This is a genomic window from Mycoplasmopsis sturni DSM 22021 (genome assembly GCF_000701485.1).
Taxonomy (GTDB): Bacteria; Bacillota_I; Bacilli_A; order Mycoplasmatales; family Metamycoplasmataceae; genus Mycoplasmopsis; species Mycoplasmopsis sturni.
The window spans coordinates 126,957-184,627 of sequence record NZ_KL370785.1; the positions used below are offsets into that span (position 1 = coordinate 126,957).

Below are 57,671 nucleotides of genomic sequence, written 5' to 3' on the forward strand. Positions count from 1 at the left end.
CTGTTCCCAAGCTTCAGTAAATCCAGCAAATCTTATCGATGGTTTTGTTTGGTTTTTTGACATATTATTTACCACCTAACAATTTTTTAAACTCTTTTAGTCCTTCCATATCAAATTCATCACCAACTAACTCATCAACAAGAGTAGATAAATAATTAGATATTTCGTTTATTTCTAAACTAATATCACCTAAAGTGTTTTCATATCTATTTTCAAGAATGGTGATTTTATTTACTATATTTTTAATTGCTAAATCAAATAGTTTTTTAATTCCATTATAAATAGAATCGAATCATTTTCTCTCTATGAGTAAATCTTTTATTTCTTCAATAGTTAATTCTTTGTATTTTTCTAAAATTTTTGTATTTAGTTCTAAAGAAATTATTTCTTTTTTATCTAAATATTTATTTTCTTCTTCTTTTAGAGAAAGATATTGTGATAGTTCTTCGTAATCTTTTTTGTATTCTTCAGAAACAGGAAGAGAATCTTTGAGCATTTGAAGTGCCTTTTTAATGGAAGTTTTTGTAATTTTTCCTTTGTCTGTTAAGGCATTTTTTAGAACCGGGTAGTTTTCAAAATAATTAGGGATTTCTTTTTTTAGTGCATCTAAATCATTATCTAATAATTTTTCTAATTCATTAATTTCTTTGTTTTTTACTTTTGATTTAATTTCTTTAATCTTTTCCTTAACATCATTATCCTTAATTGTTCCATTATCGCCAATTAATTCGAATAATATTGTTTCTTCATTAGCGTCTTCAATCATCTGACTAATTTTGCTTGATGTAGAATTTTTCTTGTCCAAAATTAAATCAATATTTTCTTGATCTTCTTTAAAATATTTTTCTATAACTATTGATTTTGGTATTAATGTACCTTCTCAAGATTCTTCTTTTGATTTTGTTCTTTGTTTATTACTATTAGTGTTTTTATCTTTTTTGGTTTCATTAGTTTTTTCAATCTCTCTACCAAGTTCAAAACCACCATGCGATAATAAATAAACATCATCAGACATAGTTTCTTGTCAGTATTCAAGCAATACTTGGTAAACATCATACTTATCCAATAATTCTAATGACTCAAATTCTTTTAATATTTTTTCTGATAAATCTTCAATTAAACTCTTTATATTCACTGATTGGTCTATATTTATTAATAAATTTTTAATTGATTTTTTTCAGTTAGTATATGCTTTATTTATTTTTTCCTGATATTCTTGAAAATCTTTATCTTGAGTTATCACGTGACTTATCTTGTGTTTAGGAGTATTTAGTTTATAATAACCTTTTCTTACTTCAATAAAGAGTTTGTTTTTCAAACTGGTAAGGATGTTTCAATATTTACTCATTGAATCTATATCTTTAGCAGGTATTCCGCCAATCATATGGGCACTAATATCATGAGAATCTTCTTTATTGTAGTTATGAATGTATCTAGGAATGTTTAAGTTATAGTTATTTTTAGGTGATTTTATTTCCGATAAAGGTACTTTTTTGGCATAACTAGGATCATCGGTAATTTCATTAACAAAAGTATTTACTATCTTATAGATATCTTGCTCTCTTAATCTATTTTTATTACCATCTTTAACATATCCTTGACTTGCATCAATAATAAAAATGCTATCTCTAATATCTGCTTTTTCTTTATCAATAACAATAATGCATGCAGGGATTCCTGTTCCATAAAAAAGATTAGCAGGTAAACCAATAATACCTTTTATATATCCTTTATCAATAATTGTTTTTCTGATATATCCTTCAGTATTACCTCTAAATAAAACTCCATGAGGCAAAATAACAGCAGCCTTCCCATTGCTTTTTAAGGATTTAATAATATGTAATAATCATGCATAGTCACCATTGTTAGGCATTTTGTCAACATCATAACCATCAAATCTTCCATACTCTTTTAGACCGTCTTTTCAGTTTTGAAGAGAAAAAGGCGGATTTGCAACAATATAATCAAATCTCTTTAACGTTTCCGAATCTTTATCTTCTACATATGCGGGATTTGAGAATGTATTATTAGCTGTAATTGTAGTTGTGGCTTTTCCGTGTAAAACATTGTTCATTATTGCCAAACCAGCTGTATTTATATCTTTTTCTTGTCCGTATCCAGCAAGCTTGATTTTAGCTTCATCTAATGCTTTAATTAATAGCGAACCTGAACCACAGGCAGGATCATATACTGTAGCTGATTTATTTGTTTCTTTTGATATTTCAATAACTTTCGCTAATACTCTTGATACTTCAGCAGGAGTATAGAATTGACCCTTACTTTTACCACTTTCGGTTGCAAATTTATTCATTAAGAATTCGTATGCATCACCAATAATATCGTCTCCATCTGCTCGATTTTTTTCAAAATTTAATTCTGGGTTTCTAAAAATATTAATTAATTTAATAAGTTTATCAACCATCTCTTGACCTTTACCTAGTTTTGTTTCGTCATTAAAGTGAGCATTATCAATAACCCCTCTTAAATCATTAGCTTCTGCAAGTTTAGCTATAATTTTATCCATTTCTTCGCCAATATTTTTAGATCTTGCTTTATCACCAATAATATCCACCATATCATCAAAACTACCGCCCTTTGGCACTACAATAGTAGAATACGGTTGTCCTTTAGATTTGTCGGTAACATATTTAACAAAAAGTAATGTTAAAATATAGTCTTTGTACTGACTTGCGTCCATACCACCACGTAGTGCGTTACTACTTTCTCACAATGAATTGTATAATTGATTTTTCTTTATTGCTGCCATTTTTCTTTAATCTCCCTATTTTTTTAATTTTTTTAAATTTGTCAGTAATTAACTCTATTTAATTAATTATCAAGATTATTCATTAGTATTTTTTTGGTTATTTTTTAATCTTAAAAATTTTATTTCCTAATTTAATATATTCTTCAATAAGTTTGTTAATATAGTTGAATCCTAAATCGTAGAAATCTTCACTTAAAAGGTCAATTCCAGATTTTTTTAAAATATTAAGAGGTTCATCATTACATCCGGCACTAAGGAAGTTATCAATGTAGTATTTTAGTGCTGAAGTTCCTTCTTGTTTATATTTAGCAAAAAAGTAATTTGCAGCTAATTGTCCAACAGCATATTTATAAACGTAAAAATAGTAATAAAAGTGAGGTACATACATACATGCAAAAGTATCTTCTTCGGTGTATTTTTTAGGTTTATCAGCCAATGAGTATTTTAAGGAATTTTGGTAGTAAATTTCTGAAAGTGATTTAAAGCTTGGTGAGGATTTTCCTTGCTCAATTTGTTTAAATAGTTCGTATTCGTAATTTGATCATTCAATTTGACGCATTACAGTTCCGATAAATCCATTAATCATATTATTTAAAATTTGAAATTTTAATTTATCACTAGTTGAATTTTGTAATAAATAATCAAAAAGCATTAATTCATTGAAAATTGAGGCAATTTCAGCTAAGAAAATCGGATATTGACTATTTGTGTAATCTTGTCTAGTATCACTGTAATATGAATGCATTGAGTGTCCTAATTCATGCGCTAAAGTTTCAACACTATCAAGATCGCCTTTAAAATTCATTAAAATATATTTTTTCTCTAGTCCATATGATTGACCAATTGAATAAGCTCCTGAACGTTTTGATTGTGCTGGCATAAAATCAATTCAATTTTCATTCATAGCTTTGTGAATTTGAGACATATATTCTTCACCAAAAGGTTTTAAAGCTTCAATAACAAGATCTTTAGCTTCATCTACACTATAGTTACTTTTAACATTAACTAGTTCACGATATGTATCTCATTTTTGCATTTTTGAGCCAAATTTAGCTTTATAGAATTTAGCATATGCTTTTTTGTATTTTTTCAGTACATCTTTTTTATCGGAAATATGCTTATACATAGTTTGCAAGACTTCATCTGTCATTTTATCTTCGCTAATGAGCATTTCCACTGCTGAGTTGTAGTTTCGTAATTTAGCTTGTACTGCAATTTGTTTAAAGTGTTGGTGTAATAAAGTTGATAAACTTTCTTTGTGTTTTAAATAAGCTTTGATGTAATTTTCAAAAGCTCCTTTTCTGAGTTTTTCATCATTACTTTTTAAGAAAGTAATTCGATTAGCAGGATCTAGTTTAAATGTTTTGCCATTGCTATTTTCAATGGTTCCATAATCAAGCTCAGAATTAGTAATCACCGAAAAGACTTCTTCAAGTGATGGCGCACCAAAACTTTCTTTTTGAACGTATTCTTCGATTTCATCGCTTAATTTATGTTTGTATCTATCAATTTCATTTTGGTAGTGAATTTTTCACTTGCTAAGGCGAGGATCGTTAATTCAAACTTTAATTTTGTCAATGTTTTTGAAAAATCTATTGGTTTCTGAACCTAATTGATTGGAAAGATCTTCAACTAAAAATTCAAATTCTTGTGTTAGTTGCTTAAAGTGAGGATCAACAACATTAGTATTGCTGTTATTTGAAAGGTAATTGTGAATTTTATTTGTGATAATCCCGATTTGATCACTAAGTTTTTTAGCTTCTAAAAAATTTTCAATTGAGTCATATTCATGATCTTTATTGGTAATTTTTTGTTCCATTAAACTTTTAAATTGATCAACTCAATATTGGTAACTTTTACCTTCTAAAATTGCTTCAAGATCGAAACGGTATTCTTTTGGAATATCTGAATATTTATTATATTGTTTTGCTTTCATAGTGTGTCCTTATTTGTATTGTGCATTATATAGGTTATAGTAAAATCCTTGCATTGCTATTAACTGGTCATGAGTTCCTGATTCAACGATTTTTCCATCGTCAATAACCATGATAATATCGGCATTTTTAATTGTGCTTAAGCGGTGAGCAATAATAAAGGATGTTTTATTTGCTGTTAGATGACGGATTGAATTTTGAACAATTATTTCCGTACGAGAGTCAATATTTGAAGTGGCTTCATCTAAAATTAAAAGATTTTTGTTACTCAAAATTGCCCGAGTTAAAGAAATTAATTGCCGTTCACCTTGGGAAATATTAGCTCCGTTATTTTCAACCATAGTGTTATAGTCTTGTGGCAAAGTCATAATAAAGTGATGAATATTAGTTAATTTAGCTGCTTCAATAACTTGTTCTTTTGTTAGTGATTTATTTCCAAGAGTTAAATTATCTAAAATTGTTTCATTAAATAAGAAGGAATCTTGTAATACCACGGTCATATGGTCCCTTAAATTGGTGGTATTGATGTTTCTTAATTCGTGTCCATCAATTAAGATTGAACCTTTATTGTAATCATAAAATTTGCTTAATAAATTAATAATAGTGGTTTTTCCGGCCCCTGTTGGCCCTACAAAAGCAACCACTTGTCCAGGTTTGACTTTAAAAGAAGCATCTTTGAGTTGATATTTTTTGGAAGTATCACGGTATTTAAATCAAACATTTTTAAATTCTACTTCACCGATAATTTTGTCAATTTTAATATTTTCAGGCTCTCTTTGTTTAAATTCCATTGAGATGAGTTTAAATACTCTTGCTGATGAAGCTGTTCCAACTTGAAGGGCAAACCCAATATTTAAAATTGCTTGAAAAGGTCCGATGAAATTTCAATTAAGCGAAACATAAGTAAGTAAAAAAGCAGGCGTAGCAATTCCAGTTTCATTACCTGCTAAAGCTTTAATTCCATAAAGTGGTATTTGTTTAAGATAAAACAAAGCGGCAATTCCTGAAATAATTAAAATCATTGAGTTTGAAACAAGTTGAAATCAAACATCAAAACTTCGTGCGGCACTATCACCTTTAAAGGCAATATTACGAATCTCACGAGTAATTTTTTTGAAGTCTTTATAAACTCTTTGTTGTTGATCAAATGAATTAGTTACTTTGGTATTAGTTAGCATCTCTTCAACAAAACCATTCATTTTTCCAAATGCATTTTGCACAGCTACAAAATAACTTTGAGATTTTTTAATCACAACAAATGAGACCAAAAACATAATCACAGTTGTTGGGACAATAATAAGGGTAAGTAATGATGAAAGCATAAACATCACCATTACACTAAGAAAAACATTTCAAAAAGCGGTAAATAATTCTTTAGTAATAGCATACAAAGTATCATTAACGTTATTAATATCATTAATAATGGTTGAAATGATATTTCCTGCTTTTTCTTGGTCGTAGTATTTAATAGGACTAACAAAAAGCTTATTCATAATTTGCGCTCTTAATTTAGTTCCGGTCCCATAGCATACTTTAATGTATAAGTAACTCTCTACGTAGCGACATATTCCATATAAAATAATAAATAAAGCAATTAAAGATACTAAGATGCTAAATAAAACCCAATTAAATTCAGCATTGGGATTCATTCCTTTAGCTTCAATATAAGGTTCAAAAGTTGCTTTAATTACATATCCAATTAAGTAACTAGCAATAACATAAAAAAGAGCATTTAAAAAAGCAAAAATATTACCAATTAAAATTCGCTTCTTTTCAAATTTTAAATATCCTAAAAGATTTTTTACCGTTTTTACAAACGAGAAATTTGCATCATAATATTCATTTAGTGATGCCACTTTTTCTTTTGATTCCATTAGCGCTCCTTTCTTAATGAATAACTTGGTTTTGGTACACTTGTTTGTATCATTCGCATTCTTGCAATAATTCTTCGTGGGTACCTTTACCAATGGTTTGCCCTTTTGATAAAACTAAAATTTCATTTGCGTGCTTAATTGAATTAATTTTTTGAGAAATAATAATGGTGGTGCAATCGTAATTTTTGCTAATGTTTCACAACAATTCTTTGGTGGTTAAATTATCAAGCGCGGAGGTTGAATCATCTAAAATTAAAACTTTAGGATTTAAAAGCAATGTTCTTGCAATACTTAAACGTTGTTTTTGTCCACCTGAAAGGTTTTTTCCACGCTGTTCGATGTAATGATCTAATTTATCGGCAAAGCTATTGACAAAGTCTCAAGCACAAGCTGATTTAAGAGCTTTTTCGATATCTTCATCTGTAGCCTTTGGATTGGCAAATAAAAGATTTTCTCGAATTGTTCCAGAATAAAGTAATGGTTCTTGGAAAACAATTCCCACTTTGGAGTGCAACTCATGAGTATTAATTTTGTTAACGTCAATACCACCAACTTGAATTGATCCTTCTTTTAAAAGCATATTATTGACTAGCAAATTAGCAATTGTGCTTTTTCCAGAACCTGTTGGACCAATAATTCCAAGAGTATGTTTATTTGGTAATTCAAAGTTAACATTTTCAATGACATATTCTTTTGATTGGTCAAAATATTTAAAGTTTACATTTTTAAAAATAACAGGAAAATTGTTTTCTTTGGTTGCTTTATCAAGCATAAATCCTTTTTCAACAAATAAATCAATGTAATCACGATTTAAGATCTCTTGATATCTTTTTGCTGAAACTCTTGCTTTAAAGACGGTTCCTAAAAATTGAGCAAAGATAATAATTCCTTGTGAAATTAAGACTTCATATTCGATAAAGACATTAACTTTGGCAACAATTTGTGGAGTTGGCATTTGCTCTGCAGCCAGTTGGTGCGCAGCAACAATGTAAATTAAAACAATTAAAATGTTAATAATTGAAAAAAAGACAGGATTTCCCAACGATAAAAAGGTTCATGCTTTTGATTCTACTTTATATCAACGATTATTAGAAATGTTGAATTTTTGTTTTTGTTTATTTTGCAAGTTATATACTTTGACAACTCTAGCTCCAATAATTGATTCAGAAACATCTTTAGTAATAAGATCAAGGTTTCTTCTGTTTTTGGCAATTAATGGGTTAGCTTTAATAAAAATAAATAATAAAATTCCGATATTAAGTGGTACTGCTGCAGCAATAGCTCATGATAAATTAACATTAGTAATTAAGGCAAAGACAAAACCAACAATAATAAATAAAGGAGCCTTAATAAGAGCATTGGTTGCGCTAATTAAAAAATCTCAAAAAGAAGCCACATCACTTGAAATTCTATTAATTAGACTTTCTTGGCCTAGATCTGAGATATCCTTTAAAGATAATTTTTGATATTTTAAAAATAAGTAATTACGGTAAAACATTGATGCTTGTTCACCAGCTCATGTTGTTAAAAACATTGCCGAAATATTGGTAACAACTGCAATTGCAATGAGCCCAATTGAAGTAAGTAATAATTCAACAATAACTTCTGAACGTTGTAGAGATTCAAAAATGATTCAACGTTCAAATAAAATTACTTGATAAGTTTCGTTGATGCTAGTTTGTTCTCTTGCAATTAAGGGCAAAAATTGAGATAAAAAAACTGGAATAACCATAATTGAAACAACGTTTATTAAAATGATTATAATTCCAAGTAAAAAAAGTCCTTTGATTTTACTTGGTAATAAACCAAACATTTTTAGCATATTGATCCTCCTTTATATTATCTTTATATTATTAAAAATTATTATACCAAAAGCAAGCTTAAAAAAGTTTCAAATAAACCCAAAACATAGTAAAAATGAACAAATTATTTTTTGTTTTTTTATTCGATTTTTAAGGAGTTTTTTATAAAATTTTATTTATGAAAAATACAGTGAAATTTATTATCAAATTACTCACAAAATTTGTGCTAATAAACTTCTGTGATTTACAATATCCAACTCTTAAATTCATCACTGAACAATATAGTGATGATATTTTTGACACAGCCTCCACAATTCCTTTTGCAATTTAACATTTTTTTAAATTATGAAAGGAATTTTATGAATAATACAAAAGAATTAAAATCTTTAACTCGTCAAAAAAGCGAAAATATCATTGAATTAATTGATGTAGTTAAAGAATATAACGATAAAGTTGTCCTTCAAGAGGTTAACTTAAAAATTAAAAAAGGTGAATTTGTTACTTTACTTGGACCTAGTGGTTCAGGTAAAACCACCATTTTACGTCTCTTAGGTGGATTTGAGTGAGCTACTCGTGGTGAAATTAAATTTAATGGCCTTGATATTAAAGATTTGCCACCTCACAAAAGAAATCTTTCAACCATTTTTCAAGATTATGCTCTTTTTCCTAACTTAAATGTTCACGGCAATGTTGCTTTTGGGCTTAAACTCAAAAGAGTGAAAAAACAACAAATTAACCAAAAACACATTGAGCTTTTAGAGGCTAAAAAGAAAATTTGAGAAGCTAAAGCTAAAGCTAAAATGGCCGAATTAGACAGAATTCAAGAGCAATACGAACTTGAATTAGAAACATTTAATCCAAAAACTAGACAGTATAAAAAACGTCAAGAATGACTTGATGATTCAGATTTTACTTATTCATATTGAGAAAGTTATGTACAACAAAAAACTATTGATTTTGAAAATAAATATTTCAAACGTAAAATGACTAAAGATGAATTAAATGAAAAAATCAGTAAAATGCTTGAAGTTGTAGGATTAAAAGGTAATGAAAATAAAGCTATTACACAGCTTTCAGGTGGAATGAAACAAAGAGTTGCTCTTGCGCGTTCATTAGTGGTTGAGCCTGAAATTTTACTTCTTGATGAACCTCTTTCGGCATTAGATGCTAAGATTCGTCAAAAAATGCAAGTTTTACTTAGAGATATCCAAAAAGAACTCGGTATTACCTTTATTTTCGTTACCCATGACCAAGATGAAGCGCTTGAATTATCTGACCGTGTTGCAATCATGCGTGATGGTAAAATTGAACAATACGATACTCCAAAAATGATTTATGATTACCCGGTTAATATCTGAGTAGCTAAATTTATAGGGGATTCTAATGTCTTTAGTACAAGATTTGTTGATGATGAAAAGGTTGAATTATTTGGTAAAAAATTTAAAACAATTCACAAATCTAAAGAATTTTCACCAAATGAAGAGCTTGATGCTTTAATTAGACCTGAAGATATTAATATGGTTAGAGAAACAACAAATCCAAAAGATAAGATCATCGGACATGTTGAAGAAGTAACTTATCGGGGAAGCTACTACTACATTAAAGTTTTAGTTGATAAAGATCAAGAAATTTTTGTTGAAACATCAGAAAAATTCGACGAAGGCGAAAAAGTTTATTTAAGTTGAACCATTGATACAATCCATTTAATGAAAAAAGACCCTAAATGGGACTACAACTCAAATGTTTTCTAAAATTAATGCTAAATTAAACTTAAATAAACGTCATTGATTTATTTTGCCTTATGCTTTAATTGCTATTTTTCTTATTGTTTTACCAGTTATTTTAATTTTTACCCAAGCTTTTAAAAGCAACGATGAATTTGACAATGCGGTTTTAATTAAAGATTCACATACTTGAACAATTATTTGAAGATCGCTTGGTGTAGGTATTGTGGCATCAATTATTTGTTTAATTATTGCCCTTCCTTATGCTTATTTTATTTCTACTTCTAAATCTCAAATTTTTAGAGTAATTGCCCTTTCGATGGTAGTTTCACCGCTAGCAATTTTTACCATTGCTAGAATATATTCAATTAGAAGTTTATTTCAGCTAATTTTTCAAAGTAATGTTGATACACTTAATAGCTCATGATTTGTCGTTGTTGGGCTTGTATATTTAAACTTACCGCTAATGATTATGCCTCTTTATACTGTTTTTCGAGATATGCCTAAAAACATTATTGAAGCAAGTCATGATCTTGGAAATAATACTTTACAAACTTTTATTAGAGTGATCATTCCTTATGGAACTAAAGCCATTTTAAGTGGTTTTGCTATGATTTTCCTTGCTAGTGCTACTACCTTTGTGGTATCGCAAAAACTATTACCTAATCCTTCACAAACACAGTTAATTGGAAATATTATTAACGAAAAAATCGACCCAGGAAATCAATTTAACTTATCTTCTGGATCAATGCTTGTTATTGTAGTAAGTATGATTTTCATTACTGTATATGCTCTTGTTTTAATTGTCCCAAGAATTATCTTCTATTTTAAAAAAGGAGCTCACTATGAATAAAGTTACTGAGTTTTTCAAACGTTTTTATGTTTATATTATCCTATTTGTAGTGTATACGCCACTTTTTGTCGGAGCAGTTTTTAGTTTTAATAAAACAATTAAAGGACAATATAACTCATCATGAGCAGGAGGAACAACAGAAAACTGATTAACTTTATTTGCAGAGCGTAGAGACGTTGCACTAGTAAATACAATTTTAATTGCACTTGTTGTAAGTATTTTAGTGGTTATTCTTTCGCTTGTAACTGCATATGCACTTTATAGACAAAAAAACAAACTTATTAGACGGTTTGTCTCATCAACATCAAATATTCCGCTTGTTAATCCTGATAACATTACTGCTTTAGGATTAGTGCTTGTTTTTGGTGTTTTCTTTGGAATTATCGGAGTAGATAAAGAAGGTATGCTTCGTGTTATTGTCGGACACACAGTGATGATTTTGCCTTATGGATTATCTTTAACTATTCCAAGAAGTGAAAAATTTAATAATAACTTATATGAAGCGGCACAAGATTTAGGGCACAATAAATTTGTTGCTTGATTGAAAACTTATTTTGTTTATATGTTACCGGCTGTTACTATGGTTATTTTAGTATCAACGGTTTTAAGTTTTGATGATTATATTATTGCGCACGTGGTATCAAATACCTCTACACTTGGAACTAAAATGTATGAGGGTGAATTTAAACCTTGAGGTCTAGTTATTGGAACTATTATTTTAGCTTTTGTAATTGTTGGAAACATCATTTATTCAGCAACAAAAATTAAAAAAGGTAGACAAAAAGTTAAATAATGAAAAAAATAACAAAAACCTTAATGACCTTAGGTTTAGCCACTAGTGTCGCTGCTGCTTCTGGCGGAATTATTGCTTATAAATCAATTAATGAATTCAAACCAACTTTTAATAACTATAAATCTTATATGTCACCAGAAAGTATTAAAGATATTTCTAAATACTTTGAATATAAAGAATTTGACACACTAAAAGAATTTACTCGTTCAATTATTAATCACCAATCAATTGCCGGAATTGGTTCTGAACACCAAAGTATTGAACTTATTAATAATGGATATTTAACTAAAATTGACTACTCAATTTTATTTAATGATCCAGAATTGCAATACGATAAGAGAAACCCTAACGATCCAAATTTGAGTTTAGAAACCAAACAAGAAATCCAAACTAAAAATGCTTTAATTAAAAACAAAATCCAAACTTATTTAAAGCTTTTAATTGTACCGGAAGTTTGAAAACATCTAGCTCATTATGATCAGTATCTTAAAAATGGTGAACATTTATGAGAATACTTTTTCCCTTACTATATTCAAGATACAGTGGTAGCTTATAATATTTCAAAAAATCCAATTCGCGAAGACTTAAAGCAAGAAAATGAAGGCTTAGACTTTGAACAATATCGCGAGAAATATGGTGATAAATTAAATGATATGTATACGATTTTAAAGATCCTATCAGAAAATGGATTCCAAAATTGAAATATTACCGATTCAGTTCGTGATAATATGATTTTTGGTTCTACTTTTATGGATTCTAAAAACGTTGGCGACAATAAAATCGAATATCAAGATAACTTTACAGGTGTAGCTAATGTTGAAAATTACGCGCAATTAGTTGATTCATTTATTGACTTGATCCAAAAAGGAACAGGATATAAAATATCTAATACTAAACACATTAATTTAATTGGGGATGGGCTTGCAATTGCAACTAACATTATTAACCCACAATGAAACGTTAATGCGGCTATAATGTACAATGGTGACGCTGTTGATTCGTATTATTCATCTGATAATATCGAAGGATTGGATGATGGATTAATTAGAATTGTGCGTCCAAAAGGGAACTTACTTTTAGTTGATGGGTTAGTTATTTCTTCAGGAGCTTCTGAATTTAACCAAAGACGTGTCTTAGAAAGTGTACGTGATTCATTCTATAAAGACTTGCAATTTAGCGTAAGCAACATAAAAGAAATGGTTGCTCAAAATGAAATTCAATTACAAAGTAATGAAGAAGAATTTGTTTTAAATCAAAGAAAATTAGTCGAACGTTCAATTAATAAATTATGATTTAATCTTCAAAGCGAAAATTTTGCTAACGCATTATCTCAATACAATGTTGATCGTAGTGATCTTAATTCATTCTTGCAAGATTTACAAACTAAATTAGATTTATCTAATTTTCAAATCAATCAAGAAACCTTTAAAAAATACTACCAAATCGTTGAAACAGATGCTGATTCTTTAGATGAAGAACAAGTACAATATAGTATCAATCCATATCCTGCCATTATTAAAGATTCAATTGAGAATTCACCGCAAGAAAGTCTTTTTAATAAATTAGCCCTAAAAATCAATGAAATAATTCAAAGCACAAAAGAAAACGATCAAGTTCAAAGAAGTCTTTTTATTGAACAAATTCGTGAGTATCTTGAGAAATTATTAACCACTGAAACAGCACCTAATAAAATTGTTATTGCTTTACTTTTAGATACTTTTGATGATTGAAGTGCTCAAGATTACTTTAATGATGAGATTTATTTAGATGATAATTCAGAAGAAAGCGCTTCAAAAGCTAGCGATAAAATTCAAGACTTTTTAATTAATTTTATTGCATGAAAATTAGCTATTGTTTCTATTTCGGATAATGATAATTTAGCTGAATTAATTAGTGAAAAATACAAAAACTTACAAAATTTTGATTTTATTAATTACAACCCAAGTCAAGTAGTTGAATATTATTTTATTCGAAGAAATTATTTTGCCGATGCACTTGAACATCAAGATTTAAATGCTTTAAATATTTATGATATTCAAGATGCTAAAAATGTCGAACATGCTGAAATTGCTCCTGTTGATGAACAACTGCGTAGCTTAATTTCAAATTACTATTTTAGACAAACTAAATCATAACACGCAATTATGCGTGTTTTTCTTATTAAATTTTTCTTTAACTTAATTTAAACAAGCATTGATGAGTTTTCTTTTTAAATAAAAGAAAAAGAAAAATCACCTCGAGGTGATTTTATGATAATTTAATTCGTTTTTTAGATTCAAATTGATAATCTATTGCATATAAACTTCCATTAGCAAAGTCTAATTTGAGAGCATTTTTAAGTGGTTGCTTTTGTGCGTAGAAGATTTTGACTCTTTTATCATTAATAAAAAGATAAGCTCCAGGGTTACTTGAAAAAGCTCTAATTTTATTAAAAGCTGCTTCTAAAGTTAGATCATAACTTAATAGAGCATCTTCCTTTTTTAATTTAGAAGCTAGGGTTACAAGTTGCTCATCTTGCTTAGTGGCTGTTAATTTATCATTTGCAAAATCATTTAATCAAGAAACAATTGAATCAGCTGCTAATTGAGATAATTTTGTAAATAAGGTATCACTGGTATCGCTTGGTAAAATATCAATTTTAGCTTCAGCTAAGACATCGCCTGCATCCATTTGGTCGACCATGTAAATTAAATTAAGTCCAGTTTGAACATCCCCATTAAGCAATGCATGTTGAATTGGGGCTGCTCCACGATATTTAGGTAACAAAGAACCATGAATATTTAAAGCTGCTTTTTTGGGTAAAATTAAAATCTTAGTAGGTACGTATTGACCAAAAGCACAGCTTAGAAAAATATCAAAATCATATTCAAGTAACTCTTCATAGATTTGGCCAATTTTTTCAGGTTGAAAAACTTTGATGTTATATTTTTCTGCTAAAAGTTTGACAGGTGTAGGATCTAACTTATATCCACGGTTAGCTGGACGATCAGGTTGAGAAATAATTGCTACTACCTCAAAATTTTGAATAACTTTTTCAAAGGCAGGAACAGAAAAGGCAGGAGTTCCAGCTAAAATAACTTTTAATTTATTCAATTCATACCTCCCTTTCAATTAAAGCACGAATTTGCTGAATCAAAAATGTTTCTAAATTAGGGTTATCAAATTTCTTTTCAAATAAATAACCAAGGCGCGACAATTCATCTAAGCTACCAAAGTAAGTAGTTAAATTATTTTTAGATCTTAGCTCTAAAATGCGACCTAGTTCTTTAACCATTCAAGGATTGATTTTTTCATAACCAATACGATCAATTACTAAAATAGGTACAGTAGCTAAAATATTGGTAATTTCATTAGTATCATATTCGCCTTTATTTTTAAAACTTGACTTATATCAATCGACCAAATTCCCGTAGTGAGCTAAAATCACTTTGTGATTATTTTGGGCAAAACTATTAACTAACATTGAAAGTAATTTATCAATGCTATTAATATTTTTGGAATGAAACCAAACTCCTTTTAATTGATTTAAAGTACGATTTTGTTGGTGTTCAATAAAATCATCATAATATTCTGTTAAATCATAATTAGGTTCTTTTAATTTATCTAAATTAAGCTCTTCAAAACTACGATTATAAATAGATCCCCCTAGATCTTTAAAAATAATGTTAACATCTCTTAAAAACTTTTTAGCTTTTTGGTTATTTGACAAAACATATTCAATTTTAAAAACATTATCTTCTCGCGAAAAAATAGGCTTGTCAATATATTGATCAGGATGTTGTGAAATTTTTTTGGCTTCTAGCAATTCCACATAGTAAAAGAAAATCTCTTGATCGCTTAAAGAATATTCAGAAATAACAGACGCTAAAAACGGATCGTTTTTAGCGTCAGTAATAATGTCATCATACGTATAATTGGGGTCAAACTTAAACATTTTAATTTAATCCTTGATATTTAAGATAGTACATTTTAGCTGAATTCTTTTTCTCAAGTGCTTTATTATATTTTTTAGTGTTAAGTAATTTGCCATCTAAATAATTCTCTACTAATGCAAACTCATGTACACCTTTTTTATAAAGTTCATTTAAAAAACTTTTTACTTGTTTAAGTGAAATATGTTTGTGTGAAAAACGAGAAATTAATAAAACTAAATTTAAAATTTTTGAATCATTAAATTTATTGTGATATTCTTCAAGAACACTTAAGTCTTCATCGTTTAGACTAAATCCTTCTAAGTATTTAAAAAATTCAGTGTAATTTAATGAATATAAAGCATCATATTCATTAATGTATTGATTTTCGCTAAAAGATAATGAAGTATTTAAAAGAACTTTTTTAGGAGCTATTTTTTCAAGGTTAAATTGATTCATTTTGCCTTGTTCAATTAATAATTCATGAGTTTTAGTAGGTTTTTCTTCTTCTCAGTGTCCAAATAAATCAAAGAAATTAGCTGAACGATCTTCAATATATTGATTAGTTTTGACTTTATGTACTACTTGTTCTTTGACTAAGTCTTCAAAAAGCTCTTTTCCTAAGTGGTGTTTTAATTCATTTGATAAGACACGATTTTCAAGTACTTCTTGGCGATTTAACGGTCTTTTAAGTCAAAATTGAGTTGTAGCACTTTGGTGATTTAAATAAGTTTTGATTAAACCTAAAGCTTCTAATTCACGCTTAGCTTTATCAAAAGTAGCATAATCCATATGTAAAAGTTTTCAAAGAGTAGGGATTTCAAAAGGAGCATAAAAAGTGTGGTTGTTTTGAACTTTCTGAGCTAAAAAGTTATACAAAACAACAGCGTGAGCACCAATTAATGGCAGATAAAATTTAGATAAATTTTCGCTATCTAAAGAAGTAAGTTCTTCACCTTTTTGGATAATGAAATTACCGTATAATTTTCAGTTCATTTGCTCCCCCTTCAAACTTGTTTTTAATAGATTTTTATATTAACAAAATATATATTAGGTATATTAAATTTTAAAGCACTTATTTAACTTTTTGCAAAAGTTCTTCAACTTTTGCTTCATTTAATTGATTTATCCAAGAGATATTCACAATTGGAACTTTTTTAAAAAAAGCAATTTTGCCCCATTTAAAGCTATTTTTCTTATTTATTAGCTCAAAAGTAGACTTATCCACACCTCTTTTTTGACATCAAGTTCATCTTTGTTGATCTGAGTTATCAATATTAATGATGTGGGAAAAAAAGACACTAAAATCTACATATGGACTATTTAAAACCGGTAATTCCACAAAGTCGTATACATGTTGGCGCAAATGTAACCAAATATATGTATGAACAATTCGTTCGAGTATAAAAAAGTCACTGTGTTTTGTTTTTAAAAGTGCTTTGATTTTAGGCTTACTTACTTTATTATCTTCAATGAGATACCCTAAATTAAGAGTTCTTAAAAAATTTACAAAGTCTAAATTATGAAAATACAACTCTTCTACAAAAATATCTGCATTAAAAATCTTAAATCCGCGCTTTTGTAGCTCCTTGGCTAAAAAAGATTTACCAGAACAAATTTGACCAACTAAAGCAATCATTAAAGAACCTTAAAATATTTTAATACTGTATTTAATTCTAGTTTCTGAAGAAGATCTTGAGCTTTATCTAAATTAATTTTAAATTCTAAATCTTCTAATTGAAAGTTAAAATCCTCAACACTTGAATTTAGTTTAGCTAAATCAAAGCACAACTTGCCCTCATGATATCCATTTTCAAGCTTTGTTTTTACTGATTTAGTAATTTTAGGAGAGTTAATATTAGCATAAATATTATCAAAGCTTCCAAATTCGTTTAAAAGTTTAATTGCCGTGATATCGCCAATTCCTTTAATACCTGGCAAATTATCACTAGGATCACCTTTTAGGCCCTTAAAATCAACAATTTGGGATGGATAAATTTGATAAGTATCATAAAAATTATCATCTGTTGTTAAAGAATAGCCATTTGTATCTTTGTTAATAATGCTAGTGCTTTTATTGACTAATTGCAATAAATCTTTATCACGGGAAAAAATGAGTTTTTCAATTTTATCAAAGCGTGCTGTTGCCGTTGCAATTAAATCATCAGCTTCAGCACGCGGAATTTCTCGTTGTTGAATCCCTAGTTGATTTAAAATCGTTTTAATAAGATCAAATTGAATAAAAAGTTCATTTGGAGCTTTGGTTCGATTTGCCTTGTAATCTTGAAAAACTTCGTGACGATTGGTTTTTTCTTTTGCATCAAAAGCGATAAATAAATATTTGGGTTGATATTCTTTAATGAGTTTGATCATTTGTACTAAAAAGGTATTTATAGCATTAGTTGGCACGCCTTGGCTAGAGCGCATAATTGTGCTAACATCTCCACGATATGTTGCATAAAACGATTGAAACATCAAATAGTTTCCATCAATTAATAAAAGTTTCTTATTCATCTTTTACCTCATTAAAATGTCGAATTTGGTAGTAACCTTTTTCATTTAAAGTCAAAAGAACTACCAAAACTCTAGCTTTATTATTTTGATGCAACTCTGCTCCAATTTCACCAAAAACAAAGGCATCAATTGTTGTACTACTATCAGAAATTTTTGCCACAACATTACCTTTTGCATTTTTCTTTGTGCTTTCTAGATAAACATAAAAGTAATTATTTTGACCCATTTCTAAGTGAGCTAGTTTTTTTTCGCGTTCATACTTTGTCGTTGGATTAGCATTATAAATTGAACCTAATAGTTCTTTTTCCAAAGCCATTTCTTGGACAATATCAATATCAAAGGCGATAATTTTTTGATGGTTAAAATTAGTGGCTTGCATAAAGTTGCTAATTTTTTCTTTTAGCGGTTGATCGGTTTTCTCGTATAGTTTTTTGTAAATATCATAAGCATTATTAATATAAGGAACAACATTAATCATTTCATTAATATTTCCATAATCACGGAAGACATTGGCCTTCACTAAGGTTAGCAGGGCCGCATCGCCAACACCAAAGACCTTTAAGTAAAATAATTGTTCATAAATATTATCAGATACGCCAAGTTCTTGAACCGCTTGATAAATTTTTTGAGCAACTGAGCTTCCAATTCCTTTAATCATAATAATAGGTAAAAGTAATGAGCTTTGCTTGTGTTTATCTTTTCAAGAAATGAGGCATTGATAAGAAGCATTATTAATTTTAGGTGAATAAACAGTAATTCCTTGTTCGCTTGCCACTCGAGCATATTTTTTAATAGCGCTTAAATCACCAAGTGAATTATCAATTAAGACTTTATAAAAAATCTCTGGGTAATGAGCTTTATAAAAGGCTAATTTATAACTTAAAAAAGCATAAGCAACAGCATGTGCTTTGTTAAAACCATAAGCAGCAAAACGCTCAATTTGCCCGTAAATTCTCTCTAAAATATTTTTTGGAACCTTGTTTTTAAGACCATTTTCAAAGAAAATTTCAAGGTATTTATGCATTTGTTGGTTATCTTTTTTTGAAATAGCACGGCGCAATAAATCAGCTTCACCAAAGGACATATTAGCAACCTGTTGAGCAATTTGCATAATTTGTTCTTGATATACAATAATTCCAAATGTGGGAGCTACTATTTGATCATAAGAAGGTCAAATTGATTCAATGGGTTCAAGATGATGCTTTACATTAGCATATTGCGGGATAAAATCTTTAGGACCTGGACGATATAAGGAAATAATAGCATAGAGATCTTTAAATTGATTTACTTGCACTTTTTTAATAACACTGGTCATCCCTGGAGATTCTAGTTGGAAAATTCCTTCGGTATTTCCTTGGTTAATAACTTTATAAGTATCTAAATCATCAATTGGATTAAAGTTTAAATCAATTACATTATCAAAACGGTATTCTGGTTGAATTTGTCTTTCGATTTGATGAACAATAGTTAGATTTTTAAGCCCTAAAAAGTCGATTTTAATTAATCCATAAGATTCTAAAACATTTAAATCAAATTCAACTGCGTTGATATTTAGGTTAGTATTTCTAATGGGCACCACTTCAGTGAGGTCACGATCGCAAATAATAACACCAGCTGGATGAATTGAGTTTTGACGAGGCAACCCTTCAATTCTAGATGCGATTTTATGTAAGTTAGGATGCTTATCCACTAACATTTTATACTTAGCATTACGTTGGTATGCATGTATTAGCGATTGATCAAAGGATGTTAAGGAATTGGAAATTTTATCAACATCATGTAAAGGAATACCTAATGTCCGAGCCGCATCACGAATGGATGATTTAGCAGCAAGAGTTTGAAAGGTACTAATGAGGGCAACTCTTTCTTCTCCAAAACGATCACGAATGTATTCTAATAGTTTTTGACGCTTGTCGTCTTGAATATCAAGGTCAATATCTGGTAGCGAAACCCGAGCAATATTTAAAAATCTTTCAAATAATAATCCATATTCAAGTGGGTTAACGTTAGTGATATCAAGCAAAAAAGCAACAATGGACCCGGCAGCACTTCCACGACCAGCTCCTACTTCAATTTGATTGTTTCGTGCAAAATCTAAAATATCTTTAATAACTAAAAAATAATCTAGAAATTGGAGTTTTTCAATAACTTCAATTTCATATTTAATTCGTTGATCAACTATTTCTTTAGAGTGTCTTTTCACTAATTTGTTGTATTTTTCAAGATTTAATGATTTAGCAAAAACCTCCTTAGCATTTGCGATTTTAGCTTGTTTAATTTCCGAACTAATTTCAAAGGGTTCAATTAATGTGACAAATCGATGAATTTCATCCACAACTTCTTTTTGGACATCTTCAAAATCTAACTCATTGTAAAAATCACCATAAAGATGATTATCAGGTTCTTTTTGAGCAATTTTGTAAAGAGTACGCAAAACATCATTATCATCTTGGTGCAAGATTTTTTTAGTGGGAGCAAAAACGGTTTTTTGATTGTTGAGCTGCTTTTTGGCATTTCAATAAAAATTCTGCGGAAGGGTACCTTGGTAATCACTTGGTAATCCTAAATGTTGATGATTTACTATCAGTAAAGATTCATCATCTAAATTATCAAGACTAATTGCTTGGTTATTTGAACGTTTAAGAATTATTTTATTTAATAAGGTATAACCTGTATAGTTTCTAGCATAAACTAAAACAGAATAATTATTATCTAAAATAATTTCAACACCGATAATAAGTTTCACTGAGTTTTGTTTTGCAAAATTTAAAAAATACGGTAATGCAAAAAGGTTTTCCTTGTCAGTTAAAGCTAAGTAATCTAATTGTTTTTCTTGAGCTAGTTCAAATAATTGTCCAACACGAATGGTTGATGATAAGAAAGAATATTCGGTATTAGTATGTAAATAGATTGGTTTCATATTTCCTCAAAAAATATCAAAAAATAAAGAAAACCTAAGAAATTAGATTTACTGTATTTAGTTATTAGTGGTATAAAAAGCTTTAATTCGAGCTTTTTGAACAATTAAAATATCTAAATTTAAATCAACATCCTCAAAAATTACTTGAATATTGTTATTATTGGCTAAATTAACAATGTTGATGCAATCAAAAAAGATGCTTGTTTCATTTAGTCTTGTAGAGATTTTTTTTCCAATGACAATGGCTTTAAGTTTGGTGTAATTCACAACATTAATTAATGGTTTATCAATAACATCTACATATAGTGCTGTGGGAATGTTAAAACCAAAATTAGTTTTAATTTTCTGTTTAAGCCGATCATAATCAAACATATTTTGGTGCGCATACACAAGGTGTGTTGGGGAAATGCTTGAATCAATGATATTAGTTTCTAAAAAGACTTCTTGTGAAACTTTAACCATATTGTAGTTTGGGTTAGAAGTGTGTTTGGCATAGGATTCTTTAATAAATTCAAATCATTTGGATTCAAATAAATAATTTAAATAAGGAATGTTTTTGAAAAAGCGATCTTGTTCAAGGGTAAGATCGTTAGTTTGGGTTAATACTAATGATGAAATAGTTTCCTTTTTGCTTTTAAAAGTTTTAATCCTATAAACATTATTATTGACTTTGTCATTAATATTATTTGACATATAGATGTTATATAACTTGACAAAGTTTTGAAATTTAGGTGTTTCTAAAATTGAATATGGTAAATTCAAAAAATGATCAAAGTTGTTGTTATTGTTGATAATATGATAAATGGCATATTTAATTTTAAGTAAAAGATTATCATTTTGCTGTTGAGAAAAGATTTTTCCCTCTACAAAATACGAACCAGATAAAAAATATTTGGAACACATATGATTTTGATTAATTTTTATAATTTGAGAACGAATGTGTTCAAGGTCAAATTTATTTGGCTCTTTTAAAATTAAAATCAAAAAACCATCTTTAATAGTAATAATACCTTTTTGAATATAACCACGAGAAAGTCAAAATAAATTAGTAATTTCCTCTAAATCTACTTGAGATAATAAATTAGTAAAATAATATGGTTTTAGCGCTAGAGCAATAATAAGATTGCGAGCGTGTTTGGTTTGAATTGGTTTATTGGAAGGTAGTAAAGTATATTGTTCGCTTGATTTTTCGCGCTTTCTATTTCATGTAATTGAGCATGAGTATGATAAGTCAATATCAGGTGTAATGGTCATTTTATATGAGACTACATAACCGAGTTTTTTATCTAAAAATCTAATGATATTTTCAAAAAAAGTTAAATTTAAAGTTCCGTTTTGATAATCAGTTCCTTTGAATTTTAATTCAATGGGTTCCTTTGTAGAAATATCGCCTTCAAGATATTTTTTTAATTTCTTTTTGATATCTACTTCAAAGAAATTTAAAAAGTTATTTCATGGCACAAAATTATAAACATTGAATTTACTGATTTTAGAATCAAAAATAGTTGATAGAAAGTATTGTTTATTTGATAGCCTTAATACTCTGTTGTTACTATAATCGATTCTAAATAAAATTACCCCCGAAAAGGAACGAAAAAAATAAATTACAATTAGTAAAAAAGCCACTAACGCAATTACTGAGAATAGGATAATGGCCAAAATTACTAAAAACATAATTAAAATAGGATTCATTAGTTAGAAATAACCTTGATAGATGGGTGATCTTTATTGAGGGTTTTTTCTTTTTTATCTTTTATAAAACGTACAACAATTTCTTGTGAATTAACAGCTAAAACTTCACCTTCTCCAAAAGTAATATGCGAAATAATATCTCCGACAATAATTTTGTTATTAGCTTTAGTTCGATTGTGATTTACTGTAGATGGTATCGAAAAATCTTTCATTAAAATTTGATCATCAACTTTGATTCCAATTTCGTATAAAAATCTTGAAGGAACTTTTGGTTTATTTGTACCTAGTAAAGTTCCCCGTGACTCTGAAAGGAAAAGTTTTTTTCGAGCACGAGTAACCGAAACATAAGCTAAACGTCTTTCTTCTTCGATTGGATCATCTTCACGATTTAAATAACTAATTGCCTCTTCAGAGTTATTAATAACTCTAATACTTGGAAAGATGCCTTCGGTTAGTCCAACAATAAAGACATTATCAAATTCTAAACCTTTGGCCGAATGGACCGTCATTAATGAAACATGGTTATCTGAATTATCTGTTTCATCAGTAGAGCTAAGTAGTGATACCATGTTTAAGTAATCACCTAATCCTTTAGAAGGATTATTTTTTTCTCAATTTTTAATTGACAAAATTAATTCATTAACGTTATCTTGTGCCGAACCACGTAAATTCTTATTATTTGAAATGTGCTCAAAATAATTAAGTTTATTTAATAAATGATTAAGTACTTTGTGAATTGGATTTCCATCATTTAATAAGCGTTTGTAATCCCTTAAAGCACCCAAAAACGGAAAAAGACGTTTTCTAAGAAATTGTGGATTGAAAGGTAATTCCTTGGAATATTTAACCAAAGCATTTAATAATGTCGTTCCTTTTTTTGCAGCAAAATTTTCCATTTCTTGTAAAGTTTTTGGACCTATTGCACGATTTGGAACATTAATAATTCTTTTAAATGCAATATCAGAACCATCAAAAAGCACCCTTAAGAAAGCCAATGCATCTTTAATTTCGGTTCTTTGGAAAAATTTCATTCCATTAAAAATCTTATGATTAATATTTTCTTGAATTAGAGCTTCTTCAAATGGACGAGAATAGAAGTTTGAACGATATAAAATAGCAATGCTTTTAAGCTGATTTTTTTGTTTTTTTAGTTCATTGATTTTTTGTACAACTCAACGAGCTTCAGCCTCTACGCTATATCCATGGTAAAATTCAACATCAACACCTTCTTCATTTTTAGTGATTAAATTTTTACTAAAACGCTTTTTGTTGTGTTGAATTAATTTATTAGCAGCATCTAAAATTTTTCCTGTTGAACGATAATTTATATCTAAAACAATAGTTTTAACATCTTGGTGTTCTTTTTCAAAATCCAAAATAAGGTTAACATTTGCACCTCTTCAGGTATATATTGTTTGATCTGGATCACCAACAATTGTTAAGTGAGTGTCATCACCAACAATTTTTTTAATAATATCGTACTGAATTTCAGAGGTATCTTGAAATTCATCAATTAAAATATATGAAAATTGTTTTTTATAATAGGCAGCAACATTTGGGTGCTCGCTTAGTAAACGGTGGCATTCTAAAATCAAGTCATCAAAATCCAAAACCCCTTTACGAGCTAATTCATTTAAATATTCTTGGTATGTCTGTACCACTGGGTCATCATAATTGAGTTTGAGATTATTTGCTAATTCATATACATCTAAGAAATTATTTTTAGCATAAGAAATATATTGAATCATGTTTTTATATGTAACTTGTTCTTGTGATAAGCCAACTTTTTTGTAAATATCAGCAAGAATTTGTTGTTTATCTACTTCGTCAATAATAAGAAAGTTGTTTGGATAACCCAATAAATTAATGTACTTTCTTAAAATTCAAGTACAAAGAGAGTGAAAAGTAAAGATTTTTAAATCTTTAGTATTTTCGATGTACTTACTAATTCTTTCGTGCATTTCATTAGCAGCTTTATTGGTAAAAGTCACAGCTAAAATATTATTAGGACTAATACCAAGATCATTAATTAAATAAGTTACTTTTCTGGTTAGAACTTTGGTTTTTCCTGATCCTGCACCAGCGATGATTCTTAATGGTGTATCGAAATACTCAACAGCTTCACGTTGAGAATCGTTTAAATCAGAAAGAACGTCAATTTTTTTTAAAAGCATAAGTTACTCCTTCTCAGAAATGTACTTAAATTCAGGTAATTTATTAAAGTATGGCTCTAATTTAATATCGTTTACTTGAACTTGTTCGATTATTTTATCAACAACTAATCGAGTGTTTGAAAAACGATCCGTTAAGTTGAGTCGTTTAACACTTAATACTACCATCATGTTGTTTGCAATTTGTAAGATCGGTCAAAATCCAATTAAAATGGATGTTAATTGAACTCCAATTTTAATTTTGAAGGAATTTTTGTTTACAAAAACAACCCCTTGTTCTGTGAATGTATAATCTGAAACATAAAATAACGAAATAATAACAATCATCACAAAAACCCAATATAATGAATTAAAGATATTTCTTTTAAGAAAGCTTCAATAACTTGGTTTTTGATTGTTCTTTCCTATTATTTTCAGTCCCAAAAGATATTGAAAAGGTGTTTTTGCACCTAAAATTCAAGACAAAAATAAATAATAAAAAATAATATAAATAAAAGCAAACACAAAAGGTAAGTAAAATAATACATAATCACTTTTGTGTTCATGGTTTCTATAAATTAAAAATCAAATAAGGATAATAAATCCTAATGTTGTAAGCAAATCTAAGCAATTAGCAATTAATCTTTTTCAAAAAGGACTATTTTGATACATTATTCTAATTCGCTTAAAGTTCACTTTTTCTTATTTTTCTTCAATTTGCTAATTGGTTCTTTTAAAAGATTAACCTCTTTTTTAGAACTTCCAAAATAAGGATTTTTTGATTGGAGGTCACGAAATTCATTTGAGGCTTCAAATTTTTCAAGAGTTTTAATATGTCTACTAATAAAAGTTGAACTTCTTTTTTCTTCGATTTCATCTTTGGATTTTCAAGTACGATAAACAAAAGTAGTTCCAGTTAAAAGACCATAGTGAACGATTTTTAAGTAATAATAACAAGCATAATCAAGCTCTTTGTTAAAATCTCATCCTCTTGATTCTGCATATTTTTTAATTTCTTCAAATGCTAGAAGTGCATTTTTGGTATTTAATCAAATATCAGGAGAATAAAACTCTTTAAAGATACGAATATCATGGTACATGTAGGTTGTTGCATTTAGCAAAAGTAGATAATTTAATTCAATTGCTAATTTGTTATCGTTTAAACTTTTAACTTGATAATGAGTTAATTTCTTAACTAAGGATTTTTTGAAAACTTTATTAAAAATAAAAGGATAACCAAAAGCAATAACTTCTGGGTTCTTAGTTACTTGAACAGGTTTGTTCAAAGTTATTCTAGCTTCTGGTTTTCAACGAACAGAACCAACTAGTCTTGGTTTAATTTCTAAAACATCAACATTATATTTAAGCGCCAAATCACCAATTTTTTTTACATAGTATTTTTTACTATTTGAGTCCGAATTGAGCACAAAAACAAAGTCACCTTCAGCAATTCTAAAGGCACTAACTAAATTTTGTTGGTATGAATTGTTTTTAGTATTAGTAATAACGATTAGACGTTGTCCAAAAAATTTTTTATATTTTGAGATAACTTGGAAAATATTTTTAGCTTCTGAATTTTTATCGACACATAAAATAATCTCAAAATCTTGAGAATCTTGGTCTTTTAAATCCTTAAAATATTGCTCCACAGCACGACAATCATTGCCAACAAGCGAAATAATTGAAAATCTCATTCAGACCCCTTTTTATTATTACATAATAAATTGTACCATATTTTGCTACTTCCAGGGCAGTAAGCCCCAAATAAAGACAAAAGCCAGACTATTCGGCTGGCTTTGTTTCATTTTGGTTATTTTTTCGATAGAATTTGAATGACTTTTGATTAGGTAAACTCTTGGTAAAAGTACAATTAGGGAAATTTTTGCAGCCCCCAAATTTTTGGCCTTTTTTATTTCTTCGTTCAAGAAGAACTCCACCGCAATCTGGACAAGGTTCATCAAGAGTGACTTGTTCAATTTTAGTTGCTTCCATGGTTGTTTTGGCTTCTGAAAATGATTCATTAAATTTAATTCAAAAATCTTCCATGACCTTATTTTTGTTGAGTTTATCTTCAGCAATTTGGTCTAATTGCTCTTCAACTTCAGCTGTATAAGATTCATTAATAATGGTAGGAAATGAACCAATAAGTTTTTCTAAGACAATCTCACCAAAATTAGTTGGTTTAAGCGATCCATCTTCAACGATAACATACTCACGTTCTTTGATGGTATTAACTGTAGTTGCAAAGGTTGATGGACGCCCTACTTTGATATTATCTAATGCCTCAATCAAAGCTCCTTCTGTATAACGAGGCGCTGGTTTTGTTTGATGATCTTCAAATTTAAATTCAGCAATTTTAATTTTTTGATTTAGCACAAATTCTGGATCTGGAAGATCTTCAGTATATCCAGTTACTACATAGTAACCTAAGAACTTCACCTTTGAAAATGAATTCTTAAATCCATATTCCCCGTTAAAATAGGTATATTGAGTCGAAGTACGAATAGGTTGTTTAATTAAACTTTGCAAGGTTACTTCATAAATTAATTTATAAACACGGTATTCTGTTTCACTCATTTGAGGATAAGTTGTTCTTGCTAATTCAGGATCTAAATTAATATCAGTAGGACGAATTGCCTCGTGGGCATCTTGGTCCCCGCTAAAACCTTTAACTTCGCTAGCAACATAATCCTGTCCTCATTTGTTTTTGATAAAGACTTGCGCTTCATCTATGAAACTTTGACTAAGACGGGTTGAATCGGTTCTAGGATAGCTAATTAACCCACCTTCACCATATCCTTCATAAAGTTTTTGTGCAATAACTTGTGTATTTTTGGCATTATATGGACTTTTACGATATAAAGCGGATTGCTTAAATGGTTGAACTTGTGAAACTTTTCTTTCGCTTGTCTTAATATCAGTAACAACAAGTTCTTTGTTAGCTTTATCAAAATACTCTTTTAGTTGTTCAACTTCATTAGGTAAAATTCAATCTTGTTTTTCACTTCCGTTTTCTAAATTAAAATAGTTAGCAAAATAACGTTGATCCTCAAAAATAGCACTTAATTTTGAGTAGTACTCAGGAACAAAGCTTCTAATTTCATTTTCACGATCAACAACAAGTTTTAATGCGATGGATTGAACTCTTCCAGCACTTGGGCTATTTGGTGAATTCTTAATTTTTTCCTTCATAAGCGAACTTAAACGATACCCAATAATTCTATCAAGCATGCGACGTGATTTTTGGGCATCAATTAAATTAAGATCTAATTCTCCAGGATGACTAATAGCTCGTAAAATAGCTTCTTTAGTAATTTCATTATATTTGATTCTAGAGTAGTTATTAAGTTTTAAAGCTTGGACTAAATGATCGCCAATAGCTTCTCCTTCACGGTCCGGGTCAGTTGCAATATAAACTTTTTCTGCACCTTTGACGCTTTCTTTTAATTTTTTAACAACTTCACTTTTACCTTTAGCTAATTTATATTTTGGCTCTCATTTTTCAAGATCTATTCCTAAACGATATAAACCGGTTGATTGCATCTCTCAGATATGGCCAACACTAGCCACAACATCGTAAGAATCACCAAGATATTTCTTAATTGTATTAACTTTATTAGGTGACTCAACGATTACAACGCTTTTTTTATTGTTCATAATCTTAATATTACATTATTTTTTCAAAATCAAAGAAATTTAAATTTTACCTTTTGGGTTCTTAGTTTATAATTTACCAAGGTAATTATTAGAATCTATATTACTAATAATTTAAATAATATTTTCTTATTTCATAATAATAATTTTTCTAGGAGAAACATGAAACCAACTCGAATTATTCCGTTTGGTGGTGTTGAAGAAATCGGAAAATCAACACTTTTGGTCGAACAAGATAATCATATTTTTGTCATTGATGCAGGAATTAAATTTGCCGATACTTATAATACAGGTGTCAAGGGAATTATTCCAGATTTTAGTTATTTAAATCAACCCGAAAAAGTCATTGAAGGTCTTTTTATAACACACGGTCACGAAGATCATATTGGTGGTGTGGTATATTTAGTTAAACAAACAAAATTAAATAAAATTTTTGCACCAAGAATTGCTATTCAATATTTAAAGTTAAAATTTGATGAGCACAAAATCCAAAAGCCAATTGAATTTATCGAAATCGAAAAAGGTGCCATTCATAAATTTAAGTGCGGTGTAACGGTAGATTTTTGAACTGCTCAGCACTCTATTCCTGATGCTTTTGGGATAAGAATTACAACACCACATGGATCATTAATGTGTACAGGAGATTTTAGATTTGACTATACACCCATTGGAAACCTTACCGACTTTGCTCGGCTTAAAGAAATTGGCGATCAAGGATTAACGGCACTTTTATCTGATTCTACTAATGCTATGCGTCCAAATCACTCACCAAGCGAAAGTGATATTTTAATTGATATTGAAGCTCACTTTAAAAGTGCCAAGAAAAAAATTGTAGTAACTACTTTTGCTTCAAATTTAACTAGAGTTAAAGTAATTATTGAATTAGCTGCTAAATTAAAAAAGAAAGTTATTACTTTTGGTCGCTCAATGATTCAAGGAGTCAAAATTGGTCGTAATTTAGGGTACATTAATGTTCCTAATGATGTTTTTATTGATAAAAAGCAATTGCCAAATATCCCTGATAATGAGCTTGTTATTTTAACTACTGGTTCACAAGGTGAACAATTAGCTGCTCTTTCAAGAATGAGTTATGGAAAACATGCCACAGTTAAAATCGGAAAAGGTGATATGGTTTTATTTAGCTCTAGTCCAATTCCTGGCAATAGAGTTTCAATTGAGCTTTTGGTTAATCGTTTATATAAATTAGGTGCCATTATTAAAGAAAATGGTTCAGATGGTTATTTACATACCTCAGGGCATGCCTACCGTTGAGAGCATGATAAAATTTTCCAACTAACTAAACCTAAATATTTTTTACCATACCACGGAGAATATCGCATGAGTGTTGTTCACGGCCAAACAGCCGTTGAAAATGGGGTAAAACCAGAAAATGTCATCATAATTGAAAAAGGGATTGTTTATGAAATGAACAATCAAGAAATTAAACCAACTAAAGAATTTGTCAATTACGGGCCGCTTTATATTGATGGAAATAGTGTTTTATCAGTAACGGGACAAATTTTAACCGAAAGAGAACAACTCAAAGATAGTGGATTTGTTAATATTTCTTTTTTAATTGATCGTAAAAAGAATCAAATTATGGCGAGGCCTCAGATAATTACTCGTGGAAGTTTCTTTGTTAAAAACTCAGCAGAATTAGTTGAAGAAGCAAAACGGATTGCACATGGTGCGGTACTTTATTTAATTAAGAACAATAAAAATTGAACAGTAGATGAAATTAAAAGAATTACTCAAGATCGTTTAACTAATTTATTCTATAAAGAAAAACGTCGTAATCCGGTTATAATCCCAACAATTATGTTTACTGATGAAAAAAACGACGAAATGTTTAAAGATATTAAAATTAAATTTGTATCAAATAAAAATAAACAATTATCTGATGAAGAAAAACTCAAAAAAGAAAATGAATTTAATTCTAAAATTTCAGAAAAAACACGTAAACAACTTAAAAAGATTAAAAAAACCCTTTTTGAAACAGAAGACGAAGCTCTTGATATTGATGAAGAAGATGAAAAATAAAATTTCATCTTTTTTTGTTGCTTTTGTTGCTTAAAAGTTAATACCTATATGAAGGAGGTAAAAATGAACAAGAAAAAGAAAGTTCTAATTGTTGGTTGCGCTTTGCTTTTTTCTGGTTTAGTTATTTCTAGCTCAATAGGCTTAGCTTATAGTTTACAAAGGCAAAAACAAATCAAAAAGCAGCAAGATCAACTTGAATCTAAAAACATTGAAATTGTTAATTTAAGATCTGAAATTGAAGCTCTACAAACTAAAGTTGATGTTCTTAAAGAAGAAAATATGCGATTAAAATCGCAAGTAAATTCACTTCAAGAGGTGATAAATATCACTAATGCCGCAAACGATGGAAACAATCAAATCACAAAGTTACTCAGTTCATTAGTCGAAGATTCTAAAGATACTCAAGAAAATTCAAAAACAATTCAATATTTACAAAAACATCTAGAAACTATTTCAAAACAAAGAATTGAAAAAATGAAAATTTTACGAGATAAAATTCATTCAATTGCTGAATTAAAATTAGTTGATCAAGATATTACAAATTACTTAAATAATGTTCAAAAACAAATTGATAATTACATTAAAAATATTCAAGATTTAAAAATCATAAGTAAAGAAAAATACAAAGAACAAATTCAGAAGCTTGATACAATTAATGCTAGATTTATCGAGATGAACTTGCAACTAATTGAATACTTAAATCAAAGTATCGGTTCTAAAAATCAACACATTGACCACATTAATAATAATTTACTTAATACTCAAACTAAACTCAAGGAAAGTATCACCAAAAGTATTTTAGTTGTTGAGCAAAATATTGAAACTTTACAAAGCTTGATAGGATACATCGATGGAATTGATAAGTTAGGATTTAGTGTTTTAAATTTAGATGAGTGAAATAAAAAATTTAATAATGATTTTAAAGAACTAAGAAACCAAATTAGTAAGTACATTGAATTTTTAAAAACTCAAAAGAAAAATGCACAAACATCCTTAAAAAAAGCAATTGAACAACAAAATTACCAAGAAATAGTAATTTTAGATACGGACTTATTTGCCGCTAAAATTAGATTCTATGTAGAACAAACTAATATTTTTAACAATAAATCTCATCAACTACTTTTAAACTTAAATAAAAACTTACTTGATCGCATTGCTCAAAAAGAAGAACAAATTGCTAAGTTAAATAATAAAAATATCGAGCTTTCAGATCAATTAAAGACTGCTTTGCAAGAAAAAACCATTGCACTAGCAAATCTTAAAAAACTCAAAGAGGATTTAAATAGTTCATTTAAAAATTCTATCAATAGTATAATCTTATCCCTAAGAGGAATCTCTACAACTATTAAAAGTTCGGATCATCAAAATAAAGATGACTTGGCTACACGTTTAGATGCAGAAATTCTTAAGTTAGAAAACCTTTTAAATGATTATGTAGGCGAGGAATTCATTCGAAAATATGAACCATTTGTTGAATCTGCAATGAAAACTGCAAATCAAGTAATTGAAGATTACAAAAATCAAATTCTTGATCCACTGAAGAGAGAATTTAGCGAAATTCAAAAGGATCTAGAAAAAGCTAAACAAGATTTAATTGTAATCCAAAACGAGTTAGATGCTTCCAAAAACCAATACCATATCATCAATAAAGAATTAGAAGCATCTAAAAAAGTAGTTAACGAAAAAGAAAATAAACTACTAGATATCTCCAAACAACTTGTAGAAAAACAATTATCCCTAGATATAATCAACGGTCAAAAAATCTCTAATCAAAGAGAAATCAGTAACTTTATTGATGAATTTATAGTTAAATATAACAAATTAAAATTAACTGCTGAAGAACTAATTAATCAGGCAATCGAAAATAATATAAATACAAGCACACTTAATAGATTATTAAAAAAATCTTTTGCAATAAAAAATGAAAATGACTTTAGTCAAATGTCTAGTTTAATCAATGAGTACATCAAACAATATCAATTAATTGTTGATGAATCTTTTGATTTGTATCAAAAAATAATCCGATCAACCATTAATAAAAATAATTCCGAAAAAGCATCTAAAAATTCAATTATTGAGTCACTTAATGCTGATATTGCAAATTTATGACTAGAAAAGAGTGCTTTTGAAGCTATAAAACAAAAATTAATTGATGAAATTAAAAAGATGACTTTGCTTAAAGAGCAATATGAAAAAGAAATTGATCTAATTAAAACTAAACTCGGAGGAGATCTTAATATTCTTTTAGATAATAAATGGAATTTAGAAAAAAATGGTCCGTATACCGAACGAGAAAGAGCTCTTTTAAAATCAGAATATGAAGGTAAGAAAGACATTAAAATATTTTCAAAAACATCAAGAGAGAAAAAATGAATCAATCGTAATTCCTTTGTAGTTTATATTTATAACCAAAAAGAATCTAAATTAGAAAAACACATATTAGATTTTGACAAACAAACAAATAGCTACAAATTTGAATATGAAGGCCTTTCTTCTCTCTTAAATGCAACATTTACAAAAGTAGAACTTCCAACCGGTATCTATGACTTTATGTCTCCTCAATGAGATGATAGAGGGTCAATTTTAACAACTGGTTCAAAAATTAAAGATGCTAAGACAACTATTATTATCGAATATAAAGATAATACCTTAAGCATTCACGAATCAATTGAAGGAAAAATTGTGCCTGATCATAATCATATTATCTCTAAAACATACCCTAATCAAAATGATAGCGAAAGGCATCCATATTATTTTAATGGTGCAATTGTTGGTCCTCAAGCCTGAATAGTTAATATATATGATTTTGATCCAGATAAAAAAGAAGAGGAAAAATAAGGACAAAAACTTAAATATAACAAAATAGCTCTTAGCTTTTAAAAATTTATTTTTTAATATATAATTACCCTATGGAAAAATTAGGAATTATAATTGACTCATTTGCGGGTCTTACAGAAGCACAAGCAAAAGAAAAAGGTTACCATTTATTGCCTTTACAAGTTGAAATTGAAGACCAAATTGTAAAAGAAGAAACAATTCAAAATCCTGAATTATTAAAGAAAATTCAAACCGCTTCTGATTTTAAAACTTCACTTCCTCAATTAGGATTAATTGATCAAGTTTTAGAAGAATGTTCACAAAAATACGAGCAAAGCGTTTTTATCGGAATTAGCTCAAAACTCTCTTCAACAGCTCAATATATTTCAAATTTAGGACAAGAAAAAGGAAATATTACTGTAATTGAAAATAACTTGGTGGGAAAACAAATTCTAAAAGCAATTGAAATTGCTCAAAAAACCTACGAAGAATCTCAAAGCATTGAATTAGTTCAAGAAAAAATTACTGAATTTGCAAATCAATGCGAAGTATTAATTGTTCCTTTTAACTTAAAATACATGATTAAAGGTGGTCGCCTTTCTGGAATGAAGAAGTTAATCCTTAGTGCAATAACTTTATATCCTATTTTAAGATACGACAATGATGGTTCAGTGACTTCAACAAGTATTAAACGTACTTTTAGTGGTGCTGTTTCTAAGGTTGTTGATAGAATTAGTGAAATCAAAGAAACTTTAAAAGAATCAACAATTGAAGTTATTCAAGGAATTGATACTAAAGCTAATAAAATTCTTAGTGACTTACTTGCTAAGGCTAATATTGTTCCTGATTTTACTACCTTAACCCCAACAGCTATTGCTGTTCACACAGGTCCTGAGGCTATTTGCTTAACCATTATGCCTAAAAAAATATAGTATAGGAGAATCATGGAATATAAGTTCGAAGATGTTTTTAATAATGAAATTATTTTTTTAGATGTACAAGGCTCAAGTCATGATGAAGCTTTAAAAAATGTTTCAAATTTACTGCAACAAAAAGGTTATGTTGAAGATGCTAAAAAATTCGAAGACGCTTTAATTTATCGTGAAAACCTCATCTCTACCGGACTAAGTGATGGAATAGCCGTGCCTCATGGAGTGAGTTCAACTGTTCAACGTCCTTTTGTGTCAATTGTTCGTTTAAAAAACGAAATCGATTGACATGCTCTTGATAATAAAGGAGTAAAAATACTATTTATTATTGGATCACCAAAAAACGAACGCCAATGTCAAGTAGATTTTTTACAAAACATTTGTTCTTGATCGCTTGATGATAATATTAAAAATGTTATTTTAAATGCTAATGATGCAAATCAAATTTTAGAAGTTTTAAAAACTAAAGAATTTTATTAAAAAAGACTAGAAAATTCTAGTCTTTTTTAATAAACATTATAATAAGGTACTTTAATTTCTTTTATGTGAACTTCTAAATCAGGGAATCTTTCTTGCGATTGGCTTGCCATATCATAAACAAAAACTTGTTCATCTAAATGAGGAATCTCCAAAACTTTCGCACCAATTTGGTCAAAATTAATTCAGTCAGATCATTTAAAATCACTACTAATAATTAAATCAAATCCTCTAAATGCTAATTCATTGATGCTACCAACATATCCGCTTCCACTTAAAAAAGCAATTTTAGAAATTTTGGCCTCAAAATTTTCTTTTGGAAAATTAGTTCTAAAAGCACTGAGTTTTAATTTTGTTTCGATCAAATCAATTAACTCATTAAAAGTGGTTTGTTTTGTTAATTCAGCACTAAATTTATCTGAACCATATTGGAAAAAATTTGCCAAGCCAAGATATTTTAGAATTTGATAGGAAGTTCCATATAAATGAGCATCATAATTAGTATGCATTGCATAAATATTAATTTTGTGCTCTTTTGCTTTTTTAGCAATAGCAAATTTATATGGCGCTTTAATAGCTTCAGAGTCTTTGGTTTTTTCAAATCAAAAAGGATGGTGAGTTACAATTAAGTTACATTTATTTTCAATAGCATAATCAATTACTTCATGAGTAACATCAATAGCAAAGACTACACCACTGAGTTTTTGAGCTTGATTAAACTTAATTGAATAACCACTAGGATCTCAAATTTCCTTATTACTTAAAGGATATTTAGATTCTAAAAAATAAATAAAATCTTTAATTTTCATAATTAACTCTTAAGGAAATCTTTAAGGTTTTTACCATGTTTGGCACTTGATTTAAGTTTACGTAAAATTTTGTTTTCAATTTGACGAATTCTTTCTTTTGAAACACCCCCACGTTCTTTTGCTAGCTCTTCTAGTGAGTGAATTCTATAACGTTCACCATTTTCATCAACCCCAACTCCATAACGTTTGCAAATGAGTTCTTTTTCATCTTTTTCAAGCATTTCATCAATAATTTCAGCAAGAACATCCGAAAGTTCTTCTTGTGAAGCAAAATCAATTGGGTTTTGAATATTTTCATCTTTAACAAAGTCGCTAAAGTTTGAATCATTTTCTTTTCCTACTTGTTTATCAAGTGAAATTGGGTCGATGTTAATTTTACGGATATAACGCACTTTTTCTGCATCAAAATTAGGTTGTTTAAAACGTTCTGCAATCATTTCATCTGTTGGCTCTTGACCAGTTTCTTGTTGTAATTCTCTTTCGATTTTAGAAATTTTATTAATAGTTTCAACCATGTGCACAGGTACTCTAATAGTACGGGCTTGGTCAGCAACAGCTCTAGTAATAGCTTGACGAATTCATCAAGTTGCATAAGTTGAAAACTTAAAACCTTTACTTACATTGTATTTTTGGACAGCTTTTAAAATTCCGGCATTTCCTTCTGAAATTAAATCAATAAACGAAAGACCACGGTTTTTGTATTTCTTAGCATTATTAATAACTAAACGTAAGTTACTTTTAATGAGGCGATCACGAGCTTTCTTACCACGGTATCCACCTTTTTCCATTTGTTGAGCTAAACGACGCTCTTCTTCAACGCTTAAAAGTTCACCATATTTTCCGATTCAACGCATATATCACTTAACAATGTCGTTGGTTTCGGTTAATTTATTTTGCAAGGATTTTTTACGCTTGTTATTATCCATTTCATTTAAGTCGATTTCTCCCTCGAAATCACTTAAATTAAGGTTAGCAATGTCAAATGAATCTTCATCACCTTCTTCTTCATCAAGAAAATCTTCTGAATTTTCTTCATCTTCATTTTCTTCGTCATCTTCATCAGAATTATCATTGTCGCTATTTTCAGATTCACTTGAAAAACTTAAATCTTCTTCGCTATCATCTTCTGAATCAAAGTCAAAATCATCATCAAGCATTTCTTCATCATCAAAAGGTAAAAAGGCTTCTTCATCTAAATCCAAAGGTGCATCGCCATCAAAATCTGCTAACGCATCAAAATCATCATCTAAATCAATTGGAGTAGTTGCTTTTTTATCTTTTTTATTAGTTTTTTTTGATTTTGATTGTTTAACCTGCTTAACTTGATCATTAAAATCACTAAGAGAAGCAAAATCCTCGTCACCAAAATCTACTTCATCTCGAATGATTTTTTCTTTTTGCAATTGTTGCATAAACTCATCTGAGTTTTCATCATCAATATCTAAATTCTTTTTAAATAAGAAATCAAAAATTTCTTCTTGAGTAAAGGCTTCTTTTTTTGTTTTTGCAAGTTCATCTTTTAAAGATTTAATGATGGTTTTATAACTATTCATATTTTCTCCTATTTTTTGAATTCGTTAAGTTGCTTAATAATTTTGATTACATTTGATACCGGAACGTTTTGTTGCTTTAATTCAATTAAAAAGCTTTGAATATCATGTCGTATAACATTATCAAGTCTTTCAAGTAGTGTCTTAAAATATTCATTATTTTGAACATTCTCAGCTGTAATATTTAAAATTTCTTCATGGTTTTCCCTTAAAAAAGAAACCATAGCTTGAACTAGTTCTTTGGAACTTAAATTATGCTTTATCTCTGGATCTAAGGAATTGATTTCATTGGCAATTTGCTCTAGCAATTGAGGAATTTGATCTTGCTGGAGTTTTTGGTATTCTAGTTCTAGATTATGATGCTCTTGAAGAATTTTTTTAAAAAACTTCGGATAATTAAGTACTTCATTATTTAAATGCATTTTTTTTGTATAAAAAATAAACCGAGAAATAATATCATTATTACGATTTAAATTTTCTTTATCATTTAAAAGTACATCTCGTAAATAATGATTAGCTAATAACGTTAAAATAATTTGTAATTTAATGTTCTTTTTTAAATATTTATCAGCTTGTTTTTGTTTAATTACTTCAAAAGCAGAAGGATCATAAACAACATCATGCTGAGATTTTTTATATTGGCGAAAAATTAACTCTTGATTTGGAAAATCAGCCTGAAAGCGTTCTTGAATAATTTGCTGACTAGATTCACTTACAAATGTTTCTAATAATTTATTTTTTAATTTCTTAAATGAATTTAGTAACGGATCAAAATGATCAAAATTAATTCCGCTTTCTTCAAGGAAATATTCATAAAGAATGTGTTCACCAGCTTTTAAATTATTTTCCAACAAATCAAGTAAGGGCTCTTTTCCTAAGTGATTTAAAATCTCATCAGGGTCTTTATCAAGATGGTTTTGGACTACCAAAGTTGTAAAACCAGCACGAATAAGCCTTAGCAAAGATTTAATGGTAGCATTTTTACCAGCAATATCATTATCCAAAAATAAGGTAACTTGGAAATTCTTCAATAAAGCTAAATGTTCATAAGTTAAAGCCGTTCCCATTAACCCAACAACATTTTGTATCCCTGCTTTGTATAAAGCAATAACATCCATAAAACCTTCAACGATAATAATTTTATTACTTTCAAAAGCATATTCTTGGGCATTGTTGTAGTTATAAAGTATTTTGGATTTGATAAAAAACTTAGTTTCGGGAGTATTAACATACTTTGAATTGGTTTTGTCATTGCTAAGTTGACGACCACTAAAACCAACAACATGACCAGCAGCATCTTTAATTGCAAAACTGATTCGATTTTTCAAAATCAAGTGTAAATCATCATTGATTAATCCGGCTTGATTAAGTTGTAAATCATTATATGTATTATTAGATTTTAATAAAAGTGAATAATCTTCATCAGGAGCAAAACCAATACTAAAATGTTCTAAGATCTCCGGAGAATTTAAGTTTCTTTGTTGCAAAAACATCATTGCATTTGGGTTATTAACATGGATTCGAAACAATGAATTAGTTGTTTGTAAAAGATCTATAATTTGTTGATCTTCTTCACTAATAGTAGGCATTGTCACTTTACTTGCTGAACTAAAATCCACATCAATATTTGCTTCTTGAGCTAAATATTCTAAGGCTTTTAAATAAAGTATTTTTTTGTATTCTTTGACAAAAGTCACAACATTTCCGCTATTTCCGCAAGAAAAACATTTATAAATTTGTTTTTGTGGTGAAATACTTAAACTCGGACTAGTATCAGAATGAAAAGGGCATATAGCAAAAAAGTTCGATCCTTTTTTTTGGACCGGTATAAACTTAGAAATTGTTTCAACAATATCAGAAGCTCCGATAATTAAATCTACGGTTTCCTTGCTATATTTTAATGCCATAGCTATCCTTTAAATTATTTAAAATATTGCGCTAAGTCTTCAATTGAGACTCTAAATTGTTCCATAGTGTCGCGATTTCTTAAGGTAACTGTTTGATCTTCAAGAGTTTGATAATCAACAGTTAAACAATAATAAGTTCCAATTGCATCTTGACGACGGTAACGCTTACCAATTGAACCTGCTTCATCGTATGTGGCTGAAATCCCAAGGTTAACAAGCTTTTGTAAAACAACATCAGCTTGCTCACCTAATTTTTTAACAAGTGGAAGTACCGCAACTTTATAAGGAGCTAAATGCATTGGTAACTTGAGAACTACTCTTGAATCATTTTCAAGTTCTTCAACTCGGTAAACATCAGAAAGGACAGCCAACATTAAACGATCTAAGCCAATTGAAGGCTCAATTACATATGGAATGATTTTTTCATTGGTTGTAGGATCTAAATAATCTAAAGATTCTCCAGAAGCTTCCATATGTGACTTAAGATCAAAATCAGTACGGTTAGCTACTCCAAGAAGCTCTCCTCAACCAAATGGGAATTTAAATTCAATATCACTAGTTCCATTTGAATAGTGAGCTAATTCTTCTGCTTCGTGCGCTCTAATTCGAATAGAATCTTCTTTGATTCCTAAACTTAGTACAAATTGATAAGCCAAGTTAATGTAATATTTAAATCAATAATCAGCTTGATCAGGATGAGTAAAGAATTCAAGTTCCATTTGTTCAAATTCTCTAGTTCTAAAAATAAAGTTTCCCGGAGTTACTTCGTTTCTAAAACTTTTTCCAACCTGTCCAACCCCAAATGGCAATTTAGCACGCATGGTTCTTTGAATATTTTTAAAGTTAACAAAAATTCCTTGTGCAGTTTCAGGACGTAAATAAACTTTGGATTTAGCATCCACCAAAACACCTTGATATGTTTCAAACATTAAATTGAATTTTCTAATATCACTTCAATTAGTCTTTTCGTTTTCATATTTAGGTAAATTGTCAATTAAAAAATCACGCATTTGTTCAAAAGTCATTTTTTCAGGAATTAAATCGGGGTTAATTTCTTGAATCAATTTATCAGCACGATAACGTTTTCCATTGACCTTGTTTTCAATAAGTGGATCAGAAAAATTCGACACATGCCCTGATGTGACTCAAACTTGTGGGTTCATTAAGATCTTGGTATCAATTAAAAAATTATTAACATGTTTGGTAATAAAAAGATCTTTTCAAGCATCCTTAATATTTTCTTTAAGAATTGCACCAAGTGGTCCGTAGTCTCATGTATTTGCAAGACCACCATAAATCTCGCTTCCTTGGTACACAAAACCACTTGTTTTTAAGTGATTGACGATTTCTTGCATATTATCTTTAAGCATAAAATAAATTTTACCATTTTTTGTTAAAAATGGTATGTAGGAACGTGTAAAATATGCATTTCCTTTTCTTCGGTTTTTACTTTAGAAAATAAAAAACGACATTTTCTATATGCCGTTTTTTTTCTTTACAATTTGTAATTAAAGAGAAAGTAAACAAACCAAAACAATTAATGCTATTAAAAGAATTGCATAACCAGATAAAACTAAGAAAAGTCCTAACTTTCTAAATAGTGAAGATTGTTTTTCTTCTGGTGATTTGAATTCTTTTGTTTCAACTACTTTTTCTTCGATTTTTCAAACAACAAGTTCTTTTGATTCATTGTAACTATCGTGTTTGAAAATAGCGTGATCATATTCTGATTTTGGGACAAAAGCAACTTGATAATGTTTGTAATCAACAAATGATGAAGCTTGAATTAATGTTGTTCTTAATCTTTGTTGTTCATCTTCTACATATGTAGCTGATTCTAATTTAAACTCTTGACTTGATTTAGATTTAACTTTTTCAAGTAAAACATCAATTTCAAAGTTTAATACTTGTGCACCTAATTTGTAAACACGTTTGGTGTAATCGCTTTCGTTTTCTAATTTTTCTTCAAGATTTAATGTATATCTAACAACTTCTACTCAATTTGCTTTAATTCTTAAAAATTCTTCTTGTGAAACATATGTTGTATCTGGTAATTGTTCATTAAGAACTTGTAATTTATGAGCATAAAGAGCTAAAATTTCAACTTGTTTGTATAATGGGAAATCACCAATGTAAGAAAATTCAGTGATTTTTGATTCTCCTTTTGAACAAACACCATTTTTACATTTTTCACAATCTTTATAAACGATTTTTTCAACCGGAACTTCTCTAATTACTTCTTGAATAACTACTTTTTCTACTTCTTGTTTTTGTTCTTCAAGTGATCTTTCTTTAAGAGCTTGAATTTCTGAAAGAAGTTGTGATTTATCTTCTTTTTCATCATTTAATCTTGCCATTAAAGCATCAATTTCATTGTTATATCTATTGCTTGTTTTAGCAATTTCTTGTAATAATGCTTGAAGTTGAGCTTTAAGAGATTCAATTTCAAGATCTTTTTTAGATTTTTTAGGAGCTGTTCAATCATCATCTTTAGGGAAGTAAGGTTCAATGTCATCCATGTTTGATCAAACAGGTTTAAAATCAGTAATTGTTTTTAAGTATTCTTCTGCATTTTTGCGATCTCTTTGACCAGATCTTTCAAAAATATAAAGTTCTTCTGCTGTTTTTCTTAAATCAAGTCCACCATCAAATTTATCAACATTAAGTTCATAATCAAATCCGTGAGGAACCTTCTCAGCAACTAAAAGTCCACCTCAAATCTTGTCTTCAGTTTGGAATCATGTTGCACACTCAAGACCTTTTGATAAAAATCAGTTAATAGCATCTTTACGACTTTTAAATAAAGCAAGAGGTTGGTTTACTTTTGGGTGTTTAAGTGTTCATGGATATTCTCTATTGTAGCTTGGTTTGTATAAACATTGTAAACGTTTCATTATTATTTCTCCTTTACAAGATTTGTAGTGTTCTTGTAATTTTAATTTATTGTAATATTATTTTTAAAATTAATTTAAATTAAACTATATATTAATTGTCTTAATTATAAATTATTTTTTAAATTCTTTTAATTAAAAACATTCATTGACCGAATATATCGTAAAAACCAAATTATTAGGAACATAACAAAATGAATTTTTAAATTTTATCAAAAAAACTATAATATAAATTATGAAACAAATTAAAACATGAGTTCATAAAGGTAATGTTAACAAAATTACTGATAAATTTATCGAAATTGCTACTTATAATGGCGATTTATTTCGCATCTATCGAAACGAAATCACTGATTTTTCGCACAAAAAAATGAGAGACTTGTTCAAATTGAATCAGGAAATTAATTTTTATGTAACTTCATATAACAAAAAGAATAAACGCGGTTTAGGTTCATTTAAAATTAATCACCCTAACTTTATGAAGTCACCATTTACTTATAAACTTAATAAAACAGAAAATGACTTTACCAATCTTTATAAATTTACAATTGATGATCTAAATGAAAAAAACTAGTTTTTAAAACTAGTTTTTTATATTGTTCAATTACGAACATCCTTGTGTCTACGGTGATTTGGACCAAAATGCACTCAAGCATAAATGACATAACCAATTCCGACAAAAATAACAAAAGAAACTAATGTAATAGTGTTTTCATCGGTTCATGGTTGACCAACAAAGAATGGGAAAATATAAACCATTACCACAACAAACATCGAAAGAATTCCTAAATAATAAAGAATTTTTTCTCATAAAGGAATTTTTTCAATTCGATTTTGTTTTTCTAAAATTAAAGACGTAACAAAAGTCAAAATGTATTGAATAAAGAACGAAATAGTTCCTAAATTAATAACATTAAATAAGAAGTGAATTGACGGAATAAATGTTGGTAAGATTCAGAAAGTAATAAGCGATACAATTGTTAAAATAACAGCAAATCACATCGCATTACGGTATTCACCGTATTTTTCTGAACGTTTAGCTACTCATTTTGGTAAATAACCATCTTCAGCAAGAGGAACAATTTGTCTTGCTCCAGTATATGAAGTTGAAAGTTTTGATGAAATATTATTAAAGACTAATCCAATAACAAAAATGATCAATCCAGTGATTCCTCAAACACGGGCAAAAATATTTGAAAACTCTTTTGTTTTAGAACTATCGCTAAAGAATAAGTTACTATTAACGTTAAAAACAATTAAATAAAAGAGCATATAGAAAATTAAAATAACTCAAAAAGCACCCATTAAAATAGATCTAAAGTTATTGGTTTTAACATCTTTGGTCATCGCTGATAAGCTTTCATATCCTCCAAAAGCATACATAAATGACACAATACTTGAAAAAATTGCATATGGTGCCACATGTCCATATTGAGCATTTCCTTGAGTAATATCTTTAGTATAAACAATATTTTGAATAAAGTAATTATCAGAAATTGCTAAATAAAGTAATAAAAAGACCGATAGCATAAGAGTACTTCATTTAATAATTGCAGATGCCAAGATGACTTTTTTATTGACTTTAAGTCCAAATGTAGAAATTAAAACAAGAATAATATAGAAAACAAACGAAGCAATTCTAACGATATTAATTGTTGTTGTATCTTGAGTAAAAACCGTTGCAGCTCCGGTTAAAAATAGTGGTGTAGTTGCCGATAAAATTGGCCCTTGAATAAATTGGTTTCAACCAACAAAAAATTGGAAGTTTCGTTTAAAACGTTTTCCTCTTTTGGTTTTATATGCAATTTCACGAGCATAAGCATAAGACCCACCATAAGTCTCACTATATTTTTGAGCTAGTCTTGAAAAAACAAAACCAGTACTCATAGTCATAAAACCTGTGATTAAAATGATTAAAAATCCTCAACCACCTAGATTTGACACTGATAAAACTGTGCTAATAAGCCCAAATCCAACAATCATATTGATTGAAAAATAACGAAATTGCCTAGAAGTTAATAATTTAGACATAATCCTCCTATGAAGTTGTAAATTATTTTAGCATAAAAAAACATAAAAAACTTATTTTAAACCTAAAAAATTAACTTTTTTAAAAAATCCTCGGCAAATGCCAAGGAAATTAAATTTTCTCAACTTTAATCAAAATACCACGATTAACAAAAGGTGTTGGATTTTCACCATAAAGATTTTTCTCCAAATCAGGGTAATCAATATATGGATTTCTTACATGATTGTAATATTTATAAATTTTGTTGTTTCGATCAATATCAAATTGATCAACTTGGTCTTTGTTATTTCAAGATAAGTAAGTAGCGAAAAAATTACTCTTTATATAAGGAAAGTTTTTAACAAAAATATTTGTTGGGTTAGTACTTGTTGGACCTTTGGGATAAATATCCTTATTATAGTAAGAGTTAGAAAAATATAAAAAAGCCCTTGCTACATCACCTTTAAATTCATCAATAGGTTCAAAGACGGTTTCACCTAAATTGTTTTTCCCTAACTTTGATGAATTTTTTGAAACAAAACTAACTTTAGCTACATTGTCATATCCATAATTAGCGTGCACTGCATTTACTTTTATATCAGTTGGCCAAACAAACTGAGCATCTGATCGAATAGGCTCTTTTTTTAAAAACCAAGATTGCGGAATTAAATGCTCTCTATTTGTGCCGTCGCCTTCTTTTGCTCCACCTTGAGTGGAATATTTGAAATAATTATAAGGATCCTTGCCTGAAGGATTTTCACTATAAATATCTAATAAAGAGCCATCCTTTTCTCAATAATGATCAAAAAATGGACTATATTCTTTATTGTTATAAAATTTTGGTAAATCATCATATTTTGTATTTATTTGATTCCTTTGATGGATTTCATTTAGTTTTTGAAAAAGCTTTTCTCCCTGTAATCCATTAGCATCTTTATAATAGTCGTTTTTTGGATCATAAGTATATTTATACGAACCGATGATAATTTCATTGCTAGTTACCTCAATTTTAGAATCTTCATTAACCACTTGCGAATCTTTAGTAAACTTAATTCAGTACATGAAATAGAAAGAAAAGCCAACTAAAGGTGCTAAAATTGTGCTTAAGAGAATTTTTCTAGAAAGTTTTTTCATATTAAATATTATTTCCCCGTTTTTAATTTAAAAATTTTTAGATTAGATTAGAAATAAAAGGCAGATAAATAATCTACCTTAAAATAAATAGTTATTTTACTTCTAATGTAACTTCAAAATCTTTTCCATCATATTTAAAATTAAAGACAACTAATGTTTTGTTTTCTTCTTTTTTAATGACTCCTTCTAGATAATCGAACCCTCTACTGTTTGACTTTTTAAATTCAAATTTAGAAAATTCGAATCCTTCAGCTAAATCTGCAACTTTATAGGCTTTTTTAGCGGTATTTGTAAAGTATTTTTGTCCATCTTTTTCAACCGGAACAATTCTAATACTGTTTCAATTTTTGCTCTCTGCAAATTCTACTTCCCTTTTAAGTTGTGATTCAATTAAATTTGCAAAAGGTGTACTTGGTAATTTTTGCTCAGTTTCAACTTTATTTTCTGTCTTTACATTTGAATTTTGAGTAGTTCCTGAATTACATGAAGCTGCTAGGGCAACAAGTGGCGTAAGAAAAGTGCTAGCTATTAGTAACTTTTTTAATTTCATAAATAGATCCTTTTGTTTTAATTTTGTTACATAATAATTTTATTATTTTTTATTCAAGAATTGGTTAAAAAATAAAAATGTGAAAAATTCTCAACTAGGAAAATTATCACAAAAGGCAGGTGTTTTTATTTGGATAAAAATTATATAATTTTAAAAGAAAAATTTTAATTTATAACAAAAAAATAAAATAATTATTAAGGAGAATTATGGCAGATTTATTCGACCAATCACGTACAAACACAAACGAATTTAACCCTGGAGCAGATAACTCAAAAATCAATACTCAATCTGGAACATTAGGTAAAGTAGTTTATGCTTTTACTTTAGGTTTATTTACTCTTGGAATTCACTATGTAATCAAACGTAATAATTTTTTAAGAAAACAAAACGAAATTAACAATGCTGCATCACTTATTGATGTTCAATTAACAAAAAGACACGATACATTAGTAAAACTTGTTGATGCTGTTTCAGGACACCAAAAATTTGAAAATGACGTATATACAAATATTGCAAAAATGCGTTCATTAATTAATGAAGGTGCATTACAAAATAGTTCAGAAATCGAAAAACTTAACTCAAGTATTTTTGGACGTCTTTTTGCGGTAGCTGAAAATTACCCACAACTTAAATCAAATGAACTTTACAAAGAATTAATGGAACAAAGTACATATTTAGAACGTGAAATTTCTGCTGCAAGAAGAATTTACAACAATCACGTTAACGAATACAACCAATCATTATTTACTTGACCTTCATCAGTAATAGCAAGTTCATTAAAACTTACTACAAAACCACTTTATCAAGCTTCTTCTCAACAAAGAAACGATGTATCATTAGGTAAATTAAGCAACTAGGTTATTCATGAAAATAGTTAAAGAATACTTAGATTTTAATACCTTCAAAGCAAAAAGTGACACAACTATTTTGCCAATGATACAAGAAAAAATCAATGAGATTTTTGAAAGCGAATCAATTAAAAAACTTAAAACATATATACATTCAGCTATTCCGCTTACAATAGTTACAATATTACTAGCAATTTCTTTCCTTGTGTCATTATTTTCATCATTTCAGGAAAACGTTGTTAATAGTGGGCAAACAAAATTAGTATTAGGTATTGCTATTACTTTAGGTGTTGTAGCCTTTATTTTGGGTGCTATTTCATTTCACTTATGATCAAAATATATCAAAACTAAAAAAGCTATTGCAGAGAAAATTTCTTCAGATCTTAAGTCAGATAAAATTTATCAAAAAGCCTTTTTTAATATTAATCCAGAATTCGAATATTTTGAACCTAATAATTCACGTTTTCAAGAAGAATTGGATCGTAATTTAAGTGGCGAAATTACCCAAGAGGATATTTTAATGCTTAAACCTAAAAATGTTAATTCAACATTAATAGAATCTAAGGTAAAAGCTCATTTATTAATTTCAGATAAATATCCAGCTCAATATTTATACACTCGTTGACAAGTATGAATTGATGATAAAAAATCTAAATTTGTTGATACCGGACTTCTTAAAGTTAATACAAGTGCTTTAAAAGATAAAAATTTCAATTGAAGTTTGGCTTTTGGTAAATCAAGATCAAATAGTAAAAATGGATTTAAATTAGAAAACCATCAACTTGCAAAAAAACTTCAAGTTGAAGGCGACAATCCTTATCGTCTTGCTGAAATGTTTACACCATATGCTCAAGAATTAATTGAAAAAAGAATGGAAGATAATCAAAATTCATGAGTTAAGTTTTTTAAGTTATACTCAAATAAAGATAAAGAAGCAATTTACTTTACTTTTTTATCTAAATGAAGTTTTATGGACATTACAGCTTCTTTTAGTCGTAACAAAGAAACATTAGCAAAACGTTACTATCATGATTTATTATTTGATGTTTATACATATTACTACTTACTTTGCTATGTTTATATCCCTCTTTATCTTTACTAAAAATAAAAAAACGACCCAAAGGTCGTTTTTTTAACATCGATAAGCCGTGTTCTGTCCTACGTTAAGTAGTGTCAGCAATTTATCTAGCATTACGCTCCCAAGTATCGTTCATTTCCTTAACTTAGGTTCCCTTACCAAAATTTAGGTTTCTAACTCATGGAGTTTACCGCGTTTCACAATTCTCGTCTCTGTGGCACTTGTCGTCTAGGCTTAGACTTATTAGGTCTAACATGAACACTACCACCATCGCAGGTGGTGTTAGCACGGACTTTCCTCAAGGCATTAAGCCCTGCTGCTGACTGATGTATAGTAATTTTACCAAAAATAATACTTTTTAAAATATTTAACCTTGGTTGCTTTAAAAGGTAAATATTTTAAAAAGAAAGCACAAAAAATGATTTTAAAGATATTTTTAAAACTTTATGCATTAGCTCAAGATTTTTTTATAACTATTATGTGAAGGGAAAATGAATTTATAAGTTTATCACAATAATTGTTGTTTTGATGATTCCTGCTAGTATGGTTGGAATTTTTTGAATACCGCAAACTCACAAAAACAAAAAAGATCTTCTTAATAAATACATTGTTGATGGCGCTTGTGAGCAAGGAGGAACATTTAATTCTAAAACTCCTTTAACTTATAGAGAATTATTTTTTAAATGCAAGTTAAAAGCGCAAGCTAATTTGCAAATGTTTAATTTAGATGAGATTGCTCCTACTAATGAATTAATTTTTATTCCATATAAAAATTTTCAACTCCATTGAAAAGATCTTTATAGTGAAAAACAACTTACTCATTATAAAATATCATCAAAAAGTGCCAAAAATATTCTTGAATTTCGGAAAAAATATCACGGAAAGGTAACATGAGAACAGCTTGGTCATATCCCATCAGTTGGACCATCAACGTTGAAAAAATTAAAGGAATTTTTAATACTAAATTAAATTATTTACATCTATTTTGTTTTAATTCACTAGTTATTATGAGCTTGCTTCATTTTTCTTGATTAACTTTTTTTGGTGCCATTTTATCCTTGTGTCTAGCAATTTGGACTTATCGTAACAAAATATGAAAATGATTAATAATTACACTAATTATTAGCTTGATTGCTTTAATTTGATATATTTTTTTAAACTTTGTTCCTGATTTATTTAAAAATGAACAAATGCAGCTTATTAAAATTAACTCAAACTATTACATTGTAGAAGATCGCTTTTTCCGTAAATACATTATTTATACAAATAATTATCAAGATTTAAAATTGCTTGGTTATTATTTTGTTTCTGGTGTTTTAGAAAAACTAAAAAATAATTCCAGCGCATTTGATTTAGGGGTGTATTATCAAATCAAAAATCCAGAAATTATTTTTGCTTATAACTCTTTCAAAAGTGCTTTTTTTAGCTTGAAAATTTATGATAATTCGTTGTATCAAAATTATGTATGACCATTTTTTCTCGGGTATTTTCAAGGTGAAAATACAACCTTGCTAAATACTTTTAAAATTTCTGGATTAATTCATCTTGTTATTATCAGTGGGTTACATTTTAATCTAATTTATTTATCAATTTGCAAGTTATTTAAATTTTCTAGGTACAACAAAAAAATTGCATTTACTTTAATTTTTGTCTATTTTTTATGTGCCAAAAGCTCCTTTTCTACTTGAAAATCAATCTGAATAATTTTCTTCAATACTAAAATCTTCCACAAGTACTGATCAAAATATACTAAATTAAGTTTTTTAAATATAGCGGCTTTTACTTTTTTAGCAATTAATCCCTGAGTAGTGTTTAATCTTGGTTATTGATTTGCTTACATATTAACATGATTTATTTTAAATTTAGATAATAATCCTAAAACTAATTGAAAAACTATGATTGTAAATGCAATTTTAATTACAACCATCTCGACTCTTTTTGTTGCTCTAACACAGCAAAAATTTTATCTCACTGTTTTTCTTTTTACTTTCATATTATCACCCATAATTGAAGGTTTTCTTATTTTAGGATTGATCGTAATGTTAATTCCCCCGGTAATAAGATGGTTATTTATTTTATTTGAAATAGCCATCACCTGATTAAATTACTATGATATTTTAATATCAATTCAAATAAAATCACCCTGAGCTTGAATAGCTTGAAAAATTGGTTGAACACTGATTACTTACCTAAGTATTGGAATCGTTTTTTATAAAAAAACTAAATGTATAATATAATAAAAATATGATTTTAATTCACGGAAAAGAAGAGTATTTTAATAACCAAAAGCTTGCTGAAATTAAAAATAAATTTACACAAAATGACATTATATTCTTTGATGGTAAAACCTCACTAGAAGTAATTTTATCAACTTTATATAATGCTTCTTTATTTGGACATACGCAATTAATCATTTGTTCTGATTTAGATTTATTATCAACATCAAAACTCACCAAAGAGCAACAATCAAGCGTTGAAAAATTTATCAAATACGTATCTGCTCATAAACCAGCTAATGAACTTGTTTTTGTCCTTTCAAATCAATTAGCTACCAAAAACCCTTTAACTGATTTTTTGCTTCATACAGCAAATGTTTATGAATCTAAAGAAATTACAAAAAATTCTCTTCCTCGTGAGTTAAATAATTATATTAATAAAAAAGGTGGTTCAATTTCAAGTGCAGATCTATTAGAACTTATCGATAGGTTACCTCCAAATTTAACAATTATGATCAAAGAAATTGATAAATTATTGTTGCTCAATCCCCACATTAGTTGAGAAAATATCAATAAATCCGTTGGTCAATATCTCTTAGGCGATACTTTTGCTTTTGCAAATGCAATCCAAAGCCAAAATTTTAGTCTAATGTGAAAAACCTTTAAACAAAGAATTTATGAAGGAGATGATGTTCATGGTTTAATTGGACAAATTGGACAAATTTTTGTTTTAGGTCATCAAATTGATTCTCTTCAAAGGCTTAATTATAACCTTAAAGACATTTCTAATATACTCAATGTTCATGAATTTAGAATCAAAAAAATATCTCAAATGATGACAAATTATTCGCTAAAAGAAATACAAAAGATTATCAAGAACTTAAAAGATTTAGATCAAAAACTTAAAGAAAGTATGGTTGATCCGATTTTAACTTTTGAATTATTCTTGCTTTTAAATTTTGAATAAATTAATTAATTAGTAAAACTCTTGAAGAAGAGTTTTTTTATACCATTAAGCGGAAATTCTAAAGATTCCCTGATAAACTAATGAAAAGCTCAAGATCTTAAAACCAATTTAGATAATGTTTTTTGTATTTTAAAAGATAAACGTCTAATACAAAATCACTAAATACCAAAAAAATAATTTATTAACTAAAATTTTGTACAGATACCAAAAATCATTTTCTTAAAAAAGAAATATTCTTTAGTTTTTTAAATTCAAAGAGAAATTAATGCATTTATGACGTTATTTTATACATGAAAAGCGTTTTTTGTTTTTTTGTTAAATAAAAGATTTAAATTATGCTTCGGATAAATAATTATCAAAAGTTTTATAATTTAAATGTAAGGTGAATCATGTTAATTAGAGCTATAGAACTAAGGAGAAACATGATTGTTAACTTATCAGAATCAAAAGTTTTTGAGAATCTCAAAAACCCAGATATGATGGTTACAAATAATCTTGGTTATTTTTCCGAACTTTTAACAAAAAGAATTGTTGATTTTCTTGATGGTATTAAAGCCAAAGATTTATGAAGTCGTGGTGAAAGATGATATTACAGAATGGACAATACCTTTAAAGGCGAATACGATTATAAAGATGAATCTAATATTTGCAATATAGATCAATTAATTTTTTATAATTGAATTTTATTTAACCAAATTCGTAGTTCATTCTTAAAAGATAATAAAATCACTTTAAAAGATTATCGATCAACTATGACATTAAAAATCTTAAGAGAATTAGAGGTTAGAATCTTTACCTCTCCGGCTAATATAATCTATAACGAATTGCTTACTTTACTTAGAATTAACAAAATTAAACAAATTAAAATAAATCAATGAAATAAACTCGTTCCAGAACTTGTCAAGCGTTATTGCTATGGACAAATTATCTTTTCAACACATGATTTAGATGCTATTGAAGGGATCTTTAAAAAAACTTTTCTTAAAGAATATAGCTCACAAATTAAATTGCTAGATAAATTTTTCAAAAAGAAAGTTTTGGTTTGTTTTTATTCTCTTTCAAATAACCCATATACTTATGGATATTTCAAAGATAAAATTATTTTTTCTAAATCATTTGATTCTGAGGAACTAATTCAATTAATTAATAGATTTTTATAATTTTTAAGTCGTTTTTATGGTAGTTTTTTAAAATTCATCAATCAAATCAAACAATTTAAAAAATTTTTAAAAAGATTAACACAAAAATTTATTTTGTGGTTTTTAATATAATATATAAATTATGAACCCGTCCTTTTCTGATTATTGAAATTACGGAAATATCCTAGCTGAATTTATTGGTGTTTTTATTCTTGTCTTAGGTGGTTTAGCAACAATTTCATTATCAATTAGTAAATTTAAAGATAAACCTCACTTTTTTACTATTATTTATACTCTAATTACATTTTGCTCGGTTTTATTTGGGTTTTTATTGACCAATATTTTTAACTCACAAGTTAAAAGTGTTTTCATTAATCCAATTAATTTAATTACTAATTATTTATACTATGCCATCCTTTTTAACCAATGAGACCATATATTTATTGCTTTATTTTATTTACTTATCGAATTTCTTGCATCAATTATTGCTTCATTAGTTTATTTCTTAATAACACATAAAATTAATCACATCTCGCTAGTGAGATCTAATAAAAGCAAATTTTATTGGAAACATTTTTTAATTAAAGAGATCGTTTTCCTTGGTTCTTTAATTATAATTATTAATTTTATTCAAATTTTTCTAGGTAAAATGCTTCATACTCATGTAATGATCAATGCCTTAATTACTGTTACTTTATTATCGTTTTTACTGTTTTTAACAGCTAAACAAGGTTTTTTTACCACCGGATTGCCACTATTAATTGGGACAATGTTTTTAAATATATGACTTGGAGAATTTAACTTAACAAAACTAAAAACAACAACTATTTCATTGTCTTTTAGCATTATCTTTAATATCGCTTTTACTTCAATACTTACTTTAATAATTAAAGCATTAAAATAAAAACAAGAGCTTGCTCTTGTTTTTATAATAAACATTTTTATGATTAAAAAAATAATTTATAAATTTATCTAAATTAAATTTTCTTTTGCTAAGTAGTTAGATCAAAAACACTTTTAACTAACAAAATATACAATCACCTAGTAAAAATCTATTTTATTTTGTATTTTCGTGCTATGATTTATTTATGAAAAATATTATTAATGTTACAATTGAAATTCAAAAAGGTTCTCGCATTAAATACGAATATAACCGTAAAACCAAACAAATTGAAGTTGACCGTATTTTAAGAGGTGATTTTGTTTATCCTGCTAACTATGGTTTTATTCCTCAAGCACTTGATTGAGACGGTGATGAACTTGATGTTCTTGTTTATTCTCCAGAAACTTTTGCTGTTGGTAGTTCGCTAAAAGCTAGAATTATCGGGGCAATGAAAATGATTGACGATGGAGAAACCGATACAAAATTAATTGCCGTTCATGCAGATGATTATCGTTTAGAAAACATTGAAAAACTTAGTGATTTACCTGTGCCATTTTTAGATACAGTTAAAACATTCTTTAGTACTTACAAAAATTGAAAACGTCCAGGAATTACATCAGTTGATGGATTTGAAGATGTGGAATGAGCACTTGCTGAATATCAAGAATGTGTTGAATTAATGGAGCAATATGGTTCAATGGACAAAAAAGAATTCATTAAATTAATGCAAGAAAAGCACCCTGAAAAATACACAAAATAATAAATTTACTTTAAATTCAAAAATTAAATTGCAAGAAAAAACCAACGCGATTGCGTTGGATTTTTTTATCTTGTTCGATAGTGATCAGTAAAGGCCAAATATCCATTTTCAAATGATTCAAGTAATACTTTGAGCATTGTTTTAGACTTATTAAAACGATCACGTACTGGTGGTTTTTTTGGTCCATATTCAATGTAAGCTCTAATTTGATCTTCTCAATAATTAGTATCATATGTACCATTTCCTTGGTTACCAGTAATATATTCATAATTAGGTTTGATTGTTTTACTGAATCAACCACTTTCATATCCACCAAGCTTAAGTATTTGTTGCTTGGTCAAGCGACTTTTGTAAATATTATATGCTTCGTATCAACTTGATTCATAAACTCTGTTAATAAAAGGACCTACAAAGTTTCAATATGCAAAATCACCAGTGTTGCTTAATGATTTAAGCATTAAGTGAACCAAAGTATTGACTCTATAAAGGGCTTTATATGACGAGTTTTTCTTGTAATGAGTAAAGTCAAATGAACCTGAGGTAGCTTGTTCGAATAAGTATTTTTGCAACGAACCATAAATTCCACCTAAAAGTTTCTTAACTTGTGGCTCAATACGAAAGACATCTACAATTTCCAATTTAAAGGTAGGGGCAAATGGTTTGTTTCATTCATAATCCTTATTTGGTTCATTTTGATTATTTTGATCGTTTGAACCTGATTGATTTGATGAAGAATCGGTTTCTCCTGTATTTTCAGGTGTTAATCCAAGTGAAAGTTGATTATTAATAAATTGATAAATACCAGTTACATTTTCAAGTGAAGAGGTTTCAAATAAACGATTGACAAAGTCAGAGAAATCTTTTGGTTGCATTTTTGCAGTTACAGCACTGATAAATGTACCAAAGTCAAAGACTTTACCAGAAAGAATTTGACTATAATCATCACTTAATAAAGGAGATAATACCGCCATTGTAACAGCTTTAGTTAGAGCAGCTTCTGGATGGTTTACTCTGGTGAAATCAATTGATTTAATTAAGGTAATCATCTTATTAAAGATACCATCAAGTAGATCAGACTCACCAAAGCTTTGAAGAACTGCGTTGGCTACTTTATACATTAATTGCAAGTCACTATCATTATTAAAGGCAAATCCTTTGTCTTTTAACATTTTATGTAAAAGAGAACCTATACCTTTGTTGAAAGCACTATTAGCTTGTGAAGTTAACCCTTTGAATCAATTAATTAAAATGGTTTTGACTTCGTTTTGATCTACCATTTTTAAATAGTGGTTAAGAAGTTCTCCTCAACTATTTAAATTAGCATATTCTTCGGCTCTAAAGACAACTGAATTTAAGAGTTTATTTACAAGTGTAAAGAATTGTTCATCCTTAATTGCCCGCACTAACATATTATTAACAGTAGCTGCATCATAAGGCACTAAAGTCCCACCAACATTTAACCCTTCAAGTCAATTTTGTAATCTTCCATCACGGTGAGTAATTCCATAGACAATGCTATTAAGAGCATTATAGACAATCTCTTTATTTTGGGTAATTAACTGATCACCAATGAATTTTTTGAAGAAGTTATAGCTTGTAGGTTGAATTTTTGAAAGCATTTTTTCTTTTAAATCAGTAATAAGGGTATCAGTTTGAACTTTATTATCCAAGAATAATTCAACAATTGCATCAATAACGTTATCTAAAAGACCTAAACGATCAGTAAATGGTACGATTTGATTTGCTACCAGATCGATAAATCTTTGAATTTTATCATCAATATTAACTTCTAAGAAAGCAAAAATATTGGTTAAGATATTTTTAATTGCTGTTGCTGATTCACTTGATCCTAATACTTCATTAAGTAGTTGCTTAAATTCAGACTTAAAGTAATTACGGTTGTTTTCGTTTCTTAAGTAATTTTTAGGTAAATCTAAAATTGTAGCAGCATTAACAATTACTTCTTTATTATCAATTAAATAGTTAATAAAGTTGAGAATAATATTACGAAGATGAATTGATTTTGCTCCTTTATTAGCAAATTTTTCAAGTACATCTTTACTAAATAAGTTATTTTCAATTCAACTTTGAGTTGTAGCACTGAGTTGGTTTCAAATTAAATCACCAAAATTAGTTTGCTCAGCAAAATAATTAATAACGTTATTTAAAATCGTTTTAACATCTTCAGGGTGCTCACTAAAGGCTGGTGTTTGCACTAAGGTTTGCAATAATTTTAAAATATTTTCTTGCAAGTGTTCTGGTTCAAATAGTGATTGTAATCTTTGGGTAAATTTACTAAAAATTAAACTTGGATCACCTTGATATCCGTGTTCTTGCAAGAATTCAAAAGTTGCATTAACACCAAGATTAATAAATCCGTATTTTTGCTCAATAAGATCAATAGATGCTAAAAGGGATTTAATAACTTGCTGCGGCTCGTTAACATTTTGAAGAATTCATGGAGCTTTTTGATTTAATAAATTAACAATAATTGATGAAACAAAATCTTTAATGGTGTTATTTTGTAAGACCTGTTTCACTACACCTTTGATTTGGTTAGATAATTGTTCATTGTGCTCAGAGTCTTTGAAGATATTTTTAACAAAATCATTGTATGAATCACCATTAGCAATTTCTTTGGCGTGATCTAAAACATAGCCAATGAAATCATTTAATACATTTTGAACATCTTCTGATTTAAATAATTCTTGTAAAGCAAGAGATAAATCGTGAGCATTAGTACCAAAGGCACCGAGTTTTTGGTCTAATCCTGCTTTAGCAAGTAATGCTTCTACTTGGGTAGGCTTTTTAGTAAGTGTGTAAATTAATGATTGAATAATCTCTTTGAATGCTTGTTTTTGGTTGGTTAAATAATCTGATTGTAAAATTGCTTTAACTAAATTAAACTGATGTTCTTGAAGTAACTCTAACATCTTAGTTGGCAATTGTTCGATGAAATTATCTAAACTATCACTTGATTTAAGTAAGTCAAAAATTTTCTCAAAGACTAAATCATAAACTTGAGCTTGTTTAAGAATTGGAACAATATTATCTAAAGTTTGGCCAATAAATTCTAATTTATTTAAATTATCAATTGCTAAATTATTTTTGTTTAATAGACCATTAAAAATAGCAGTTACTCCGCGTTTAAGCGGCTCTTCTTTAAGCAATTGCTCAACAAATTTACTTGCCTGTTCTTTTATGATATCAATATTATTTGATGTTTTGAGTAACGTTCATACTAATGTTTTTGGTTCGTTAAAATGAGCCAATCATTCACGATTGTTTAGTAAATTAGGAACCAATCCTGCTATTAAATCATTAACTTGTGGGTATTTTAAGACATTAGTAATAAGCTCTTTGAAATCATCAACACTTAAATACTGTAATAAACCAGTTTCTAAATTTACACCTTCTAGTTGTTTATTAATAAATTCAGCGATTTTGCCTTCTTGGTTAAATCCTTGTAAAGCTTGTGTTACAACTTTAATAACACCATTTCAATTGTTTCTAATAAAATCAATGTCGAGGATTTTATCGGCAAATCCTTTAATATCTGAGGTAACTTTAGCGGTGAAAATTTCTTTAATTCTAGTTGAGAAAGTATTAATTTCTTCAGCTGGATTTGCTTTAAATTGATCTGATTTAAGAATCTTAAAGACTTCATTAATTATTGGTTCAAAAAGATCAACTTGATCAGCTAGTTGTTTAATATTGCTGCTGATTGCACGTAATAAGGCGTCCACTTCAGCATCTTCAACATTAACATTGAAGTTCTTAAGAGTTGTTTTTAAGAAGTTATACAAAATATTATGAACTTGTTCAGTCGTTAATAAATCATTAATTAAACCTTTTAATGAGCTTTCTAATTGATCAAGATTAATAATTTGTAAAGTCTTAGCTACGATATCTTGATAAGAATTAACCGATGAATATTCTGAAATATTATTGATTAACTGGGTAATTGAACCATTAAATAAGGATCTAAAGTTTTGGTTATTTCTAACAAAAGATAGAAGCTTTTTAAAATCATCAATTGGTAAGTATTTAGTAATAACCTCATCATTTCCCTTAGTAATT

41 protein-coding genes and 1 other RNA gene (1 of these 42 only partly in view) are annotated in these 57,671 nt (G+C 28.4%); 17 read left to right on the top strand and 25 right to left on the bottom strand.

The genetic code is table 4. From position 1 onward, the window contains the following. Positions 1–64 precede the first annotated feature (64 nt). From Q349_RS02100 to Q349_RS02115, 4 genes are all read right to left on the bottom strand, one after another. Positions 65–2,767, bottom strand: a complete 2,703-nt coding sequence (locus Q349_RS02100) for an N-6 DNA methylase (protein WP_051616758.1) — start codon at positions 2,765–2,767, stop codon at positions 65–67. A gap of 97 nt (positions 2,768–2,864) precedes the next feature. Beyond that, the gene (pepF, locus tag Q349_RS02105; RefSeq protein WP_036464575.1) at positions 2,865–4,703 is read right to left on the bottom strand and encodes an oligoendopeptidase F; all 1,839 of its coding nucleotides are present in this window, start codon (positions 4,701–4,703) and stop codon (positions 2,865–2,867) included. Between the two features lie 9 nt (positions 4,704–4,712). Then, the gene (locus Q349_RS02110) at positions 4,713–6,575 is read right to left on the bottom strand and encodes an ABC transporter ATP-binding protein (RefSeq protein WP_036464578.1); all 1,863 of its coding nucleotides are present in this window, start codon (positions 6,573–6,575) and stop codon (positions 4,713–4,715) included. 13 nt (positions 6,576–6,588) lie between these two features. Beyond that, positions 6,589–8,397, bottom strand: a complete 1,809-nt coding sequence (locus Q349_RS02115; RefSeq protein ID WP_036464580.1) for an ABC transporter ATP-binding protein — start codon at positions 8,395–8,397, stop codon at positions 6,589–6,591. A gap of 339 nt (positions 8,398–8,736) precedes the next feature. Between Q349_RS02115 and Q349_RS02120 the strand changes: the two genes are divergently transcribed. The 4 genes from Q349_RS02120 to Q349_RS02135 are packed head-to-tail and all read left to right on the top strand — an operon-like array spanning position 8,737 to position 13,882. After that, positions 8,737–10,128: an ABC transporter ATP-binding protein gene (locus Q349_RS02120; RefSeq protein ID WP_036464583.1), complete on the top strand. Its 1,392-nt coding sequence runs from the start codon at positions 8,737–8,739 to the stop codon at positions 10,126–10,128. Next, a complete protein-coding gene (locus tag Q349_RS02125) occupies positions 10,118–10,954 on the top strand; it encodes an ABC transporter permease (RefSeq protein ID WP_036464585.1) in 837 nt (278 codons plus the stop codon). The genes Q349_RS02120 and Q349_RS02125 overlap by 11 nt, the downstream gene beginning before the upstream one ends. Beyond that, positions 10,947–11,747, top strand: a complete 801-nt coding sequence (locus Q349_RS02130; protein ID WP_036464588.1) for an ABC transporter permease — start codon at positions 10,947–10,949, stop codon at positions 11,745–11,747. The genes Q349_RS02125 and Q349_RS02130 overlap by 8 nt, the downstream gene beginning before the upstream one ends. Further along, positions 11,747–13,882, top strand: a complete 2,136-nt coding sequence (locus Q349_RS02135) for a hypothetical protein (RefSeq protein WP_036464591.1) — start codon at positions 11,747–11,749, stop codon at positions 13,880–13,882. Before Q349_RS02130 ends, Q349_RS02135 begins: the two co-directional genes overlap by 1 nt. A gap of 112 nt (positions 13,883–13,994) precedes the next feature. On the opposite strand, the gene fmt is transcribed toward Q349_RS02135, so the two are convergent. The 11 genes from fmt to topA all read right to left on the bottom strand — a co-directional run bounded on the left by fmt (position 13,995) and on the right by topA (position 28,591). Beyond that, on the bottom strand, positions 13,995–14,831 hold the full coding sequence (gene fmt / locus Q349_RS02140; RefSeq protein ID WP_036465004.1) for a methionyl-tRNA formyltransferase: 837 nt from the start codon (positions 14,829–14,831) through the stop codon (positions 13,995–13,997). Between the two features lies 1 nt (position 14,832). Further along, a complete protein-coding gene (locus Q349_RS02145) occupies positions 14,833–15,681 on the bottom strand; it encodes a hypothetical protein (RefSeq protein WP_036464594.1) in 849 nt (282 codons plus the stop codon). A gap of 1 nt (position 15,682) precedes the next feature. Further along, a complete protein-coding gene (locus tag Q349_RS02150) occupies positions 15,683–16,654 on the bottom strand; it encodes a replication initiation and membrane attachment family protein (protein ID WP_036464597.1) in 972 nt (323 codons plus the stop codon). Positions 16,655–16,733: 79 nt separating this feature from the next. Next, positions 16,734–17,297, bottom strand: a complete 564-nt coding sequence (locus Q349_RS02155) for a nucleoside/nucleotide kinase family protein (protein WP_036464601.1) — start codon at positions 17,295–17,297, stop codon at positions 16,734–16,736. Then, the gene (locus Q349_RS02160; RefSeq protein ID WP_036464603.1) at positions 17,297–18,172 is read right to left on the bottom strand and encodes a 5'-3' exonuclease; all 876 of its coding nucleotides are present in this window, start codon (positions 18,170–18,172) and stop codon (positions 17,297–17,299) included. The genes Q349_RS02155 and Q349_RS02160 overlap by 1 nt, the downstream gene beginning before the upstream one ends. Then, positions 18,165–21,092, bottom strand: coding sequence for a DNA polymerase III subunit alpha (gene dnaE, locus Q349_RS02165; RefSeq protein WP_036464606.1), 2,928 nt, complete (start codon positions 21,090–21,092; stop codon positions 18,165–18,167). The genes Q349_RS02160 and dnaE overlap by 8 nt, the downstream gene beginning before the upstream one ends. A gap of 57 nt (positions 21,093–21,149) precedes the next feature. Next, positions 21,150–22,784, bottom strand: coding sequence for an MHO_4530 family protein (locus Q349_RS02170; RefSeq protein WP_036464609.1), 1,635 nt, complete (start codon positions 22,782–22,784; stop codon positions 21,150–21,152). Continuing rightward, positions 22,784–24,958 (bottom strand): ATP-dependent helicase, encoded by a 2,175-nt coding sequence (locus Q349_RS02175; protein WP_036464611.1) that lies wholly within the window; start codon positions 24,956–24,958, stop codon positions 22,784–22,786. The genes Q349_RS02170 and Q349_RS02175 overlap by 1 nt, the downstream gene beginning before the upstream one ends. A gap of 3 nt (positions 24,959–24,961) precedes the next feature. Continuing rightward, positions 24,962–25,606, bottom strand: coding sequence for an RDD family protein (locus Q349_RS02180; RefSeq protein ID WP_036464614.1), 645 nt, complete (start codon positions 25,604–25,606; stop codon positions 24,962–24,964). Further along, positions 25,606–26,628: a glycosyltransferase gene (locus Q349_RS02185; protein ID WP_036464617.1), complete on the bottom strand. Its 1,023-nt coding sequence runs from the start codon at positions 26,626–26,628 to the stop codon at positions 25,606–25,608. The genes Q349_RS02180 and Q349_RS02185 overlap by 1 nt, the downstream gene beginning before the upstream one ends. Positions 26,629–26,716: 88 nt before the next feature. Next, complete coding sequence (gene topA / locus Q349_RS02190; RefSeq protein WP_036464620.1) at positions 26,717–28,591, bottom strand: type I DNA topoisomerase; 1,875 nt, start codon at positions 28,589–28,591, stop codon at positions 26,717–26,719. A gap of 159 nt (positions 28,592–28,750) precedes the next feature. On the opposite strand from topA, the gene Q349_RS02195 reads away from it, so the two are divergent. The 4 genes from Q349_RS02195 to Q349_RS03290 all read left to right on the top strand — a co-directional run bounded on the left by Q349_RS02195 (position 28,751) and on the right by Q349_RS03290 (position 34,854). Then, positions 28,751–30,628 (top strand): ribonuclease J, encoded by a 1,878-nt coding sequence (locus Q349_RS02195; RefSeq protein WP_036464623.1) that lies wholly within the window; start codon positions 28,751–28,753, stop codon positions 30,626–30,628. A 63-nt stretch (positions 30,629–30,691) separates the two neighbouring features. Continuing rightward, positions 30,692–33,466, top strand: a complete 2,775-nt coding sequence (locus Q349_RS02200) for a hypothetical protein (RefSeq protein ID WP_036464627.1) — start codon at positions 30,692–30,694, stop codon at positions 33,464–33,466. A 71-nt stretch (positions 33,467–33,537) separates the two neighbouring features. Then, positions 33,538–34,377 (top strand): DegV family protein, encoded by an 840-nt coding sequence (locus tag Q349_RS02205; protein ID WP_036464630.1) that lies wholly within the window; start codon positions 33,538–33,540, stop codon positions 34,375–34,377. Between the two features lie 12 nt (positions 34,378–34,389). Next, positions 34,390–34,854, top strand: a complete 465-nt coding sequence (locus tag Q349_RS03290; RefSeq protein ID WP_051616760.1) for a PTS sugar transporter subunit IIA — start codon at positions 34,390–34,392, stop codon at positions 34,852–34,854. Between the two features lie 26 nt (positions 34,855–34,880). Here the strand turns inward: Q349_RS03290 and Q349_RS02215 are convergent, their stop codons facing one another. The 5 genes from Q349_RS02215 to Q349_RS02235 all read right to left on the bottom strand — a co-directional run bounded on the left by Q349_RS02215 (position 34,881) and on the right by Q349_RS02235 (position 42,011). Further along, positions 34,881–35,660, bottom strand: coding sequence for a Nif3-like dinuclear metal center hexameric protein (locus tag Q349_RS02215; RefSeq protein ID WP_036464633.1), 780 nt, complete (start codon positions 35,658–35,660; stop codon positions 34,881–34,883). A 2-nt stretch (positions 35,661–35,662) separates the two neighbouring features. Continuing rightward, positions 35,663–37,213, bottom strand: coding sequence for an RNA polymerase sigma factor (locus Q349_RS02220; protein ID WP_036464636.1), 1,551 nt, complete (start codon positions 37,211–37,213; stop codon positions 35,663–35,665). Between the two features lie 8 nt (positions 37,214–37,221). Beyond that, on the bottom strand, positions 37,222–39,117 hold the full coding sequence (gene dnaG, locus Q349_RS03295) for a DNA primase (protein ID WP_051616761.1): 1,896 nt from the start codon (positions 39,115–39,117) through the stop codon (positions 37,222–37,224). A 14-nt stretch (positions 39,118–39,131) separates the two neighbouring features. Then, positions 39,132–40,472 carry a glycine--tRNA ligase gene (locus tag Q349_RS02230; RefSeq protein ID WP_036465010.1) on the bottom strand — a complete coding sequence of 447 codons (1,341 nt, stop codon included), beginning with the start codon at positions 40,470–40,472 and terminating at the stop codon, positions 39,132–39,134. Between the two features lie 153 nt (positions 40,473–40,625). Next, positions 40,626–42,011 (bottom strand): coiled-coil domain-containing protein, encoded by a 1,386-nt coding sequence (locus Q349_RS02235; RefSeq protein ID WP_036464639.1) that lies wholly within the window; start codon positions 42,009–42,011, stop codon positions 40,626–40,628. A 232-nt stretch (positions 42,012–42,243) separates the two neighbouring features. Between Q349_RS02235 and Q349_RS02240 the strand changes: the two genes are divergently transcribed. Next, on the top strand, positions 42,244–42,582 hold the full coding sequence (locus tag Q349_RS02240; protein WP_036464644.1) for a S1 domain-containing protein: 339 nt from the start codon (positions 42,244–42,246) through the stop codon (positions 42,580–42,582). Between the two features lie 17 nt (positions 42,583–42,599). Here the strand turns inward: Q349_RS02240 and Q349_RS02245 are convergent, their stop codons facing one another. The 3 genes from Q349_RS02245 to Q349_RS02255 form a co-directional block, all read right to left on the bottom strand. After that, complete coding sequence (locus Q349_RS02245; protein ID WP_051616762.1) at positions 42,600–44,039, bottom strand: APC family permease; 1,440 nt, start codon at positions 44,037–44,039, stop codon at positions 42,600–42,602. Positions 44,040–44,148: 109 nt separating this feature from the next. Continuing rightward, entirely contained in the window at positions 44,149–45,150 is a 1,002-nt protein-coding gene (locus tag Q349_RS02250) for an endonuclease (RefSeq protein ID WP_051616764.1), read from the bottom strand. A 91-nt stretch (positions 45,151–45,241) separates the two neighbouring features. Beyond that, on the bottom strand, positions 45,242–45,700 hold the full coding sequence (locus Q349_RS02255; RefSeq protein ID WP_036464652.1) for a hypothetical protein: 459 nt from the start codon (positions 45,698–45,700) through the stop codon (positions 45,242–45,244). A gap of 206 nt (positions 45,701–45,906) precedes the next feature. Here Q349_RS02255 and Q349_RS02260 point away from each other — a divergent pair, with 206 nt between their 5' ends. Next, on the top strand, positions 45,907–46,557 hold the full coding sequence (locus tag Q349_RS02260; protein ID WP_036464655.1) for a LemA family protein: 651 nt from the start codon (positions 45,907–45,909) through the stop codon (positions 46,555–46,557). Between the two features lie 7 nt (positions 46,558–46,564). After that, positions 46,565–47,650, top strand: a complete 1,086-nt coding sequence (locus Q349_RS02265; protein ID WP_036464658.1) for a hypothetical protein — start codon at positions 46,565–46,567, stop codon at positions 47,648–47,650. Between the two features lie 35 nt (positions 47,651–47,685). Here the strand turns inward: Q349_RS02265 and rnpB are convergent. Beyond that, an RNA gene (gene rnpB, locus Q349_RS03345) (RNase P RNA component class B) lies at positions 47,686–47,957 on the bottom strand. A gap of 212 nt (positions 47,958–48,169) precedes the next feature. On the opposite strand from rnpB, the gene Q349_RS02270 reads away from it, so the two are divergent. The 6 genes from Q349_RS02270 to Q349_RS02295 all read left to right on the top strand — a co-directional run bounded on the left by Q349_RS02270 (position 48,170) and on the right by Q349_RS02295 (position 53,591). After that, on the top strand, positions 48,170–48,595 hold the full coding sequence (locus tag Q349_RS02270) for an MAG0490 family ComEA-like DNA-binding protein (RefSeq protein ID WP_156932520.1): 426 nt from the start codon (positions 48,170–48,172) through the stop codon (positions 48,593–48,595). 38 nt (positions 48,596–48,633) lie between these two features. Then, positions 48,634–49,863, top strand: a complete 1,230-nt coding sequence (locus Q349_RS02275) for a ComEC/Rec2 family competence protein (protein ID WP_169734566.1) — start codon at positions 48,634–48,636, stop codon at positions 49,861–49,863. A 7-nt stretch (positions 49,864–49,870) separates the two neighbouring features. Beyond that, positions 49,871–50,809: a DNA polymerase III subunit delta gene (holA, locus tag Q349_RS02280; protein WP_036464662.1), complete on the top strand. Its 939-nt coding sequence runs from the start codon at positions 49,871–49,873 to the stop codon at positions 50,807–50,809. A gap of 422 nt (positions 50,810–51,231) precedes the next feature. Continuing rightward, positions 51,232–51,969 (top strand): hypothetical protein, encoded by a 738-nt coding sequence (locus tag Q349_RS02285; protein ID WP_036464663.1) that lies wholly within the window; start codon positions 51,232–51,234, stop codon positions 51,967–51,969. A gap of 121 nt (positions 51,970–52,090) precedes the next feature. Beyond that, positions 52,091–52,852, top strand: a complete 762-nt coding sequence (locus tag Q349_RS02290) for a hypothetical protein (RefSeq protein WP_036464666.1) — start codon at positions 52,091–52,093, stop codon at positions 52,850–52,852. Positions 52,853–53,036: 184 nt separating this feature from the next. Further along, a complete protein-coding gene (locus tag Q349_RS02295; protein ID WP_036464668.1) occupies positions 53,037–53,591 on the top strand; it encodes an inorganic diphosphatase in 555 nt (184 codons plus the stop codon). Positions 53,592–53,656: 65 nt separating this feature from the next. Here the strand turns inward: Q349_RS02295 and Q349_RS02300 are convergent, their stop codons facing one another. Beyond that, positions 53,657–57,671: the final stretch of an SGNH/GDSL hydrolase family protein gene (locus tag Q349_RS02300; protein WP_036464670.1), read on the bottom strand. 8,375 nt of this gene lie beyond the right edge of the window; only the last 4,015 of its 12,390 coding nucleotides appear in the window; its start codon lies beyond the right edge, outside the window; its stop codon occupies positions 53,657–53,659.